Source organism: Variovorax sp. MSC1_012, from assembly GCF_023667525.1.
Lineage (GTDB): Bacteria > Pseudomonadota > Gammaproteobacteria > Burkholderiales > Burkholderiaceae_C > Variovorax > Variovorax beijingensis_B.
This window is the reverse complement of record NZ_CM174443.1, coordinates 1,743,513-1,798,703: the sequence shown is the minus strand read 5'-3', so window position 1 is coordinate 1,798,703 and position 55,191 is coordinate 1,743,513. Positions and strand designations below refer to the sequence as shown.

General features: G+C 67.4%; 57 protein-coding genes (2 of these 57 running past the window's edge). 28 read left to right on the top strand and 29 right to left on the bottom strand.

The window, feature by feature from the left end; translation table 11 throughout:
* Positions 1-1,129 carry the 3' portion of an aminotransferase class III-fold pyridoxal phosphate-dependent enzyme gene (locus L1081_RS08485; protein ID WP_489416034.1) on the top strand. The gene continues 176 nt to the left of window position 1, outside the view, so 1,129 of the gene's 1,305 nt are visible here — the last part of the coding sequence; its start codon lies beyond the left edge, outside the window; the stop codon is at positions 1,127-1,129.
* Here the strand turns inward: L1081_RS08485 and L1081_RS08480 are convergent.
* The 15 genes from L1081_RS08480 to L1081_RS08410 all read right to left on the bottom strand — a co-directional run bounded on the left by L1081_RS08480 (position 1,116) and on the right by L1081_RS08410 (position 17,929).
* A complete protein-coding gene (locus tag L1081_RS08480) occupies positions 1,116-2,150 on the bottom strand; it encodes an FAD-dependent oxidoreductase (protein ID WP_489416033.1) in 1,035 nt (344 codons plus the stop codon). The genes L1081_RS08485 and L1081_RS08480 overlap by 14 nt on opposite strands.
* On the bottom strand, positions 2,147-2,476 hold the full coding sequence (fdxA, locus tag L1081_RS08475; protein WP_012747513.1) for a ferredoxin FdxA: 330 nt from the start codon (positions 2,474-2,476) through the stop codon (positions 2,147-2,149). The genes L1081_RS08480 and fdxA overlap by 4 nt, the downstream gene beginning before the upstream one ends.
* Before the next feature lie 43 nt (positions 2,477-2,519).
* Entirely contained in the window at positions 2,520-3,848 is a 1,329-nt protein-coding gene (cysN, locus tag L1081_RS08470) for a sulfate adenylyltransferase subunit CysN (RefSeq protein WP_489416032.1), read from the bottom strand.
* A 106-nt stretch (positions 3,849-3,954) separates the two neighbouring features.
* A complete protein-coding gene (cysD, locus tag L1081_RS08465) occupies positions 3,955-4,908 on the bottom strand; it encodes a sulfate adenylyltransferase subunit CysD (protein ID WP_145743704.1) in 954 nt (317 codons plus the stop codon).
* A 42-nt stretch (positions 4,909-4,950) separates the two neighbouring features.
* Complete coding sequence (locus tag L1081_RS08460) at positions 4,951-5,583, bottom strand: phosphoadenosine phosphosulfate reductase domain-containing protein (protein WP_489416031.1); 633 nt, start codon at positions 5,581-5,583, stop codon at positions 4,951-4,953.
* Positions 5,584-5,603: 20 nt separating this feature from the next.
* On the bottom strand, positions 5,604-5,999 hold the full coding sequence (locus L1081_RS08455) for a DUF934 domain-containing protein (protein ID WP_145743705.1): 396 nt from the start codon (positions 5,997-5,999) through the stop codon (positions 5,604-5,606).
* Positions 5,996-7,774 (bottom strand): ferredoxin-like domain-containing protein, encoded by a 1,779-nt coding sequence (locus L1081_RS08450; RefSeq protein ID WP_489416030.1) that lies wholly within the window; start codon positions 7,772-7,774, stop codon positions 5,996-5,998. Before L1081_RS08450 ends, L1081_RS08455 begins: the two co-directional genes overlap by 4 nt.
* 817 nt (positions 7,775-8,591) lie before the next feature.
* Complete coding sequence (locus L1081_RS08445) at positions 8,592-9,413, bottom strand: M55 family metallopeptidase (protein WP_489416029.1); 822 nt, start codon at positions 9,411-9,413, stop codon at positions 8,592-8,594.
* A complete protein-coding gene (locus L1081_RS08440; protein ID WP_489416028.1) occupies positions 9,410-10,489 on the bottom strand; it encodes a P1 family peptidase in 1,080 nt (359 codons plus the stop codon). Before L1081_RS08440 ends, L1081_RS08445 begins: the two co-directional genes overlap by 4 nt.
* A gap of 18 nt (positions 10,490-10,507) precedes the next feature.
* A complete protein-coding gene (gsiD, locus tag L1081_RS08435) occupies positions 10,508-11,428 on the bottom strand; it encodes a glutathione ABC transporter permease GsiD (protein WP_489416027.1) in 921 nt (306 codons plus the stop codon).
* Between the two features lie 10 nt (positions 11,429-11,438).
* Entirely contained in the window at positions 11,439-12,359 is a 921-nt protein-coding gene (gsiC, locus tag L1081_RS08430) for a glutathione ABC transporter permease GsiC (RefSeq protein WP_489416026.1), read from the bottom strand.
* 120 nt (positions 12,360-12,479) lie between these two features.
* Complete coding sequence (gene gsiB / locus L1081_RS08425; RefSeq protein WP_489416025.1) at positions 12,480-14,030, bottom strand: glutathione ABC transporter substrate-binding protein GsiB; 1,551 nt, start codon at positions 14,028-14,030, stop codon at positions 12,480-12,482.
* Between the two features lie 70 nt (positions 14,031-14,100).
* On the bottom strand, positions 14,101-15,978 hold the full coding sequence (locus tag L1081_RS08420) for a dipeptide ABC transporter ATP-binding protein (protein WP_489416024.1): 1,878 nt from the start codon (positions 15,976-15,978) through the stop codon (positions 14,101-14,103).
* 26 nt (positions 15,979-16,004) lie between these two features.
* Positions 16,005-16,967, bottom strand: a complete 963-nt coding sequence (locus L1081_RS08415) for an isoaspartyl peptidase/L-asparaginase (RefSeq protein ID WP_489416023.1) — start codon at positions 16,965-16,967, stop codon at positions 16,005-16,007.
* On the bottom strand, positions 16,964-17,929 hold the full coding sequence (locus L1081_RS08410) for an SIS domain-containing protein (protein ID WP_489416022.1): 966 nt from the start codon (positions 17,927-17,929) through the stop codon (positions 16,964-16,966). Before L1081_RS08410 ends, L1081_RS08415 begins: the two co-directional genes overlap by 4 nt.
* 480 nt (positions 17,930-18,409) lie before the next feature.
* Here L1081_RS08410 and L1081_RS08405 point away from each other — a divergent pair, with 480 nt between their 5' ends.
* Complete coding sequence (locus tag L1081_RS08405) at positions 18,410-19,102, top strand: alpha/beta hydrolase-fold protein (RefSeq protein WP_489416021.1); 693 nt, start codon at positions 18,410-18,412, stop codon at positions 19,100-19,102.
* A gap of 69 nt (positions 19,103-19,171) precedes the next feature.
* Positions 19,172-19,624, top strand: a complete 453-nt coding sequence (locus L1081_RS08400) for a MerR family DNA-binding protein (RefSeq protein ID WP_489416020.1) — start codon at positions 19,172-19,174, stop codon at positions 19,622-19,624.
* Positions 19,625-19,646: 22 nt separating this feature from the next.
* Here L1081_RS08400 and L1081_RS08395 read toward each other — a convergent pair whose 3' ends face one another.
* Entirely contained in the window at positions 19,647-20,105 is a 459-nt protein-coding gene (locus tag L1081_RS08395) for a GNAT family N-acetyltransferase (protein WP_489416019.1), read from the bottom strand.
* A 102-nt stretch (positions 20,106-20,207) separates the two neighbouring features.
* Between L1081_RS08395 and L1081_RS08390 the strand changes: the two genes are divergently transcribed.
* The gene (locus L1081_RS08390; RefSeq protein WP_489416018.1) at positions 20,208-21,236 is read left to right on the top strand and encodes an aldo/keto reductase; all 1,029 of its coding nucleotides are present in this window, start codon (positions 20,208-20,210) and stop codon (positions 21,234-21,236) included.
* Here the strand turns inward: L1081_RS08390 and L1081_RS08385 are convergent.
* On the bottom strand, positions 21,233-22,126 hold the full coding sequence (locus L1081_RS08385) for a LysR substrate-binding domain-containing protein (protein ID WP_489416017.1): 894 nt from the start codon (positions 22,124-22,126) through the stop codon (positions 21,233-21,235). The two genes, L1081_RS08390 and L1081_RS08385, sit on opposite strands and share 4 nt — an antisense overlap.
* Before the next feature lie 86 nt (positions 22,127-22,212).
* On the opposite strand from L1081_RS08385, the gene L1081_RS08380 reads away from it, so the two are divergent.
* Positions 22,213-23,385, top strand: a complete 1,173-nt coding sequence (locus tag L1081_RS08380; protein WP_489416016.1) for an FAD-dependent oxidoreductase — start codon at positions 22,213-22,215, stop codon at positions 23,383-23,385.
* 59 nt (positions 23,386-23,444) lie between these two features.
* Positions 23,445-24,476 (top strand): class I fructose-bisphosphate aldolase, encoded by a 1,032-nt coding sequence (locus tag L1081_RS08375; protein WP_489416015.1) that lies wholly within the window; start codon positions 23,445-23,447, stop codon positions 24,474-24,476.
* Positions 24,477-24,479: 3 nt separating this feature from the next.
* On the opposite strand, the gene msrA is transcribed toward L1081_RS08375, so the two are convergent.
* Positions 24,480-25,181, bottom strand: a complete 702-nt coding sequence (msrA, locus tag L1081_RS08370; RefSeq protein WP_489416014.1) for a peptide-methionine (S)-S-oxide reductase MsrA — start codon at positions 25,179-25,181, stop codon at positions 24,480-24,482.
* 149 nt (positions 25,182-25,330) lie between these two features.
* Between msrA and L1081_RS08365 the strand changes: the two genes are divergently transcribed.
* Positions 25,331-26,275, top strand: coding sequence for a crotonase/enoyl-CoA hydratase family protein (locus tag L1081_RS08365; RefSeq protein ID WP_489416013.1), 945 nt, complete (start codon positions 25,331-25,333; stop codon positions 26,273-26,275).
* Positions 26,276-26,313: 38 nt separating this feature from the next.
* On the opposite strand, the gene L1081_RS08360 is transcribed toward L1081_RS08365, so the two are convergent.
* The 4 genes from L1081_RS08360 to L1081_RS08345 form a co-directional block, all read right to left on the bottom strand.
* Complete coding sequence (locus L1081_RS08360; protein WP_489416012.1) at positions 26,314-27,828, bottom strand: alpha/beta hydrolase family protein; 1,515 nt, start codon at positions 27,826-27,828, stop codon at positions 26,314-26,316.
* 184 nt (positions 27,829-28,012) lie between these two features.
* Positions 28,013-28,912 (bottom strand): transglutaminase N-terminal domain-containing protein, encoded by a 900-nt coding sequence (locus L1081_RS08355; protein WP_489416011.1) that lies wholly within the window; start codon positions 28,910-28,912, stop codon positions 28,013-28,015.
* Between the two features lie 33 nt (positions 28,913-28,945).
* Positions 28,946-30,802, bottom strand: coding sequence for a bifunctional tRNA (5-methylaminomethyl-2-thiouridine)(34)-methyltransferase MnmC2/FAD-dependent 5-carboxymethylaminomethyl-2-thiouridine(34) oxidoreductase MnmC1 (gene mnmC / locus L1081_RS08350; protein WP_489416010.1), 1,857 nt, complete (start codon positions 30,800-30,802; stop codon positions 28,946-28,948).
* 7 nt (positions 30,803-30,809) lie between these two features.
* Entirely contained in the window at positions 30,810-31,082 is a 273-nt protein-coding gene (locus L1081_RS08345; protein WP_012748083.1) for an oxidative damage protection protein, read from the bottom strand.
* Between the two features lie 137 nt (positions 31,083-31,219).
* Between L1081_RS08345 and L1081_RS08340 the strand changes: the two genes are divergently transcribed.
* The 11 genes from L1081_RS08340 to L1081_RS08290 all read left to right on the top strand — a co-directional run bounded on the left by L1081_RS08340 (position 31,220) and on the right by L1081_RS08290 (position 41,277).
* Positions 31,220-32,260: a sulfate ABC transporter substrate-binding protein gene (locus L1081_RS08340; RefSeq protein WP_489416009.1), complete on the top strand. Its 1,041-nt coding sequence runs from the start codon at positions 31,220-31,222 to the stop codon at positions 32,258-32,260.
* A 50-nt stretch (positions 32,261-32,310) separates the two neighbouring features.
* On the top strand, positions 32,311-32,895 hold the full coding sequence (gene ssuE, locus L1081_RS08335; RefSeq protein WP_124957825.1) for an NADPH-dependent FMN reductase: 585 nt from the start codon (positions 32,311-32,313) through the stop codon (positions 32,893-32,895).
* A 118-nt stretch (positions 32,896-33,013) separates the two neighbouring features.
* Entirely contained in the window at positions 33,014-33,148 is a 135-nt protein-coding gene (locus L1081_RS08330; RefSeq protein WP_268992007.1) for a hypothetical protein, read from the top strand.
* Positions 33,149-33,188: 40 nt separating this feature from the next.
* Positions 33,189-34,148, top strand: coding sequence for an aliphatic sulfonate ABC transporter substrate-binding protein (locus L1081_RS08325; protein ID WP_489416008.1), 960 nt, complete (start codon positions 33,189-33,191; stop codon positions 34,146-34,148).
* Positions 34,149-34,319: 171 nt separating this feature from the next.
* Positions 34,320-35,489 (top strand): FMNH2-dependent alkanesulfonate monooxygenase, encoded by a 1,170-nt coding sequence (gene ssuD, locus L1081_RS08320; protein ID WP_489416007.1) that lies wholly within the window; start codon positions 34,320-34,322, stop codon positions 35,487-35,489.
* A gap of 9 nt (positions 35,490-35,498) precedes the next feature.
* The gene (gene ssuC / locus L1081_RS08315; protein ID WP_489416006.1) at positions 35,499-36,356 is read left to right on the top strand and encodes an aliphatic sulfonate ABC transporter permease SsuC; all 858 of its coding nucleotides are present in this window, start codon (positions 35,499-35,501) and stop codon (positions 36,354-36,356) included.
* A gap of 16 nt (positions 36,357-36,372) precedes the next feature.
* Positions 36,373-37,203 (top strand): ATP-binding cassette domain-containing protein, encoded by an 831-nt coding sequence (locus tag L1081_RS08310; RefSeq protein ID WP_489416005.1) that lies wholly within the window; start codon positions 36,373-36,375, stop codon positions 37,201-37,203.
* Between the two features lie 38 nt (positions 37,204-37,241).
* Positions 37,242-38,528, top strand: a complete 1,287-nt coding sequence (locus L1081_RS08305; RefSeq protein ID WP_489416004.1) for an O-acetylhomoserine aminocarboxypropyltransferase/cysteine synthase family protein — start codon at positions 37,242-37,244, stop codon at positions 38,526-38,528.
* Between the two features lie 62 nt (positions 38,529-38,590).
* Positions 38,591-38,806 carry a TOBE domain-containing protein gene (locus L1081_RS08300; RefSeq protein ID WP_007829250.1) on the top strand — a complete coding sequence of 72 codons (216 nt, stop codon included), beginning with the start codon at positions 38,591-38,593 and terminating at the stop codon, positions 38,804-38,806.
* A gap of 115 nt (positions 38,807-38,921) precedes the next feature.
* On the top strand, positions 38,922-39,836 hold the full coding sequence (gene epsC / locus L1081_RS08295) for a serine O-acetyltransferase EpsC (RefSeq protein WP_489416003.1): 915 nt from the start codon (positions 38,922-38,924) through the stop codon (positions 39,834-39,836).
* A 73-nt stretch (positions 39,837-39,909) separates the two neighbouring features.
* Complete coding sequence (locus L1081_RS08290; RefSeq protein ID WP_489416002.1) at positions 39,910-41,277, top strand: tryptophan 7-halogenase; 1,368 nt, start codon at positions 39,910-39,912, stop codon at positions 41,275-41,277.
* Here the strand turns inward: L1081_RS08290 and L1081_RS08285 are convergent.
* Both L1081_RS08285 and panE read right to left on the bottom strand, forming a co-directional pair.
* Positions 41,264-41,959: an Asp/Glu/hydantoin racemase gene (locus tag L1081_RS08285; protein WP_489416001.1), complete on the bottom strand. Its 696-nt coding sequence runs from the start codon at positions 41,957-41,959 to the stop codon at positions 41,264-41,266. The genes L1081_RS08290 and L1081_RS08285 overlap by 14 nt on opposite strands.
* A 13-nt stretch (positions 41,960-41,972) precedes the next feature.
* A complete protein-coding gene (gene panE, locus L1081_RS08280; RefSeq protein ID WP_489416000.1) occupies positions 41,973-42,911 on the bottom strand; it encodes a 2-dehydropantoate 2-reductase in 939 nt (312 codons plus the stop codon).
* 173 nt (positions 42,912-43,084) lie between these two features.
* Between panE and L1081_RS08275 the strand changes: the two genes are divergently transcribed.
* On the top strand, positions 43,085-43,642 hold the full coding sequence (locus L1081_RS08275; RefSeq protein WP_489415999.1) for an NAD(P)H-dependent oxidoreductase: 558 nt from the start codon (positions 43,085-43,087) through the stop codon (positions 43,640-43,642).
* Positions 43,643-43,716: 74 nt separating this feature from the next.
* On the opposite strand, the gene L1081_RS08270 is transcribed toward L1081_RS08275, so the two are convergent.
* Complete coding sequence (locus L1081_RS08270) at positions 43,717-44,364, bottom strand: NAD(P)H-dependent oxidoreductase (protein ID WP_489415998.1); 648 nt, start codon at positions 44,362-44,364, stop codon at positions 43,717-43,719.
* 131 nt (positions 44,365-44,495) lie between these two features.
* Here L1081_RS08270 and L1081_RS08265 point away from each other — a divergent pair, with 131 nt between their 5' ends.
* From L1081_RS08265 to L1081_RS08230, 8 genes are all read left to right on the top strand, one after another.
* A complete protein-coding gene (locus L1081_RS08265; protein ID WP_489415997.1) occupies positions 44,496-45,410 on the top strand; it encodes a LysR substrate-binding domain-containing protein in 915 nt (304 codons plus the stop codon).
* 114 nt (positions 45,411-45,524) lie between these two features.
* Positions 45,525-46,166 carry a peroxiredoxin gene (locus tag L1081_RS08260; protein ID WP_489415996.1) on the top strand — a complete coding sequence of 214 codons (642 nt, stop codon included), beginning with the start codon at positions 45,525-45,527 and terminating at the stop codon, positions 46,164-46,166.
* A 20-nt stretch (positions 46,167-46,186) separates the two neighbouring features.
* Positions 46,187-46,762, top strand: coding sequence for an alpha/beta hydrolase (locus tag L1081_RS08255; RefSeq protein WP_489415995.1), 576 nt, complete (start codon positions 46,187-46,189; stop codon positions 46,760-46,762).
* Positions 46,759-47,775 carry a sulfate ABC transporter substrate-binding protein gene (locus L1081_RS08250; RefSeq protein ID WP_489415994.1) on the top strand — a complete coding sequence of 339 codons (1,017 nt, stop codon included), beginning with the start codon at positions 46,759-46,761 and terminating at the stop codon, positions 47,773-47,775. Before L1081_RS08255 ends, L1081_RS08250 begins: the two co-directional genes overlap by 4 nt.
* A complete protein-coding gene (cysT, locus tag L1081_RS08245; RefSeq protein ID WP_489415993.1) occupies positions 47,776-48,663 on the top strand; it encodes a sulfate ABC transporter permease subunit CysT in 888 nt (295 codons plus the stop codon).
* Position 48,664: 1 nt separating this feature from the next.
* On the top strand, positions 48,665-49,567 hold the full coding sequence (gene cysW / locus L1081_RS08240) for a sulfate ABC transporter permease subunit CysW (RefSeq protein ID WP_489415992.1): 903 nt from the start codon (positions 48,665-48,667) through the stop codon (positions 49,565-49,567).
* 20 nt (positions 49,568-49,587) lie between these two features.
* Positions 49,588-50,685, top strand: coding sequence for a sulfate/molybdate ABC transporter ATP-binding protein (locus tag L1081_RS08235; RefSeq protein WP_047783468.1), 1,098 nt, complete (start codon positions 49,588-49,590; stop codon positions 50,683-50,685).
* Entirely contained in the window at positions 50,682-51,185 is a 504-nt protein-coding gene (locus L1081_RS08230; protein ID WP_489415991.1) for a disulfide bond formation protein B, read from the top strand. Before L1081_RS08235 ends, L1081_RS08230 begins: the two co-directional genes overlap by 4 nt.
* Here L1081_RS08230 and L1081_RS08225 read toward each other — a convergent pair whose 3' ends face one another.
* From L1081_RS08225 to L1081_RS08210, 4 genes are all read right to left on the bottom strand, one after another.
* Positions 51,186-51,878, bottom strand: coding sequence for a P-loop NTPase family protein (locus tag L1081_RS08225; protein WP_012748058.1), 693 nt, complete (start codon positions 51,876-51,878; stop codon positions 51,186-51,188).
* A 72-nt stretch (positions 51,879-51,950) separates the two neighbouring features.
* Positions 51,951-53,249, bottom strand: a complete 1,299-nt coding sequence (locus L1081_RS08220; RefSeq protein ID WP_489415990.1) for a HipA domain-containing protein — start codon at positions 53,247-53,249, stop codon at positions 51,951-51,953.
* Positions 53,246-53,575: a helix-turn-helix domain-containing protein gene (locus L1081_RS08215; RefSeq protein ID WP_489415989.1), complete on the bottom strand. Its 330-nt coding sequence runs from the start codon at positions 53,573-53,575 to the stop codon at positions 53,246-53,248. Before L1081_RS08215 ends, L1081_RS08220 begins: the two co-directional genes overlap by 4 nt.
* Before the next feature lie 56 nt (positions 53,576-53,631).
* A complete protein-coding gene (locus tag L1081_RS08210) occupies positions 53,632-54,393 on the bottom strand; it encodes a hypothetical protein (RefSeq protein ID WP_489415988.1) in 762 nt (253 codons plus the stop codon).
* 113 nt (positions 54,394-54,506) lie between these two features.
* Here L1081_RS08210 and smc point away from each other — a divergent pair, with 113 nt between their 5' ends.
* A protein-coding gene (smc, locus tag L1081_RS08205; RefSeq protein WP_489415987.1) for a chromosome segregation protein SMC crosses the window boundary here: on the top strand, positions 54,507-55,191 show its beginning. Its footprint extends 2,831 nt past the window's final position; only the first 685 of its 3,516 coding nucleotides appear in the window; the start codon lies at positions 54,507-54,509; its stop codon lies off the right edge, out of view.

Below are 55,191 nucleotides of genomic sequence, written 5' to 3'. Positions count from 1 at the left end.
CGCGCTGTGGGATGCCGACGGCCACCGCTATGCCGACTTCATCGCCGAGTACACGGCCGGCGTCTACGGCCACTCGGCACCCGAGATCCGCGATGCGGTCGTCGAGGCGATGCAGGGCGGCATCAACCTCACGGGCCACAACCTGCTCGAAGGCCGGCTCGCCAAGACCATCTGCGAGCGCTTTCCGCAGATCGAGCAATTGCGCTTCACCAACTCGGGCACCGAGGCCAACCTGATGGCGCTCACGGCCGCGCTGCACTTCACGGGGCGGCGAAAGATTGTGGTGTTCTCGGGCGGCTACCACGGCGGCGTGCTCGGCTTCGGCGCCAAGCCGCTGCCGACGACCGTGCCCTTCGACTTCCTGGTGCTGCCCTACAACGACGCGCAGGCTGCGAGCGAGCAGATCGAGAAACACGGGCCCGAGATCGCGGCGGTCCTGGTCGAGCCGATGCAGGGCGCGAGCGGCTGCATTCCGGGGCGTCTCGACTTTCTGCAGGCACTTCGCGATGGTGCGACGAAGGTGGGCGCGCTGCTGGTCTTCGACGAGGTCATGACCTCGCGCCTCGGGCCGCAGGGCCTGGCCAACAGGCTCGGCATCCGGTCGGACCTCACCACGCTCGGCAAGTACATCGGCGGCGGCATGTCGTTCGGCGCTTTCGGCGGGCGTTCGGATGTGATGGCGCAGTTCGATCCGCGCACCGGGTCGCTCTCCCATTCGGGCACCTTCAACAACAACGTGATGACCATGGCGGCCGGCTATGCGGGCCTCACGAAGCTGTTCACGCCCGAGGCGGCCGGCGCGCTGGCCGAGCGCGGCGAGGCGATGCGTGCGCGCCTCAACACGCTGTGTGCGAAGGAGGATGTGGCCATGCAGTTCACCGGCGTCGGCTCGCTGATGAATGCGCATTTCGTGCGTGGGGAAGTGCGATGCGTGGACGACCTGGCAGTGGTCGACGGGCGGTTGCGGCAGCTGCTGTTCTTCCACCTGCTGAGCGAAGGCATCTACGCCTCGCCCCGCGGCTTCGTCGTGCTGTCGCTGCCGCTGACCGATGCGGACATCGACCGATTCGCCGCCGCCATCGGCAGCTTCATCGGCGAATGCCGCGCGCTGCTGCCTAGCGCGAAGTAGCCACGCCCAGCAGCTCGTGCAGCCGCGTGCTGGTGGTCGTGTACTGCAGCGGCACGGCCTTGCCCGGGAAGACGATCGCAGTGGCGCCCCAGGCCGCCAGCGTGGCCTCATGGAAGCCGCAGACGATGAGCTTCTTCTTGCCAGGATAGGTGTTGATGTCGCCCACCGCGAACACGCCGCGCTCGCGGGTTTCGTACTTCTCGGTGTCGACCGGCACCTGCTTGCGCTCGAGTTCCAGCCCCCAGTCGGCAATGGGGCCGAGGCGCGGGGAGATGCCCAGGCAGGCGATCAGCGCGTCCAGCGGCAGATCGACGGTGGTTGCATCGGGCGTGGTGATCTGCAGTTGCCTGCCGTCGAAGGCGGTGGGCTGGCCGACCCTGAACGCGAGCTTGCCGTCGGCCACCAGCGCGCGCATCGAAGCGACCAGCGCCTCGTCGGCCTGGAAGCCGTCGCGCCGGTGGACCAGCGTGACCTGCTTTGCAATATCCGTGAGCGCGACGGCGGTTTCCAGCGCCACGTCGTCGCCGCCATTCACCACCACCGCCTGCCCGGCAAAGCGGTCCAGCGAATCGGGGTGATAGAAAAGCGAGCGGCCCTCGAACTGCGCAATGCCTTCGAGCGCGATGCGCTTGGGTACGAAGGCACCGACCCCGGCCGCGATGAACACCGTCCTGGCGAGGAAAGCGGTGCCGGCCGAGGTGGTCAGCAGCAGGCGCTCGTCGGCCTGCCTTTCGAGCGTGGCCACCTGCTCGCCAAAATGGAATTGGGGCTTGAAGGGTTCGACTTGCTTGAGCAGCGATTGCGCGAGTTCGCTTCCGCTGGTGACGGGCGTACCGGGAATGTCGTAGATCGGCTTGCCGCCGTAGAGCGCCACGCACTGGCCGCCCGCGGCGGGCAGCGCATCGACGATGTGGCAGGAGATCTCGAGCAGGCCGAGCTGGAAGGCCTGGAACAGCCCGACCGGACCGGCGCCGATGATGAGCGCGTCGGTTTCGATGGGGGCTCGGCCTTCGGGGTTCAACGGACCAGTTCGCCGACCTTGTCGGTCTTGTCTTTCCACTCTTCGGCGTCGGGCAGCGCGGGCTTGCGCTTGGTGATGCTCTTCCAGCCATCGGCCACCGCGAGTTCGGCGTTGAGCTTGATGAACGCGATCTGGTTGGCCGGGAGGTCTTCCTCGGCATAGATCGCATTGACCGGGCACTCGGGGATGCAGACCGCGCAGTCGATGCATTCGTCCGGGTCGATCACCAGCATGTTGGGGCCTTCGCGGAAGCAATCCACGGGGCATACGTCCACGCAGTCGGTGTATTTGCAGCGGATGCAGGCTTCGGAGACGACGTGGGTCATTTGTCTTCTAACGTCAGTGTGAGGTCGGGGAAAACCCCAGATTTTAGGCCTTTGCGGCGGCAGGCTGCACGAGCACGGCGGCAGCGGTCTTGTGGGAGGCCGTATCGACCAGCACCAGCGAGCCCAGGGCGCGCGATTGCGTGAAGGGCAGCACGGCCAGCGGCTGCTGCAGCGAAAGCACCACGTCGCCGATGGAATTGGCTTCCAGCTGCGTGGCGGGCTCGGATTCGAGCGTGGTGATGTTCACCCGGTCGACGATGCGCGCCACCTTGGCCTTGACCCAGCGGTGGCCCTGCAGCGCCCAGTAGACGCGGCCCGCGACCAGCGGCTCGTCGTCGAGCCAGGCCACGGTGGCGGTGATCTCGCGCACCGGCTCGAAGGCGCCGGGCGCCAGCAGCCAGTCGCCGCGCGACACGTCGACTTCGCGGTCGAGCACGATGCCGGCGCTGTGGCCCGCATGCACCACCTTCGGCTGCCGCGTATGGCTCAGTACCTGCGCGACCGTGGCGGTCTGGTTGCTGGGCAGCACGGTCACGCGCTGGCCCGGTTCCACGTGGCCGGAAGCCACGCGGCCCCAGAACACGCGGCGGCCCTGCGAGGTGTCGGCCGAGGCCGAGAACTTCTCGACCCACTGCACCGGGAAGGCGAAGGGCACGTCCTCGTCCTGCGCGGTGACCGGCAGTTCCTCGAGCAGCTCGAGCAGGCTCGGGCCTTCGTAGCCCACCCAGTCGGCATGGCGCGTGGCCACGTTCCAGCCCTTGAGGGCGGAGATCGGCACGATGGCGGCCACCTGAACGCCCGCCGCTTCGGCAAAGGCGTTCAGCGCGGTCGAGATGCGTTCGAAGGCGAGGCTGGCGTCGTCGATCGCGTCGAGCTTGTTGACCGCGAACACCACCGACTGCACGCGCAGCAGATGGGCCAGCAGCGTGTGGCGGCGCGTCTGCGGCAGCAGTTCGCGCTTGACCACGGTGCCGTCTTCCACCTCGGCGGCCCAGGCCAGCTTGGTGGCATCGACCAGCACCACGGCGGCATCGGCGGCCGAGGCGGCCGTGACCATGTTGCGGGTGTATTGCTCATGGCCCGGCGCGTCGCCGATGATGAACTTGCGCTTGGCGGTCGAGAAATAGCGGTAGGCCACGTCGATCGTGATGCCCTGTTCGCGCTCGGCCGAGAGGCCGTCGGTCAGGAGTGCCAGGTCGGTTTCGCCGCCGCGCTGCACGCCGGCGAGCTGGTCCTGCAGCACGGTCTTGCTGTCGACCAGCAGGCGGCCGATCAGCGTGCTCTTGCCGTCGTCGACCGAGCCGCAGGTGATGAAGCGAAGGGCGGTGCCGGTGTCGGCTGCGATGGTGGGTGAGAGAGTGGTGGCAGTCATGGCTTTCTTTCGGGAGACACCGCGGAACCGGCTTTGCCGGGCCGCTGGTGTCGCCCCCTCGAGGGGGGAGTCGAGCTACACGAAGTGAGCGAGGGACGGGGGTGGGTCAGAAGTAACCGTCTTTCTTGCGCTTCTCCATCGAAGCTTCCGACGTCATGTCGTCCATGCGCGTCGCACCGCGCTCGCTGACGTCGACCGACAGCGTTTCGAGCACCACGTCGCCCGCATCGGCCGCAAGGCTCTCGACCGGGCATGTGGTCGTGATGTCGCCCACGGTGCGAAAGCGCACGTCGCGTACCTGCACGGTTTCGCCGTCGCGCGCCGGGGTGAGGTCGGTCACCGGCACCAGCAGGCCGCGGCGCTCGACCACTTCGCGCTTGTGCGTGTAGTAGATCGACGGCAGGCCCACATGCTCGCGCTCGATGTATTGCCAGACATCGAGCTCGGTCCAGTTCGAGATCGGGAACACGCGGAAGTGCTCGCCCGGGGCGAGGCGGGTGTTGAACAGCGTCCACAGCTCGGGGCGCTGGTCCTTGGGCTGCCATTGGCCGAAGGAATCGCGGTGCGAAAAGATGCGCTCCTTGGCGCGTGCCTTTTCCTCGTCGCGGCGCGCGCCGCCGATCAGCGCGTCGAAGCGGAATTCTTCAATGGCCTCGAGCAGCGTGACCGACTGGTGCGCATTGCGCGATTCGCCGGGGTGCGCGAGGCGCACGGTGCCGCGCGCCATCGAATCTTCGACGCTGCGCACGATGAGTTCGGCGCCCAGTTCCTTCGCGCGCTGGTCGCGATAGGCCGTCACTTCGGGGAAGTTGTGGCCTGTATCGATCATCAAGAGCGGGTAGGGGATGCGGCCGGCGCCGAAGGCCTTTTCCGCGCACTTCAGCAGCACCAGCGAATCCTTGCCACCCGAGAACAGCAAGGTGGGGCGCTCGAAGGCGGCCGCCACTTCGCGCAGGATGAAGACGGTTTCCTCTTCCAGCGCATCGAGATGGGTGTTGGACAGGCGCGCGGGAGAGTGCATGGGCGGCAGCAGCAGTTCGGTTTCGGTACGGGCGTTCATCGGAGTGGGTCTGAATGCGGAGGATCGGCAAGGCGTCGGCGCTCAGTGCGAGAGGTGCAATCCGCACTCGCGGTTGTCTTCGCCCTTGGTCGGGTCCACGTAGTCGAAGTTGTTGGGCAGGCCATGCGCTTCGCAGTACGTGTACAGATCCTTGGACGACCAGTGCAGGAGCGGCGCGACCTTGATCAGGCCGTCAGGATTGACGCTGACCGGGTCCATCTGCGCGCGCACGGCCGTGTCGGTGGCCCGCAGCGCGGTGAACCAGACCTTCGGCGCCGTCTCGCGCAGCGCGCGGGCAAAGGGCTCCAGCTTCACCTCTTCCGTGAAGGCGGCGTGGCGCGGATCGTCGAGCGCCGGGGTCGGGCCTTCCACGGCTTCGCGATGTGCACGCGAACGGCGCGGCAGGTAGATGTGCAGATCCAGGCCCAGCTGCTTGGTCACCTCGTCGGCAAAGCGGTAGGTGGCCTCGGTGTTGTAGCCGTTGTCCATCCAGACCACGGGAACATCGCGCTTTGCGCGCGTGACCATGTGCAGGATCACGGCCTCGAAGGGGCGGAAATTGGTGGTGACGATCGCGCGTTGGCCGAGGCCGATGGCCCAGTCCACCAGGCCCTCGGCGTTGCGGCCGAGCTCGGTGTTGATGCGTGCGAAATCGATGTCCGTGGCAATGCTCATGTCGATGGTTTCCTGCGGACTCAGGTGCCGGCCGCGAAGTGCGGCGCGGGCTGCACCGCATCGCCCTGGTAGAAGGCCGAGAAGCGGTCGAACTGGCGCTGTGCGTCGGTGGCGTCCACGCCTTCCTTCAGCACGGCGCTGGAGAAGCCGGTGCGTTCCATCTGCACCAGCTGGTCGATCAGCACGTCGCCGGTGGCGCGGATGTCGCCCTTGAAGCCGAGCCGGCGGCGCAGCAGGAAGGCCTGGCTGTAGGCGCGGCCATCGGTGAACTTCGGAAAGTTCAGGTCGATGCGCTCGATGTCTTCCAGGCACACCTCGATGGCGAGCGGGTCGGCATCGTTGGGCAGCTGCAGCACCTTCGGGTCGCCGTCGTCGATGTGTTCTTCGGCCGAAAGGATGTTGAGGCGCCGGTTCATGCCGCTTCCTCCACCTTGAAGCGCGCACCGTTGGCTGCGGCCTTGAACGGGTCGTGGCCGACGCGGCGCAGCGTGTCGATGAAGGTCTCGCCGCCTTCGCGGGTGTCGCGGTAGGTGGTGAGCACGGCCTCGATCACGCCCGGCACTTCGGCCGCCGAGAACGAGGGGCCGACCACCTTGCCGGCCTGCGGCGCGCCGCTGAGGGCCGAGCCGTCGGAGCCGCCGAGGGTGACCTGGTACCACTCCTTGCCGTCCTTGTCGACGCCCAGGATGCCGATGTGGCCGCTGTGGTGGTGGCCGCACGAGTTGATGCAGCCGCTGATGTGCAGGTCGATCTCGCCCAGGTCGTCGAGCTCGTCGAGGTCCTGGTAGCGCTCGGTGATGGCCTCGGCAATGGGGATGGAGCGCGCATTGGCCAGCGCGCAGAAGTCGCCGCCGGGGCAGGCGATCATGTCGGTCAACAGGTGCACGTTGGCGCTGGCAAAGCCGGCGGCGCGGGCGGCAAGCCACAGCGCATGCAGGTCTTCGGCATGCACCCAGGGCAGCACGATGTTCTGGTCGTGCGTGACGCGGGCTTCGCCGGCCGAGAAGCGGTCGGCCAGTTCGGCGAGCGTGTCGAGCTGGTCGGCCGAGGCATCGCCGGGCGCCTGCTTCAGGCGCTTGAACGAGAGCGTCACGGCGCGCAGCGCGGGGTTCTTGTGCGCAGCCACGTTGCGGGCGAGCCAGCGGGCGAACATCACGTCGTCGGCGGCGTGGGCACGCAGCTCGGCGTCGGTCTTCTCGGCGCTTTGCAGCACGCGGGTGGCGAGCGTCGGCGGCACGAAGGAGGCGGCCACGCGGTCGAACTCTTCCTGCGTGATGGTGTGCGGCGCGCCGTCGTGCTCGATGATCTGCTTGTACTCGGCCTCGACATCGTCGATGTAGCGCTGGCCTTCGGCCTTCACGAGGATCTTGATGCGCGCCTTGTAGATGTTGTCGCGGCGGCCGTAGCGGTTGTAGACCCGGATCACCGCTTCGAGGTAATTCATGATCTGCTGCCACGGCAGGAACTCGCGCAGCACGGTGCCGATGATCGGCGTGCGGCCCATGCCGCCGCCCACCTGCACGCGAAAGCCGATCTCGCCCGCTTCGTTCTTCGCGAGCTTCAGGCCCACGTCGTGCCAGCCGGTGGCGGCGCGGTCTTCGGCGGCGCCGGTGATCGCGATCTTGAACTTGCGCGGCAGGAAGGCGAATTCAGGGTGCAGCGTGCTCCACTGGCGCATGATTTCGGCGTAGGGGCGCGGATCGGCGATTTCGTCGACCGCGATGCCGGCGCGCTCGTCGCTCGTGATGTTGCGGATGCAGTTGCCGCTGGTCTGGATGCCGTGCATGTCGACCGAGGCCAGCAGGTCCATCACGTCGGCCGACTTCGACAGCGGAATCCAGTTGTACTGGACGTTCTGGCGCGTCGAGAAGTGGGCGTAGTGCGTGGGGAGCTTGTGGCTGCCGAGCAGGCCCTGCGTCTCGATGGCCTTGCGGTAGACCTCGGCTTCGGGCTCGTCGTACTCGCGGGCGATGCGGGCGAGCACGCGCAGCTGGCGGCTCGAAAGCTCGCCGTAGGGCACGGCCACGCGCAGCATCGGCGCGTAGCGCTGCACGTACCAGCCGTTTTGCAGGCGCAGGGGACGGAACTCGTCTTCGTGCAGGCGGCCCTTTTGCCAGCGTTCGAGCTGGTCTCGGAACTGGGCAGCCCGCTGATGGACGAACTGGCGATCGAATTCTGTGTATTGGTACATCGTGTGATCTTCTTGAAGAAGTGCGGTGCCGCACGTACAACGGGGCGCCCCAGCAAGAAGCCGAGATTCTGAAACCCGGCCTTATGGAAGCAAACTATTTTTTGGTTCGGGCTTTATGCGGATAAGCTTATTCTTCAATGGCCATGCGGGTTTCGGGGCGGTTGGATGCTTATTCTGGATAAGGGGGAGGGGGTTTGATGGGGGTGGATGAGGTGTTTTGGGGGCGGGTGTTTTTGGGTTCCGGGGCCGGGACTCGCCCCGGCGGGCGACCTACTTTTCTTTGCTTCGCCAAAGAAACGTAGGCAAAAGAAAGGCGACCCCACTGTCTGCGACCCCTTCGCTTCGCTACGGGGCAACCTGCGGTGCTCACGTTTCGCAGGGTCTCGCCCAAACTCGCTCCGCTCAAACAAGGGCGAGCCCTGATCCGCGAAACGCTGCGCTCCTCGGCGCATACAGAGGGGAGTGGAAACCGAACGGGCCTTTGCTGCGCTCGGCCACCAAGCCACCGCAGGCGCTGCGCGCCTGCGGTGGTTGGCTGTGGCTGTTGGTGTTTGGGGCCGAGCGAAGCGAAGGCTGCCCGCTCCCACCCCTTCTGTATGCGCCGAGGAGCGCAGCGTTTCGCGGACAAGGGCTCGCAGCTGTTTGAGCGTAGCGAGTTCTGCGAGACCCCGCGAAACGTGAGCACCGCAGGTTGCCCGCAGCGAAGCGGAGGGACGCAGACAGCAGGGGTCGCCTTTCTTTGCTTACTTTCTTTGGCGAAGCAAAGAAAGTGAGTCGCCCGCCGGGGCGAGTCCCGGCCCCGGAACCCCAAAAAAACTCAACGCAACATCGAAGACATCGCCGAACAGCAGTTCAGCATCCGCACAGCCGCTTCCACCGTCTCAGCGGAAAACCGCAGCGTGACACCGTCGATGCGTTCGAACGACGGCCATTGGCAGAACAGATCCGCCATCATCGGCGACTGCGTGTGCAGAGTGACCACCTGCGGGCCCTTGAACACCAATGGCCTCGCATTGCTCCGCGCAGCCAGCCCCTCAGCCACGCCGGCCCGGATGGCGGCGCGCGACTGCTCCGGCGACAACGACACCCCGCTGTTGAACCCCGTGGCACGCTTGGTCTGCACAAAGGTCGCATGCGGAAAGAGCGCCCGGTTCTCTGCAATGAACACATCGTCCCCGCTGGCCATCACCACCGGCACCCCGTATTCGCCGGCCAGCGCGCCGTAGAGCCCGGCCTCGCCCAGTTCCTGGTCGCCAAGCCGGATGCCTGCAAAGGCAAAGCTGTTGATGGTGTGGGCGAGGATGCCGCGTCCCTGGGCGCGCGAGTGGTAGCCCACCATGCAGACGGCGTCCACGCCTTCCTCTTCCACGCCGGCCACCATGCTCAGGTAGCGCGGCTTGCCCTGTACCACGCGGGCGCGCGCATCGAGCACGTCGGGCGGCATGTTGCGAAAGCCGCCGTGCGAATCGTTGACCAGCACCTCGGTGGCGCCGGCCTCGAAGGCGCCGGCAACGGCCGCGTTGGCCTCGTGCGCCATCAGCAGGCGGGCGCGTTCGTACTCGGGGTTGCCGGCCCGCGCCTGCTCGTGGTGGTAGACGCCCGCAACGCCTTCGATGTCGGTGGAGATCAGGACTTTCATGGGAGGGCGAGCGGTTGCGCGAAGGAAGAAGAAAGAAGGGAAGAGGGCGGCAGCAGTTCCGACAGCGCCGCGCGGTGATGGCCATCGCGGCCGGTCACGGCCGTGGCGCGCCAGAGCGCATGCAGGATCGCCTGCTCGGTGCTGTCGGCCGCGGCCTGGAAGAGGCCGTCGAGCAATCCGTCGTGCAGCATCGCGATGGCCGGCATCGGGCGCTCGACGCGGTCGGGCACGGTGTAGGCGGTCGAAAAGGCCAGCACGATGTCTCCGCTGCCATGGCCGAAGACCGAACCGGTGCGCGCCAGCCCTGCACCCGCGCGCAGCGCGAGGCGGCGCAGTTGGCGCGCATCGAGCGGCGCATCGGTGGCGACGACGATGATGATCGAGCCCCTCTCGGGCTCCTTGCATTCGCGCGTGCCGTGCGCGGCCAGCCGCTCGCCGACCGGATGCCCGGCCAGCACCAGTTGCGGCTGGCGCCCGTAGTTCGCCAGCACCAGCGTGCCCACGGTGTGCAGCTCGCCCCCGGGCGCCGAGACGCGCCGCGAGGCGCTGCCGATGCCGCCCTTGAGCTGGAAGCTCGACATGCCGCGCCCCGCGCCGACCGAGCCCTGCGCGAAGTCGGCGCCGGCACTCTCGAGCGCGTGCAGGTAGTCCGCCTCGGTCACGGCCAGCCGCTGGATGTCGTTCAGAAAGCCGTCGTTGCACTCGAAGACCAGCGGGTTCACCGTCGGCAGCGACCGGCCGCTCTCGGGGTTGGCCGCAAGGCAATGGCGAATCTGCGCCGTTGCCACCGTGCCGACCGAAAAAGTGTTGGTCAGTGCAATCGGCGTTTCCAGCACGCCGAGCTCGGCGAGCTGCACCAGCCCCACGCTCTTGCCGAAGCCGTTGAGCACCACGGCGGCGGCCGGCACCTTGTCGCGGAATGGATCGCCCGCATGCGGACGGATCACCGTCACGCCCGTCTGCACGCCGCCGTCGTCGAGCGTCCGATGCCCGACCGTGACGCCTTCGACGTCGGTGATGGCGTTGCGCGCGCCTTGCAGCAGGGTGCCGATGTAAGGCAGGGAGTTCGCTGGCATGAAGACAGACAGAGGGAATTATTCGCGGTCGATCTTCGGATCGAGCGCGTCGCGCAGCGCATCGCCCAGCAGGTTGAAGGCCAGCACGGTGAAGAAGATGGCCAGGCTCGGGAACAGCGCCACGTGTGGCGAGGTCACCATGTCGGCGCGGGCTTCGCTGAGCATCGCGCCCCATTCGGGCGTTGGCGGCTGCGCGCCCATGCCCAGGAACGAGAGGCTCGCGGCCGTGATGATCGAGGTGCCCACGCGCATCGAAAAATACACCACGATCGATGAGATGGTGCCCGGCAGGATGTGCCGCACGATGATGGTCCAGTCCGACGCGCCGATGCTGCGCTCGGCCTCGATGTAGGTCTGCTGCTTGAGCACCAGCGTGTTGCCGCGCACCAGGCGCGCGAAGGCCGGCACGCTGAACACCGACACCGCCACCACCACGTTGGTCATGCTGCTGCCGAGGATGGCGACCACGCCCAGCGCCAGCAGGATGCCGGGAAAGGCAAAGAGCACGTCGGAGATGCGCATCACGATGCGGTCCCACCAGCCTTCGTAGTAGCCCGCGAGCAGGCCGAAGGCCGTGCCGACGAAGCCGCCCACCAGCACAGAGAGAAAGCCCGCCATCAGCGAGATGCGCGCGCCCATCAGGATGCGGCTGAAGATGTCGCGGCCCAGCGGATCGACGCCGAACCAGTGCGTGGCCGAAGGCCCCGTGTTCAGCATGTCGTAGTCGAAGAAGTTCTCCGCGTCGAAGGGCACGATCCACGGCGCGAACACCGCGACGAACACCAGCAGCAGCACGAACAGCGCGGCAACGATGCCCACGGGCTGCTTCTTGAAGCGGCGCCAGCATTCGCCCCAGGGCGTGCGGACCTTGCCCGCGGTCTGGACCGCAACAACGGGCGGAGTGATCGGATCGGCAGTCGCGCCGGTAGCTTGCGTCATGGCTTGCTGCTCACTTGTAGCGGATGGTGGGATTGATGTAGCCATAGAGCACATCGACCACGAGATTGATCAAAATGAATTCGAGCGAGAACAGCAGCACCAGCGTCTGGATCACGGGGTAGTCGCGCATCTGCACGGCATCGACCAAGAGGCGCCCGAGGCCCGGCCAGTTGAAGACCGCCTCGACCAGGATCGAGCCGCCCAGCAGGAAGCCGAACTGCAGGCCCATCATCGTGACCACCGGGATCAGCGCGTTGCGCAGGCAGTGCTTGATGATGACGGTGCGCTCGCGCACGCCCTTGGCTCGCGCGGTGCGAACGAAATCTTCCTGGATCACCTCGACGAACGAAGCGCGCGTGAAGCGCGCCATCACGGCAGCCACTGCGGCGCCCAGTGTGAGCGAGGGCAGGATGTAGTGCTTCCAGCTGCTCGCGCCCACCGTGGGCAGCCAGCCGAGCTGGACCGAGAAGATCTGCATCAGCAGCATGCCCAGGGCAAATGCCGGAAAGGAGATGCCCGACACGGCCAGCGTCATGCCGAGCCGGTCGGGCCATTGGTTGCGGAACACGGCGGAAACAATGCCGATGCCCATGCCGAAGATCACGGCCCACACCATGCTGGTGATGGTCAGCATCACCGTGGGGAAGAAGCGCTCGCCGATTTCCATCGACACCGGCCGCCGCGTGCGGATCGAGGTGCCGAAGTCGCCTTGCAGCATATGGGTGAAGAAGCTCACGAACTGCTGGGGCAGCGGCTTGTCGAGGCCGAGTTCTGCGCGAACCATGGCCACGGTCTGTTCGTCGGCGTCCTGGCCCGCGGCAAGGCGCGCCGGATCGCCGGGCAGCATGTGGACGAACAGGAACACCAGCACTGCCACGATGAGCAGCGTGGGGATCAGGCCCAACAGTCGTTTGAGGAAGTAATTCAGCATGGCATACAAGCAAAAAACCCTTCAGCCGGGAGACACCGCGGAACCGGCTCCGCCGGGCCGCAGGTGTCGCCCCCTTGAGGGGGAGGCGGCTACACGCAGTGAGCCGCTTCGGGGGGTGGGTCAATTGACCGCGATGGCGTCGATGTTGATGTTGCCGTCAGGCATCACGAACACGCCCGAGAGACGCTTGGCGTGCGCCGACAGGTTCTGCTCGGTGACCATCGGCACGCGCGGCAGGTCCTTGCGGATCTCTTCCTGCGCGGTCTTGTAGAGCGCGGTGCGTTCCTTCTCGTCCGTGGTCACCAGCGCCTTGGCCAGCGCGTTGTCCACCACTTCGCTCTTGTAGAACGACATGTTGTTCAGCTTCGGAGCCCAGGCTTCCGAGGCGAACAGCGGGCGCAGGCCCCAGTCGGCTTCGCCGGTCGACGACGACCAGCCGGTGTAATACATGCGGACCTTGGCCGTCTTCGGATCGGGCCATGCATCCACCTGCTCGGTGCGCTGGCCCACTTCGAGCGCCTGCACCTGCAGCTTGATGCCGATCTGTGCGAGCTGCTGCTGCACGAACTGGATGGTCTTCTGGCTGGTCGTGTTGTTGTAGGCGCTCCACAGCACCGACTCGAAGCCGTCGGGGTAGCCGGCTTCCTTCATCAGTTCCTTGGCCTTCTTCAGGTCGTAGGGAATGGGCGCCATCTTTTCGGCGTACTTCACGCCCTGGGGCAGCACGCCCTGCGCGGGGAAGGCATAGCCGCCGAACGCGACCTTGGCGAGCGCTTCCTTGTTGATGGCGTAGCCGATGGCTTCGCGCACCTTCGGGTTGTCGTAGGGCTTTTGCAGCATGTTGAAAGCCAGGAAGCGCGTGATGATCGAAGGGATGGCCACCACTTCGAGCTTCTCGCTCTTTTTCAGCAGGTCGGCCTGCTCATAGGGAATGGGGAAGGCAAAGTCGGCCTCGCCGGTCTGCAGCATCGCCGCGCGCGTGTTGTTCTCGAGCACCGGCTTCCACTGCAGGTTGTCGACCTTCGGGTAGCCCTTCTTCCAGTATCCGTCGAACTTCTTGGCCTTGACGGCTTCGGTCTGCTTCCATTCGACGAACTCGAAGGGGCCGGTGCCCACGGGGTGGAAGGCGATGTCCTTGTTGCCCCACTTCTTCAGCGCGGCGGGCGAGATCATCGCGGCCGAGGCGTGGGCCAGCGAGTTGATGAAGGGGCCGAAGGGCTCCTTCAGCGTGATGCGCACGGTGGTGGGGTTGAGCGCCTCGACCTTGCCCACGCGGTTGAACTGGTTGTAGCGCAGCAGCTTGTTGTCCTGGTTCAGCACGCGGTCGAGCGAGACCTTCACCGCTTCGGCGTTGAAGTCGGTGCCGTCGTGGAACTTCACGCCGGTGCGCAGCTTGATGGTGTAGACCAGGCCATCCTTCGATACTTCGTAGCCCTCGGCCAGCACGTTCTGCACCTTCAGGTCCTTGTCGAACTGGAACAGGCCTTCATAGAAGGTCTTGGTCACGGCCGTGGTGATGGTGGTGTTGGTGTTGTACGGGTCCAGCGTTTCGGGCTGGTAGCCGATCGACAGCACCACGTCTTTCGCGGCCAATGCCGTGCCCGATGCAGCCAGTGCGGCCAGGCCCAGCAGTGCCGATGCCCATCGCAGGGAGGAAGAAGATTGCTTCATGGAAAGAAACTCCAGTCGGTTCGAGAAAAAAAGCAGGAGGGCCTGCGGGTTGAAAAAATCTGCCGGCCGCTCAGAAGGCGCCGCCGATGGCATGCCGTGCCACGAAGTGGCCGGGCGCCACTTGCACCAGCGGCGGCACGTCGGGCTCGTCGCCCACCGCGCGGATCGGGCTCGGGATCTCGCCTTCGAGCAGCGCGCGCGGCTTGTGGCGGCGCGACGGGTCGGCCACCGGCACCGCGGCCATCAGCTTGCGGGTGTAGGCGTGCTGCGGCGCTTCGAACACGGCGCGGCGCGGACCGATCTCGACGATCTGCCCGAGGTACATCACGGCCACGCGGTGGCTGATGCGCTCGACCACCGCCATGTCGTGCGAGATGAAGAGAAAGGCCACGCCAAGCTCGCGCTGCAGGTCGAGCATGAGGTTGACGATCTGCGCCTGGATCGACACGTCGAGCGCCGACACCGACTCATCCGCCACCACCACCTTGGGGTTGAGCGCGAGGGCGCGCGCAATCGCGATGCGCTGGCGCTGGCCACCCGAGAACTCGTGCGGATAGCGCTGCGCCACCTCGGGCGGCAGGCCGACCTTCTGCAGCAGCCAGTCGACGCGCTGCTGCGCCTCCGCGCCCTTGGCGATGTTGTGGATGAGCAACGGCTCCATGATCGAGAAGCCGACCGTCACGCGCGGATCGAGCGAGGCGAACGGGTCCTGGAAGATGAACTGGATGTTGCGGCGCAGGGCTTGCAGCTCGCGCGTGGGCAGCTCGCGGATGTTCCGGCCGCCGAACTCGATGGCACCGCTCTGGCTTTCGACCAGGCGCAGGAGCGAGCGGCCGGTGGTCGACTTGCCGCAGCCCGATTCGCCGACCAGCGCCAGCGTCTCGCCGGGGTAGAGATCGAAGCTGATCTTTTCCACCGCATGCACGCGGCGCTTCACGCGGCCGAACAGGCCGCTGCGCACGTCGAAGCGCGTGACGAGGTCGCGCACGCGCAGGATCGGGCCGGCGTCTTCGCGCACGGTGGTCTGCGGCGTGGTGTTGGTGCACGGCACCGTCTCGGGCGTGCCCTCGGTGCGCAGCAGCTCGAACTTGGCGGGCAGGTCGGTGCCCTGCATCGCGCCGAGCTTGGGCACGGCCGACAGCAGCGCCTTGGTGTAGGGATGCTGCGGCGATGCGAACACCGTATCGGAGCTGCCCGCCTCGACCTTGTCGCCGCGGTACATCACGAGCACGCGGTCGGCAATCTCGGCCACCACGCCCATGTCGTGCGTGATGAAGAGCACGCCCATGCGCATCTCCTTCTGCAGCTCGCGGATGAGCTGGAGGATCTGCGCCTGGATGGTCACGTCGAGCGCGGTGGTGGGCTCGTCGGCAATCAGCAGCTGCGGCTTGCACGAGAGCGCCATCGCGATCATCACGCGCTGGCGCATGCCGCCCGAAAGCTGGTGCGGAAAGCGGTCGAGCACGTTGCGCGCTTCGGGAATGCGCACCAGCTCCAGCATGCGCAGCGCCTCGGCGCGCGCGGCCGTGTTGCTCTTGCCCTGGTGGATGCGGATAGCCTCGGCAATCTGCTCGCCGGCGGTGAACACCGGGTTGAGCGAGGTCATCGGCTCCTGGAAGATCATCGCGATGTCGGCGCCGCGGATGTTGCGCATCTCGGCGTCGCGCGCCTGTGCGAGGTCGAGCACTTCGCCATTGCGGCGGCGAAACGCCATGCGTCCGCCCAGGATGCGTCCGCCGCCGTGTTCCACCAGCCGCATCAGCGCGAGCGAGGTCACCGACTTGCCCGAGCCCGACTCGCCCACCACCGCGAGCGTTTCGCCATGGTCGACGTGGAAAGAAAGGTTCTTGACCGCATCGACGGTGCGCTCGGAGGTCGAGAAGCGCACGGTGAGATCGTCGACGGCGAGAACGCGGCCGTCTGGCAGGGCGAGGGCAGGGGAGGACATGGTGCGAGGAAAAAAACGTGTGCGTGTCAGGCGAAGATGGCGGTGTGCGGTGCTTCGTCGCCGTGCGCGTGGCCGCGGTACATGCCTTCGGTGTTGAAGGCGAGGCTCAGGTTGCCGTGGCGGTCGATGGCGATCAGCCCGCCGGTGCCGCCGATGGCGGGCAGCGACTGATGCACCACGGCATGCGTGGCGGCTTCCAGTGTGGCGCCGCCGTAGGCCATGCGCGCGCAGATGTCGTAGGCGGCGGCGACGCGGATGAACATTTCGCCGCTGCCGGTGCAGGACACGGCGGCCGTGCGGTCGTCGGCATAGGTGCCCGCGCCGATCAGTGGCGAATCGCCGATGCGGCCGACGCGCTTGTTGGTCATGCCGCCGGTCGAGGTGGCCGCGGCCAGGTGGCCGTGCATGTCGAGCGCGACCGCACCCACGGTGCCGAACTTCTTGTCCTCGTCGAGCGGCGGCGTCATGGCCGCGCCTTCATGGTCCGTCACCACGCGGCCGGTATCACGCACGCGGTAGAGCTGCTGGCGGCGCGCTTCGGTGGAGAAGAAGAAGGGCTCGACCATTTCGAGGCCGTGTTCGCGTGCGAAGGCTTCGGCGCCCGCGCCGGCCAGCAGCACGTGCGCGCCGTCTTCCAGCACGGCACGCGCGGCACGCACCGGGCGGCGCACATGGCAGACGCCGGCAATGGCGCCGGCGGCGAGCGTGGCGCCGTCCATCACGGCCGCATCGAGCTCATGGGTTTCCTCGTGCGTGAACACGGCGCCATGGCCGGCGTTGAAGAGCGGGCATTCTTCGAGCAGTTCGACCGCGAGGCAGGTGGCGTCGAGCGCGGATGCGCCCTTGAGCAGTTGCGCCTGCGCGGCACGCACGATATTGCGCAATGCGTCGTGATAGGCCTGCGCCTGCGTCGCGCTGGTGGTGGCGGCGCTGATGGTGCCGGCGCCGCCGTGGATGGCGATGACTGGCGTGATGTTGTTGTTTTTCATGAGGAGGCCTTCTTCTTTTTCTTGCCGGCGCCCGCCAGTACGGCATCGGCGGGCTGCGCAAGGGCGACTTCCGCCCGCGGCAGGCCCTGCCCGCCATGCAGCCAGGGCCGCACCGCCTGCAGGATGCGGCTCGCGGACTGCACCGCGCGCGGCGCGCGCAGCGCCACTGCGCTGGTCAGCGCCTCGATCAGTGCCAGCACGCTGGTTTCGCAATTCGGCCGGTAGCTGGTTTCGGTCTGGCAATAGAGGGCCACGTCGGCCAGCGGCGCCAGCGGCGAGCTCGGGCGGTCGGTCAGCGCGAGCACGGCGCAGCCCTGCCCCTTGGCGATCTGCGCCAGCGCCACCGTGTCGGTGAGGTAGCGCGGAAAGGTCAGGCCGATGAACAGGTCCTGCGGCCCTGCGTGCATCAGCGAGCGCGCCGCATGCGTGACGCCGCTGACGCTGGACAGCATCCGCACGTCGCTGCAGCTGCCGTCGAGCCCGTGCTGCAGCAGCCCGGCGAGCCAGGCGCTGGCGCCGAAGCCTCCGATATAGACCGAGCGCGCCTTCAGGATGCGCTGCACCGCGGCCTCGCAGGCAGCGTAGTCGAGCGACTGGCGCGTGGCCTCGATGTTGCGCCGGCTCTCGTCCAGCGCAGTGGCGAACACCTCGGCCACCGTGGTCGGACGCTCCAGGTTGCCGCGCAACCGTTCCACCGGCGCCACCAGCGATTCGAAGCCGCGCACGAGCTCGGCGCGGAAAGTTGCGTAGCCGTCGAAGTCCAGCGCCCGCGCAAAGCGGTTGGCCGTGGCCACCGACACGCCCACCGCGGCCGCAAGCTCGTCGATCGGCAGCGTGGCGACCTGCAGCGGGTGCTCCAGCACGAAGTCGGCCACCTGGCGGTGCGAACGCGTCAGCCGCGGCAGCGCCTGCGCAATGCGCTGGGCCACGGTGGTGCCATTGGTGTCGACGTTGGTGCTCATGGGGCGGGCGATGCACCTCGAAGGGTGCGCTCGGTGAAAATGAATTTACAAATATATGTCAGATAAGAAAATTTTCTGTCATTTTCGGAGAATATTGCAAGTAGCGGGCCAGGAGCGGGGGGGGGTGCGCGGGCGGGAGGGGTGGTTTTACTGGTGCAGGGCGACGGCATTCAGGGATTACCCTGGTGTTGTCTCGAATCAACCGCCGCACCCGAATTGCATCGCGACGTTGACGGCCTTGTGGCGCGCGGTGAGTATCCCGGGCGGTGCGTCTTGCGCCGGGGAACGAGGAACCACAACATGAGAATGGAATGGCTTCGCCGCGCGCTCGCGGTGATGGGGTGCTGCGTGATGTTCGCGGGCGTGTCTGCCTGCGGTGGCGGAGGGGGTGGAGGCGGAGGCGGCGGTGGCCTGCCGATACTTCCGCCGACCGCGGGCCCCACGCCCCAGCAGCCGGCACCGGCAGCCACCGATCGCGTCGTGTCCGAATCCATCCAGTCGGGATTTACCGGCGCGCCTTACCCCCTTGCCATCTACCTGCCCGCTGGCTACGACCAGGGCACCGACGCCTACCCCGTCATCTATGCCCTCGACGGAGATGCCGTCAACGGCCTCCCGCAAACGCGGTTCGCGAATCTCAAGGACATCCTGGTGAAGCGCGGAACCAAAGCCATCCTCGTGGGCATCGGCAACGCCGCGCGGCGCCAGGAGGACTACAACTTTCCGGGCGCCTTCAAGTACCACGATTTCCTCGCAAAGGAGCTGATCCCCTTCATCGATTCGAAGTACCGGACCAATCCCAGGAACCGGATGCTCACGGGCTTGTCCACCAGTGGCAACCTGGCGGCCACGGCACTTTTTCTCGAGGCGCCGGACAACCTGGTGTTTTCCTCCTTCGTGTCCATCGAAGGCGCTTTCTGGCAACAGGAAGCCCAGAACAACGATCTGGAACAGAAGATGTTCGATGCTTTGGCGGGCAGGCCGCTGCCTGTCACGTTGATACTGGCCAGCTGCGCCGACGGCTGCAATCAACCGCACGTGAAACGGCTGTACCAGCGGATGGCCGCGCGAAACTACGTGGGGCTGCTGCTGCTCAACCCAGAGTTCAGCACCACGCACGTGGGTGCCGACGTGCTCGCGTTCGAAGACGCGGTCGTGCGAATCTACAAATAGGCGCTGCCGGCTTGACTCTCCCATGGTGTGAAGGCCGAGACTTTGTTCTTTGGCTGAAAGGAGAACTCCATGGAACATCCCACGGCACCGGCTGCCGCGGCGCGCTTGTCTCTTGCCGGCGTTGTTGCCCGGTCCGGCGTGTCCGCGCAGTTGCTGCGCGACTGCGAGTCGCTCGGCCTGCTCGACGGCATGGTGCGCCCCGACGACGATGACTGCCGCTATGACGAACGCGCCGTGTCGACGCTGCGCTTCGTGCGAAGGGCGCACGCGCTGGGTTTCGAAACACCGGAAGTCGTCGAGCTGCACGCGCTGTGGCGCGACGGACATCGCGCGAGCTTCGATGTAAAGCGCGTCGCGCTCGAACGGGCCGACGACCTGGCCCAGCGCATCGAGGAGCTCGCGCACATGAAGCGCCTGCTCGAGCGCCTGGCCCACTGCTGCGAAGGCGACGGTCGTCCGGAATGTCCCATCCTGGATGAGCTGGCCGGGCTCAAAGGATTCGCCAACTGCGAATCGCGGTGAGCCGGAAGGCCCGTGCAGCGGGCTATGAGGCCGTCTTCTCCTTCTGCATGAACACGCTCAACGGATCGTCGGGATAGTCGCCGAAGCGCTCGCGCCGCGCATATCCTGCGCGCGCATAGAACGCGAGCGCCTCGGGCTGGCTCACACCCGTCTCCAGCCGGAACACGGCGCATCCGCGCGCCGCCGCTTCGGCTTCGAGAAAGCCCAGCACCTTCGCGGCCACGCCTTGCCCGCGGTTCTGGGGCCGCACGTACATGCGCTTGAGTTCGCCGTAGCCCGGGTTCATGACCAGGGCGCCGCAGCCGATGGCCGTGCCCGCGTCGCCGCGGGCGACCGCAAACAGCACGTGGGCCGCCGACAGCGCCACAATGTCGATGCCGTAGTGGCTCTCGGGCGGGTACAGCGGCTTCTGGTACGCATCGAGGTCGTCGATGAGCTGGATGACGTCGGGTTGGGCGGGGCTTTCAATCGCGATCTGCATGGTTCGATCGTACCGAGCCGATCGGTCGCAAAGCCCGACGCGCGACGTGGTTCCATGCAGCGGCCAACAATGGATGCGTCATTCGATCGAAGGAGTAATACCTTGGAATACCGTCACCTCGGCAAATCGGGCCTCAAGGTCCCCGTATTGAGTTTCGGCACCGGCACTTTCGGCGGCAAGGGCGAGCTTTTCAGCGCCTGGGGCCAGACCGACGTGGCCGAGGCGCGCAAGCTCATCGACATCTGCCTGGAGGCGGGCGTCAACATGTTCGACAGCGCGGACATCTACTCGGCCGGCGCGGCCGAGTCGGTGCTCGGCGAGGCGATCAAGGGTCGCCCGCGCGACCAGCTCCTCATCTCGACCAAGGCCACCTTTCGCAGCGGCGAGGGGCCGAACGAGGTGGGTTCTTCGCGCCACCACCTGGTGCGCGCGGTCGATGGCGCGCTCAGGCGCCTGGGCACCGACTACATCGACCTGTTCCAGCTGCATGGCTTCGACGCGGGTACGCCGGTGGAAGAAACGCTCGCCACGCTCGACGACCTGGTGCGCGCGGGCAAGCTGCGCTATGTGGGCGCATCGAACTTCTCGGGCTGGCACCTGATGAAGTCGCTGGCGGTGGCCGAGCGCTACGGCTATGCGCGCTACGTGGCGCACCAGGCCTACTACTCGCTGGTCGGGCGCGACTACGAATGGGAGCTGATGCCGCTCGCGCAGGACCAGGGCGTGGGCGCGGTGGTCTGGAGCCCGCTGGGCTGGGGCCGGCTCACGGGCAAGATCCGGCGCGGCCAGCCGTTGCCGGCCACGAGCCGCCTGCACGTGACGGCCGACATGGGCCCGCCGGTGCCCGACGAGCTGCTTTTTCGCGTGGTCGATGCGCTCGAGAAGGTCGGAGCCGAAGTCGGCAAGACCGTGCCGCAGGTGGCACTGAACTGGCTGCTGCAGCGCCCGACCGTGTCCAGCGTGGTGATCGGCGCGCGCGACGAGGCGCAGCTTCGCCAGAACCTGGGCGCCGCGGGCTGGACGCTCACGCCCGCGCAAGTGGCCGAGCTCGATGCGGCCAGCGCCACCACGCGGGCCTATCCGTACTGGCACCAGCAGGGTTTTCTCGAGCGCAATCCCAATCCCGTCTAGGACGGCGCGAGTCCGAGCACCCAGCGCTTGAAATGCTGCAGCGCCCCGGAAGCCGGCCGGCCCTCGGGGTAGGCGAAGTAGTAGCCCTGGCGCACGTCCAGGTGCCGGTCGATCGGGATCACGAGTTCGCCGGTGCGCAGCTCGCGCTCGATCAGGATGCGCGGCGCCAGGCCCACGCCCATGCCGGCGGCCGCAGCGGCCGTCACCATGGTGAAGAGCTCGTAGCGCGGCCCGCGCGAGGCGTGCACCGTGTAGTCCCAGCCCTGCTGCGCATACCAGTCGCGCCACGCATGCGCGCGCGTGCCCAGGTGCACATGGCGGCAGCGCTCGAAGGCCGATTCGTCCCACGGGCCGTTGGCATCGCGGAACGCGGGGCTGCAGACCGGCACCATCTGGCCTTCGGAAAAGATCAGCCCGCCCTGGGTGCCGGGCCAGAACTGGTCGCCGAAATAGATGGCCGCGTCGTAGGCGTTCTCCTGGAACGAGAAGGGCTGCGAGCGCGCTGAGAGGTTGACGGTGATGTTGGGATGCCGCCGGCTGAAATCCGGCAGCCGCGGGATCAGCCATTGCGTGGCGAAGGTGGGCACCACGGCCACTTCGAGCACGAAGCCCATGTCATGGCCGGCGCTGATCTCCAGCGTGTCGCGCCGGATCTGGTCGAGGTGGCGGCGGATGCGCGCCGCGTACTCGCGCCCGGTGTCGGTGAGCGTGAGGCGCCGCCGCACGCGCGAGAACAGCGACACGCCCAGCCGCTGCTCCAGCGTGGCCACCTGCCGCCCGACGGCGCTTTGCGTCAGCGCGAGTTCGGCCGCCGCGCGGGTGAAACTCCCCAGGCGCGCCGAGGCCTCGAAGGCCTGCAAGGCACCCAGGTTGGGAATGTCTTTTCTCATCGTTGCTATTCTGCGTGCCGGGCTCGCGGTTTTTGCGGCGGCTCGCGCGGATTGGACCTGTCGGCGAACAGCAAGAAAGGAATTTCATGCGTCGTGTGGTGATCATCGGCGGCGGTGCCATCGGCTCCGCCATCGCCTATTTTCTCAACCGGGATCCGCAGGAGGAGCCGCTCGACATCACCGTGGTCGAGCGCGATTTTTCGTACACGCAGGCCTCGTCGGCCTTGTCGGCCAGTTCGATCCGGCAGCAGTTTTCGAGCGCCATCAACATCGAGATGTCGCTCTACGGCATCGAATTCTTCCGCCACCTGGGCGAAAACCTGCGCGTCGGCGACAACGTGCCCGACATCGGCCTGGTCGAGCCGGGCTACCTGTACCTGGCGCCACCGGAAGGCGTCGGCGTGCTGCGCGAGAACCACGCGGTGCAGAAGGCGTACGGCGTCGACGTGGTCCTGCTGGCGCCCGACGCGCTGCAGGCGCGCTTTCCATGGATGTCGGCCGAAGGCATTGCGCTGGCCTCGCTGGGCCTTTCGGGCGAGGGCTGGTACGACGGCTACAGCCTGTTGCAGGCCTTTCGCAAGAAAGCCATATCGCAGGGGGCGCGCTATGTGCAGTCGCAGGCCACGGGATTGAAGCGCAGCGGCCGCGTGGTGGCCGGCGTGGAACTGGACATCGGCAATGTGCTGGAGGCCGACGTGGTGGTCAACGCCGCCGGCGCCTGGGCCGCGAGGGTGGCGGGCTGGGCCGGTATCGAGCTGCCGGTGCGCGCGCGCCGTCGCATGGTGTTCAGCTTTTCATGCCCCGACACCCTGCCGGGTTGCCCGCTGGTGATCGACACTTCGGGCATCTGGCTGCGCCCCGAAGGCCGGCGCTTCATCTGCGGCTTTGCGCCGCCGCAGGACCGCGACCGCGACGACGCGCCGCTCGAAGTCGACTACCGCGTCTTCGACGATTTCATCTGGACCGCACTGGCCAGGCGCGTGCCCGCATTCGAGGCCATCCGCATGACCGGCGCATGGGCCGGCTACTACGAGATGAATCTGTTCGACCACAACGCGATCCTCGGTTTGCACCCGGACTGCGACAACCTGTTCTTTGCCAACGGCTTTTCCGGGCACGGGCTCCAGCAGTGCCCGGCGGCGGGGCGCGGCGTGGCGGAACTCATCCGTCATGGCAAGTACTGCAGCCTCGACCTGTCGCCGGTGTCGTTCGCGCGGATTCTCGAAAACCGGCCGCTGCTCGAGAAGAATGTGATCTAGCTAGCCTCGGCGCGAGTGGAGGCGTACGATCTTTGCAAGCAAGCGAGGGTCTCAGCATCATGACTGCACAGGCATTGATCGACACCGGCCAGGCGCTGGTCGCCGGCGACAAGGGTTTGCTCGCGATGGACGAGAGCAACGCCACCTGCCACAAGCGCTTCGTGAAACTGGGCATTCCCCAGACCGAAGACGCGCGGCGCGACTGGCGCGAGCTGATCGTCACTGCGCCCAACCTCGGCGACTCGATCAGCGGCGCGATCCTCTTCGACGAAACCATCCGCCAGCGAACGAAGTCGGGCGCGTCCTTCGTCTCGGTGCTCAGCGGCGCGGGCATCATTCCCGGCATCAAGGTCGACACCGGCGCGAAGCCGCTGGCGGGCCATCCCGGCGAGACAGTCACCGAAGGCCTGGACGGCCTGCGCGAGCGGCTGGCGGAATATGCCGGCATGGGCGCGCGCTTCGCCAAATGGCGCGGTGTCATCACGCCCGGACCCGGCCTGCCCAGCCGCGCATGCATCGAGGTCAACGCCCATGCGCTGGCCCGCTACGCGGCCCTGTGCCAGGAGGCCGGACTCGTTCCCATCGTCGAGCCTGAAGTGCTGATGGAAGGCGACCATTCCCTCGCGCGCTGCGCGGAAATCACCGAAGAGACGCTGCACGCGGTGTTCGCCCAGCTGCGCCTGCAGGGCGTGCTGCTCGAAGGCATGCTGCTGAAGCCCAACATGGTGCTGCCGGGGCAGGACTGCCCGAAGCAGGAGAGCGTGGAAGAAGTCGCCGACGCCACGGTGTCGTGCCTGCTGCGCACCGTGCCCGCGGCCGTGCCGGGCATCGCATTCTTGTCGGGCGGCCAGTCGGCGCAGCTTGCATCGGCCCGGTTGAATGCCATGAACGCGAGAGCCGGGCCGCGCCTGCCGTGGGCGCTGGCGTTTTCCTATTCGCGCGCCGTCCAGCAGCCGGCGCTCGACGCCTGGAAGGGCGACGCCGCCAACGTTGCCGTGGCGCAGCAGGCGCTGGTGCACCGTGCCCGCTGCAACCAGGCCGCGCGCCGCGGTGCCTACGATGCGAGGGCGGATGCGCCGACGCCCGGCTGAGCTTCAGCCGCCCTTTGCCGCGTTCACCAGCACCGGCGTCGGCCGGTAGTTCTCGGGAAACAGCTTCTTCAGTCCCTCGATCTTCGGCAGGTCGTTGAACACGATGTACTCATTCCTGGGATGGCGTGTGAGGAAGTCCTGGTGATAGGCCTCTGCCGCATAGAACGGCTTCGCCATTTCGATGGTGGTCGCGAGCGGCTTGCCGAAGGTCCTGGCCTGGTTCAGCTGCACGATGTAGGCCTTTGCGACGTGGGCCTGTTCGGCGTTTTCGGCAAACACGGTGGAGCGGTATTGGGGGCCTGCGTCCGGCCCTTGCCGGTTCAGCTGGGTCGGGTCGTGCGCCACCGAGAAATAGATCTGCAGCAGCTTGCCGTAGCTGATCTGCCGCGGGTCGTAGGTGATGCGCACCGCTTCGGCATGGCCGGTACGGCCCAAGCGCACGTGCTCGTAGCGCGCCGCCTTCGCTTCGCCGCCGGCATAGCCGGACACGGCGTTGTTCACGCCCTTGACCCTCTGGAACACGCCTTGCACGCCCCAGAAACAGCCGCCTGCGAACACGGCGATGTCGTACTTCGTGGTGGGCGAGGCCGGCAGATCGACCGCGGGCGCCGGCACGCGCCGAGCCGGCTCTGCAAACGAAGGCGCGGCATGCCAGGCCAGCGCCACGGCGGCGAGCATGCCGGCGGTGGGTGCAGGGAATCTCATGTGCAGTCCTTGAGGGAGGCTTGGGTGCCAGCCGATGGGCGCGACATTGCAACTGATTCCCGCGGCAGTCAATGGCGTGCCTTGCTGTTTGCCTGCGAGTGGAGGCGATGCTACAAGGGCTGCGACGCCATCCAAGGAGACAAAAGACCATGCCCGCCTTCGACACCGTCCTGATCGACAAGGACCCGCAGCATCCACGTGTTGCACGCCTCGTGCTCAACCGCCCGGAGAAGCTCAACGCCATCGGCGACACCACACCCTCGGAGATCCGCCGTGCCGTCGAGTGGGCGGAAGCCGACGACGAAGTGCACGTGATCGTGGTCGAGGGTGCGGGCCGCGCGTTCTGCGCCGGCTACGACCTCGGCGACTACGCCGAGGGGCACGGCCGCGAAGGGCAGGACGAGCATCCCTGCCGGCAGGAGAAGAAGCCCTGGGATCCGATGCTCGACTACGCCGCCATGAAGCGCAACACCGAGGACTTCATGGCCCTGTGGCGCTGCACCAAGCCCACCATCGCCAAGGTGCACGGCTACGCGGTGGCCGGCGGCAGCGACATCGCGCTGTGCTGCGACCTGCTCGCCATGGCCGACGATGCGCGCATCGGCTACATGCCCACGCGTGTGTGGGGCTGCCCGACGACGGCGATGTGGACCTACCGGCTCGGCGCGATGCGTGCAAAACAGCTCATGTTCACGGGCGACACCATTGCCGGCACGCAGGCGGCCGAATGGGGCCTCGCCAATTTCTCGGTGCCGGCCGATGAGCTCGACCACGCCACGCTGAAGCTCGCGCAGCGCATCGCGGGCGTGCCGCGTTCGCACCTGATGATGCACAAGCTGGTGGTGAACCAGGTGTGGCATTCGATGGGCCTGGAGCAAAGCCAGATGTTCGCCACCGTGTTCGACGGCATCACGCGCCACAACCCGGAGGGCATGTGGTTCCGCAGGCAGGCCGAAGCCGAGGGCTTCAAGAGCGCCGTCGCATGGCGCGACAGCGGCCGCAACATCCCGGAAGGCGACGAGGCGAGATCTCTGGTCGCCGAACTCGAGGCGAAGCTCGCAGCTGCGCGGGCGGCGGTGCCGCCCGCGCGCTGATCACTTGCCGATCACACCGATCACACCGATCACACCGATCACGGTGGGCAGGGGCGTGCGGCGGCCGCGCCCGGACGCGTCGCCTTGGCGGTGCTGCCTTCGTCCACCGTGCCGAGCGGGCGCGTGAAGGTGCAGCCGTAGGCCGGGTCCGCCACCGTGGCCGCGGTGACCACGTCGTCGCCGGCTGGCTTCACGCCGTCGCGCTCCCACTTGACCATGGCGTCGAAGGCTTCGACCTGCTCGGCGATCGTGAAGTCGCAATGCGAGATGCCGCGCACCGCGCGCTGCACCAGCCAGCCGCTGTTGCCCTTGGCCGCCACGCGCTGGTGGTAGATCTGCTGCATGCTGAAGGGCACGTAGAGGTCGCCCAGCGTGTGCAGCGAGACCACCGGAATCCTGAACTCGCCATTCGCCTTGGGAATCCAGCGCAGGCCGTCGGTGCGCAGGCGGTTCGCGTCGGCCGCCGCGCTGAGCTTGAGCGCCGCGGCGTTCAGTGCCGTGGTTCCCGGCACGTCGCCGTCGATGGTGTAGGTGAAGCGGTTGGTGTCGAGCGTGCTCCGGTTCAGGATGCCGTTGACCGTGCCGTCGCTGCCGAACACGCCCCACACCGCCGCGAACGAGCCGCCCTGCGTGAAGCCCAGGTCGAACATCGGCCGTTCGCCGCCCGTGAGGTTCTTCACCACCGAGCCGAACTTCAGGCCGGTGGCCGTGGGCGTGCCCGGGAACGTGGTGTACAGCATGCCCGTGACCTGCGCCCGGATGTCCAGCCAGTTGACGGTCGGGTACTTCGGCAGCCCCGCGAGCGCCTGCGCGGCGACCTGCGCGCCCGCGAAGTAGTCGAACAGCTCGGTGTCGCCCATCACGCCGCACATCGGCACCGCGCCGTGGTACTTCATCTTGTGATTGGCAGTGGCGTAGGCCTCGTCCTCGATGGCTGCCGCCGTGATGTGGCCGCCCATCGAATGGCCGGTGATGTAGATCCTCGACGGCGCCGCGAGCTCGCGGCCACCGGCCTTCGCGATGGCGTTGAACTGCAGGGCCAGCGCGTTGGTGTCTTCCACACCGGCGCGCACGTCGTAGAAATTCTTGCTGTAGCTCGAGGCGGCCCAGGCGTAGCCGTTCTGGATCAGGAAGCGGCGGATGGAGGGGTTGTTCACCTGCAGCAGGTTGCTCTCCCCGGCGTAGCCATGCGCGTACATCACGAGCTTGCCGTTCCAGTTGGCGGGCACCTCGACGCGGTACTGCGCGCCGCCGAGCATGCCGGCCCAGCGGCTGGTGGTGGTGTTGTCGACGGTGTCGCTGGTGTCGGGGGCAAGCGCTGCGAAGGTGGCGGCTGCGGGATCGGCGGGCGCGAAGGAGTTGCGGCTGTCCTGCAGGCGCGTTTCTTCGGGCGGCGGGGGTGGCGCAGGTGGAGGAGGCGGTGCCGGCGGCGCGGGTGCCGGAGCCGGCGGCAGTGGCGTGAAGGCAAAACCGTTGCCGCCGCCGCCCCCGCCGCAGGATGCGACGGCAAGGCTGGCTGCAAGGGCAAGAAATGTCAGGCGCGCGGAATGCATGGGATGTCTCTCTCCGTTCTTGTGTTGTTGGGAAGAAGCCCGGCGCAGCGCAGCCTCGCGCGGCCGTAGAGAACGACCGTGCTATTTCGCTGGACCGGCGGCGCAGCGTAGGGGCGTTGCCGGGCGCATCGGCCCGGGCTTTCCCGTAGCTGCTATCTCCTGCGCGACACCCGCGCGCGCTGCGTCAGCCCTTGCGGCGCGTCACCACCACGGTGGCTTCGAGGCCGTCGTAGGCCTCGGCATCGCCATACCAACTGCCCGAGATCGGCGCGGCCTGCGCCGGGTCGCGCGTGACGCCGACGCGGATCAGCTGGCCGCTGCCCATGAGGTTGTTGGTGGGATCGAAGGCGAGCCAGCCGATGCCCGGCAGATAGGCCTGCAGCCAGGCGTGCGTGGTGCCGGCGCCGGTCATCGATTCGCCGGGCGCCTGGGCCGCGCGGTCGAGCGCGGCGTCGTAGAGGTAGCCCGAGACGAAACGCGTGGCAATGCCCAGGCGCCGCGCGGCCTCCATCATCAGGAGCGCGTAGTCGCGGCAACTGCCGCTGCCGAGCGCCAGCGTCTGCAGCGGCGTCTGCGTGCCTTCCTCGTCGCGCGCCTTGTATTCGAGGCTCTGGCCGATGTGCGCGTTCATGCGCGCGAGCACTTCGCGCGTGCTGTTGGGCTGGTCGGTGTGCAGGAACTGGTGGGCCCAGCGGATCAGCGAGCCGTTGGCGTCGTCGTCGTGGTGCGGGCGCAGGTAGTGCTCGAGGTCCAGGCGCTCCTGCACCGAATAGGCGAAGGGCAGGAACTCGGCGGCCGGATCGAGCGCGAGCTGGTCCTGCTGCGCCGGCACGTGCTCAATGGTGAAGGAGCACACGATGCGCAGCTCCGTGGCCTCGCCCATGGGCTGCACCAGCGCGACCGAATTCGAATGCGGGTCCTGGATCAGCCGCGTGAACGACTCGGGGCTCACCTGCAGGTCGGTGGCGAGCACGCGCAGGTCGTGGCTGTCGCGCGGGCGGAACATCACCCGGTGCAGGCCGAAGGTGACCGGCTTCTTGTAGCGGTAGACGGTGGTGTGCGTGATGTCGTATTGGATGGCCATGCGCTGCATTCTGGGGCCTTGGCGCGGCAGCGCCTACGCTTGCGTTCGCTGGGTGGCAAGCGCCTTGGCCAGGTTGGCCGGCAGCGGCAGTGGTTCGCCATGCCATTGCGCGGCCAGCAGCTCCGCGCACAGGGCCGCGAAGCTCAGGCCGCGCGAGCCCAGCGCGGTGCAGGCCCAGGGGCTGGGTGCACCGGACCCATCGGCATCGAGCGGGCCGACCAGCGGCCGGCGATCACCCGATGCGCAGCGCACGCCGACCCATGCATTGACCTGGCTGCGATCGAAGCTCGCGGCCAGTGCGGCGACTGCGGCGGGAAGCAGCCGCTCCAGGCGCTCGCGGTTGGCGGCGGCATCGGCGTCGTTCGGTTCCAGGTCGGTGCTGTCGCGGTCGAAAGTGGCGCCGGCCAGCCAGAGTTGGGCGCCGTCGTCGGCGGGGACATGCGCGATCAGGTGGCCGTCGCCATTGACGGGGGTCGCGGGAAGTCTCTCATCCGCTGCCATGGCACCCCACATGACCTGGCCGCGCACGGGCTGCAGCGGAAGCCCTGGCGCGAAGCGGCCGGATTCGAAGCCCGCGGCGATGACCACGCGCTCCGCCTCGGCCAGCAGCTGGTCCGCCGCATCGAACAGCTGCCATGCGTCGCCAGCGCGCGCCACCCGCGCCACCCGCGTGTTGCCGCGGAACTCGATCCCCGGCCCGCGCAGCCAGGCCGTGATCAGCCGTTGCGGCCGGACCCAGCCCGCGCGCGCATGCCAGAGGGCCGGTTCATCGGCCGGCAAGCGGGCCTCTGCCAATTGCGCGGCGCTCGCGGGCCACGATTCATTGGGGCCACAGTCGCTCCACCCGGCGGGAACCCGCGTGTCGCCTTCGGGCCGGCGCTCCAGCACGCCGCTGGCGCGCCAATCGCGGCCTTCCTCCAGCAGGCGTTCCAGTTCATGCCAGGTCGCGCGGATGCCGGCGCGCGTGAGCCGCGACAGCAGGGCATCGTCGGGCGAGACATGCGGCGCCATCACGCCGACCGGCAGTCCGGACGCACCGGCGGCGGGGTGGCCCGCCGCATCGAGCACCGTGACCTGCCATCCGCGCCGCGCCAGGCTGGCGGCCACGGCCGCGCCCGCCAGCCCGGCGCCGATCACGGCGCAGCGGCCCGGCGTTTCGATGTGCCCGGGCGCGGGGCCGCGGCGGCGCACCGTCCAGGCCGGCGCGAACACGCCGCCCAGGCAGTCGCGCTTGGGCGGCAGGCCCTGGCGCCTTTGGAGCTGGAAGCCGTTCTGCGAGAGCGCATCGCGCACCGCACGCGCATAGGTCCACGTGGCAAGGCCGGTGCCTTGGCGCGCAAAGCGCGACACCGCCTTCAGCGTGTCTGGCGACCACATGGCCGGGTTCTGCTGCGGGCTGAAGCCGTCCAGGAAGATGCTGTCGGCCTCGAAGCGCTGCGCGCGCAGCATCGGCTGCACGTCGCCGATGCACAGCGTGAGCAGCACGTGGCCGGCGTCGAAGGCCAGCCGGTGAAAGCCCGGCAGCAGCCCGTGCCACTGCGCGGCCAGTTGCTCGGCCAGCGGCATCAGCTCGGGGTAGGCCCCGGCGGCGCGCAGCAGGTCATGAGGCCCGACCGGGTACGCCTCGACCGAGACGTAGTGCAGCATCCGCGGCCGGTTCGCATCCGCGCGCCAGGCCTGCCAGCTTGTCAGGAAATTGAGGCCGAGCCCGAATCCGGTTTCGAGAATCCGCCATTGCGGCTGCCCGGACCAGGCGCCGGGCAGGGCGCAGCCGCCCAGGAACACGTGGCGCGACTGCGCCAGCGCCCCGGTTTCGGTGTGATAGATGTCGCCGAAGCGCTCGCTGGACGGCACGCCGTCGGCGCGCCAGGCGACGGGCTCGGCGGCCAAGGCGGGCTCAGTTCGAGGGGGGGACGTAACCCTGCGCGACGTCCGCGCCTTCGCCGAAGAAGTGCTTTTCCATCTGGCGGGCCAGGTACTGGCGGGCGCGCAGATCGGCCAGATTCAACCGGTTCTCGTTGACCAGCATGGTCTGCTGCTTGAGCCAGGCGGCCCAGGCTTCCTTGCTGACGTTCTCCCACAGGCGCTTGCCCAATTCCCCGGGGTAGGGCGGGAAGTCGAGCCCTTCGGCCTCTTTGCCGAGCTTGATGCACTGAACCATGCGTGCCATTTTTGATTGCCTCTGGTGGGGAAAGCGGTTGCTTAGTTGATTTGGCTATTTAGAACTGAAAACTCGGTCGTTCCAGTTTCTATATGTCGTATTGAGAATACGCAGCTTCATTGATATGCCTTTTTGAGCAAGACACCATGAGCCTTCGCCGCGACTTTATCAAGCTTTACCTGGGTGCCGGCGTGGCCGGTGCCATGGCCCTGACGGCATTGCCGTCGTTCGCACAGCAGGGCGCGGCCCCCGTGACGCTGCTGAACGTATCGTACGACCCGACGCGCGAGCTCTACGTGGACTACAACCGCGCGTTCGCCAAATACTGGAAGGGCAAGACCGGCCAGGACGTGACCATCAAGCAGTCGCACGGCGGCTCGGGCAAGCAGGCCCGCTCGATCATCGACGGCATCGATGCCGACGTCGCCACGCTGGCGCTGGGCGGCGACATCGACGCCCTTGCCAGGCACGGCGGCCTCGTCAAGGCCGACTGGCAGAAGCGCCTGCCGCAGAACTCGGCGCCCTACACCTCGACCATCGTGTTCCTGGTGAAGAAGGGCAATCCCAAGGGCCTGAAGGACTGGGACGATCTCGTGAAGCCCGGCGTGCAGGTGATCACGCCCAACCCCAAGACCTCTGGCGGCGCGCGCTGGAACTACCTGGCCGCCTGGGAATTCGCCAAGCGCAAGTACGGCAGCGACGCCAAGGCCAAGGAATACATCGGCAACCTGTTCAAGAACGTGCCCGTGCTGGACGCCGGCGCGCGCGGCGCCACCATCACCTTCGTGCAGCGCGGCGTGGGCGACGTGCTGCTGGCCTGGGAGAACGAGGCCTTCCTGGCGCTGAAGGAATTCGGCGCCGAGAAGTTCGAGATCGTGGTGCCGTCGATCTCGATCCTGGCCGAGCCCACTGTGGCGGTGGTCGACAAGGTGGTCGACAAGAAGGGCACCCGCGCGGTGGCCGAGGAATACCTCAAGTACCTGTATTCGGACGAAGGCCAGGACATCGCGGGCCGCAACTTCTACCGCCCGACCTCGGAAAAAGCCAGGGCCAAGTACGACAAGCAGTTTCCCAAGCTCACGCTGGTGAGCATCGACCAGGCCTTCGGCGGCTGGGCCAAGGCCGACAAGGAGCACTTTGCCGACGGCGCTTCCTTCGACCAGATCTACACGGCCAAGCAGAAGTAATTCGCCCCGCACCCTCGAAGCGAAATTCCGAAGAAAACCGAAAGTCCCTTGTGTCCGTTCTCCTGATTGCCGGCAGTCCTTCCGCACCTTCGCGTTCCACCGCCTTGCTCGAGGCCGTGGGCGAGCGGCTGGCCGGGCGCAGCGCCCACATCGAGCGGCTCGCGATCCGCGACCTGCCGGCCCAGGCGCTGCTGCTGGCCGACTGGAACCATCCGGCCATCGAGCGCGCGATTGCGCAGGTGGCGCATGCGCGCGTGGTCGTGGTGGCCACGCCGGTCTACAAGGCCGCCTACAGCGGCGTACTGAAGGTTTTTCTCGACCTGCTGGCGCAGAACGCGCTCAAGGGCAAGACCGTGCTGCCGCTGGCCACCGGCGGCAGTCCGCACCACATGCTCGCGCTCGACTACGCATTGCGGCCGGTGCTGCATGCGCTGTCGGCGCGCCACATTCTGCCGGGCGTCTACGCGACCGATTCGCAGATCACGCTCACGCCCGAGAACGCCTACCAAGTGCATCCCGACCTGGCCGAGCGGCTCAACGAGGCCGTCGAGGTGCTCGCGACCGAAGGGCTGAAGCTGCCGGCCACGCATGGCTTCGAGCCCGTGCCGTTCTCCAGGGTGCGATGTAGTGTCTAGAACGGGTTCCTGATCGAACCCGAGTCCAGCCAGCCCCATTCCCGTTCCCGTTCTTGAAGTCGCGTCTTGCGCGACGAGGGCACAGCTTTGCCCGAAGTTTTTGCACAAGGAATCACGCATGAACCCCGTTGCCACCGAAGACTCCGCACTCGAAGCGCAGCCCCGCTCCATCTGGAAGGCGCTGCGGGACCTGGCCATCAGCACGATCGTGGTGACCGCCATCGCGCTGATCGTCGGCTTCATCTCGGCCTGAGGCCACCTCCATCCGCATTCGAAAAGAAAAGGACGAGCCCATGACTTCCATCTCCATCCCGCGCCGCCGACTGCTGCAGGGCGCCGCTGCCGCCGCCATCGCATTGCCTTCCTTCGCGGCGCTGGCCCAGGCGCCGGCACGGCAGCTGCGCATCGGCCACCAGAAGGGCGCTCTCAGCATCCTCAAGGGCCGCGGCACGCTCGAGAAGCGGCTGGCCCCGCTCGGCGTGGCCGTGAAGTGGACCGAGTTCACCGCCGGCCCCGTGCAGCTCGAGGCACTGAACGTCGGCTCCATCGACTTCGGCGACGTGGGCGAGGCGCCGCCGATCTTCGCGCAGGCCGCCGGCGCGCCGCTGGCCTACGTGGCCACCACGCCGCCGCGGCCCCAGTCGGAAGCGGTGCTGGTGCCCAAGGGCTCGGCCATCAGGACCGTGGCCGAGCTGAAGGGAAAGAAAGTCGCGCTCAACAAGGGCTCGAACGTCCACTACTTCATCGCCAAGCTGCTCGAGAAGCACGGCCTTGCCTACAGCGACCTGAATCTCGTCTTCCTGCCGCCGGCCGATGCGCGCGCGGCCTTCGAAAAAGGCTCGGTCGATGCATGGGTGATCTGGGACCCGTTCCTTGCCGCCGCCGAGAAATCGCTCGAGGCCCGCGTCCTGGCCGACGCGACCGGCGTGGTGGGCAACCGCGGCTACTACTTCTCGTCGCTCGGCTACGCCGCCAAGAATGCCGACGTGCTGGCCATTGCGATCGAGGAAATCAACAAGGTCGACGTCTGGGGCACCGCCCACAAGAACGACCTTGCCGCCGAGTTCGCTGCCCTGTGGGGCCTGCCGAAGCCGGTGGCCGAACTGACGGTGGCGCGCGCCGCCTACGGGACCAGTCCCATCAGCAAGGCCGTGCTCGCCGAGCAGCAGAAGATCGCCGACACCTTCTTCGACCTGAAGCTGATCCCCCGAAGGATCAGCGTGCTCGAGGCCGCCGCGGCGGGCATTGCGTGATGCACGAAGCCTTGCGCCATCGCGCCGCCCGCGTGCTTGCCACGACCACGCGCGCCTGGGGCCTTGCCGAGCCGCGGCGCTTGCGGACTGCATCACCGCGCTTGCGCTGCGCACTGCCCCGCGTGCGCGGCGTCTTCTTCGCGATCTGAGGCAGCACCACGGAAAGACGACATGCAGATATTCTGGTTTCTCCCCACCCACGGCGACAGCCGCTATCTCGGCACCAGCGAAGGCGCGCGGCCCATCGACCTGGCCTACCTGCAGCAGATCGCGGGCGCGGCCGACCATCTCGGCTACGAAGGCGTGCTGATTCCCACCGGCCGCTCCTGCGAAGACCCGTGGGTGATCGCCTCGAGCCTGATCGGCGCGACGAAGAAGCTCAAGTTCCTGGTGGCGGTGCGGCCCGGCCTGCACCAGCCCAGCCTGGCCGCGCGCATGGCCGCGACCTTCGATCGCCTGTCGGGCGGCCGCCTGCTGGTGAACCTGGTCACCGGCGGCGACCAGGCCGAGCTCGAAGGCGACGGCGTGTACCTGGACCATGCGGCGCGCTACGAGCAATCGGCCGAGTTCATCCGCATCTGGCGCGAGATCCTTGCGCGCAGCCACAGTGGGCAGGCCTTCGACTACGAGGGCCGGCGCCTGAGCGTGAAAGGCGCGAAGCTGCTCTATCCGCCGGTGCAGGACCCCTGTCCGCCGGTGTGGTTCGGCGGCTCGTCGGCCGCCGCGCACGAGCTTGCGGCCGAGCAGGTCGATGCCTATCTCACCTGGGGCGAACCGCCCGCCGAGGTGGCCAGGAAGATCGCCGACGTGCGCAACCGCGCCGCGCGCAGGGGCCGTACGGTCGAGTTCGGCATCCGGCTGCATGTGATCGTGCGCGAGACCGATGACGCCGCATGGAAGGCCGCCGAGGAACTGATCAGCCGCGTCGACGACGAGACCGTGATCCGCGCCCAGGCCGCCTTCGCGCGCATGGATTCCGAAGGCCAGCGCCGCATGGCCGCGCTGCACGCCGGCGGTGCCAGGCGCTCGCGCGCCGAGCTGGAGATCTCGCCGAATCTCTGGGCCGGCGTCGGCCTTGTGCGCGGCGGCGCGGGCACCGCGCTGGTCGGCGACCCGCAGACGGTGGCGGCGCGCATCGAGGAATACGCGGCGCTCGGCCTGGACAAATTCATTCTCTCGGGCTACCCGCATCTCGAAGAGGCCTACCGCTTCGCCGAGCTGGTGTTCCCGCTGCTCTCGCGCAAGGCGCAGTCGCGGCTCGCGGGTGGATTGCTGAGCGGACCGTTCGGCGAAGTGGTTGCCAATCTCGATGCGCCGTCGCGCCTCGCCTCCCAAAGCTAAGGATCTCCCATGACGGAACAAGTGCAAAAACTGCCAGCGGTCGCGCCTTCTTCGGAAGAAAACGCCGGCGGCGCGCTCGGGGCCTTCGGCGCCAGCGTGGCGGCTCGGCTGGTGCCGTGGCTGGTGCCGGTGGGGCTGATCGTCTTCTGGCAGATCGCTTCATCGCTGGGCTGGCTCTCCACGCGGGTGCTGCCGGCGCCGGTGGACGTGGTCAAGGCCGCCTGGGGGCTGGCCGTGTCGGGCGAGCTCTGGACGCACGTCAAGGTGAGCGCGGGCCGTGCGCTCGCGGGCCTTGCGATCGGCGGCGGAACGGGCTTGGTGCTGGGCCTGTTGACAGGCTCGGTGAAGTTCTTCGAGACGCTGCTCGACTCGACCATCCAGATGGTGCGCAACATTCCCGCGCTGGCGCTCATTCCGCTCGTGATTTTGTGGTTCGGCATCGACGAGTCGGCCAAGCTGCTTTTGATCTCGGTGTCGGTGTTCTTTCCGATCTACCTCAACACCTTCCACGGCATCCGCAACGTCGATCCGCAGCTGATCGAGATGGGGCGCACCTACGGGCTTTCGCGTTGGCAGCTGTACCGCGAGGTGATCCTGCCCGGCGCGCTGTCGTCCATCCTGGTGGGCCTGCGCTTTTCGCTGGGGCTGATGTGGGTGATCTTGATCGTGGCCGAAACCATCTCGGCGCAGGCCGGCATCGGCTATCTCACGATGAACGCCCGCGAATTCCTGCAGACCGACATCGTGCTGGTGGGCATCCTCTTGTATGCGCTGCTCGGCAAGCTGGCCGACCTGTTTGCGCGCGGGCTGGAGCAATGGTGGCTGCGCTGGCATCCGGGCTACCAGAAAAAGACGACTTCGAAGTGAGGAGCACACAAACATCATGAATGCCGTCCTGAAAAACACACAAGCGCCGGCCATCGCAGGCGGCGTTCGCCTGGAGGCGCGCGGGCTGCACAAGCGCTATGGCGAGCGCGAGGTGCTGCGCAACACACAGCTCGCCATCGAGCCGGGGCAGTTCATCGCCATCGTCGGACGCAGCGGCTGCGGCAAGAGCACGCTGCTGCGGCTCATTGCCGGGCTCGAGAAGGCCAGCTCTGGCGGGCTCTTCACGGACGGCAAGGCCATCGACGGCCTGCACGACGACACCCGGATCATGTTCCAGGAGGCGCGCCTCCTGCCGTGGCGCCGGGTGCTCGACAACGTGACGCTCGGCCTGCCCGCCGAGGCCAAGGCGCGTGGCAAGGAGGTGCTCGCGCAGGTGGGCCTGGCCGACCGCGAGAACGAATGGCCGGCGCGCCTGTCGGGCGGCCAGCGCCAGCGGGTGGCGCTCGCACGGGCGCTGGTGCATCACCCGCGCCTGCTGCTGCTCGACGAGCCGCTGGGCGCGCTGGACGCGCTCACGCGCATCGAGATGCATCGCCTCATCGAGAACCTCTGGCAGCGCCACCGCTTCACGGCGCTCTTGGTGACGCATGACGTGCAGGAGGCCGTGGCGCTCGCGGACCGCGTGATCCTGATCGAGGACGGGCGCATCGCGCTCGACGAGAGCATTGCGCTCGCCAGGCCGCGCTCGCAGGGCGACCCGGCGTTCGCGGCCATCGAGAAACGCATTCTCGACCGCGTGCTGCAGAAGCCCGGCGAGGCCGAGCCCGCGGCCACGGACGCCAGCTGGCTGCAGCCCTCGGCGCACACGCTGCGCTGGGCGATCTGAATCCATCGTTCATCCATCACAACGAAAAAGGCAGTCGCATGTCGCAGAACTGGAAATTCGAAACCCTGTCGGTGCACGCCGGCTATTCGCCCGAGCCGACCACGCGCGCCGTGGCGCCGCCCATCTATCAAACGGTGGCCTATGCCTTCGACAGCGCGCAGCACGGCGCCGACCTGTTCGACCTGAAGGTGCCCGGCAACATCTACACCCGCATCAACAACCCGACGCAGGACGTGCTCGAGCAGCGCGTGGCCGCGCTCGAAGGCGGCATTGCGGCGCTCGCGCTGGCCTCCGGCCAGGCGGCCGTGACCTATGCGATCCAGACCATCGCCGAGGCCGGCGACAACATCGTCAGCAGCACCGCGCTCTACGGCGGCACCTACAACCTGTTCGCGCACACGCTCCCGCAGTTCGGCATCACCACGCGCTTCGCGGACCACCGCGATCCCGCGAGCTTCGAGAAGCTGTTCGACGAGAAGACCAAGGCGGTGTTCGTCGAATCGCTCGGCAACCCGGCCGGCAACGTGACCGACATCGCGGCCATCGCCGAGATCGCGCACCGCCACGGCGTGCCGCTGATCGTGGACAACACCGTGCCTTCGCCGTACCTGAGCCGGCCCATCGAGCACGGCGCCGACATCGTGGTGCATTCGCTCACCAAGTACCTGGGCGGCCACGGCACCAGCATCGGCGGCGCCATCGTCGATTCGGGCAAGTTCCCGTGGGCCGAGCACAAGCAGCGCTTCAGGCGCCTGAACGAGCCCGACGTGAGCTACCACGGCGTGGTCTACACCGAGGCGCTGGGCCTGGCCGCCTATATCGGCCGCGCGCGCGTGGTGCCGCTGCGCAACACGGGCGCGGCCATCTCGCCGTTCAACGCCTTCCTGATCCTGCAGGGCATCGAGACGCTGGCGCTGCGCATGGACCGCATCAGCAGCAATGCGCTTTCGGTGGCCCAGCACCTGAAGACACACAAGGCCGTCAACTGGGTCAACTACGCGGCGCTCGAAGACCATCCCGACCATGCGTTGGCGAAGAAGTACTTCGGCGGCCGCTCCAGCGGCGTGCTGACCTTCGGCATCGGCGCCGGCCGCGAGGGCGGGGCGAAGTTCCTCGATGCGCTCAAGCTCTTCACGCGGCTGGTGAACATCGGCGACGTGCGCTCGCTCGCCACGCACCCGGCCTCCACCACGCACCGGCAGCTCTCGCCCGACGAGCTGGCGCGGGCCGGCGTCACGGAAGACACCGTGCGCCTGTCGGTCGGCATCGAGCACATCGACGACCTGGTCGCCGACCTCGACCAGGCGCTGGCTGCCGCCGGGTGACCGCCTTGCCCTTGTTTCTCCTGCCCGAACCCTTCCTTCAACCTCAAAGAGAAAGAAACACCATGTCCATCCAAGCCATCAACGTCCGCAACCAGTTCAAGGGCAAGGTCCGCGAGATCATCCGCGGCGACGTCGTCTCCGAAGTCGACGTCGAAACCGCCTGGGGCATCGTGACCTCGGTCATCACCACGCGCTCGGTCGACGAGCTGCAGCTCAAGGTGGGCTCCGACGTGGTCGCGCTCGTGAAGTCGACCGAGGTTTCGATCGCTAAGCTTTGACGATCCCGGGGCTTGCGAACGACCCAGGCGCCACCGTCGCGCCGGGTTTTCAGTTCTTGGCACATCGGCCATGGGCTTCTACAGTGTGATCTGCACAACGCCCGGAGAGAAAGCCATGGCCAATTTCGAAGTAGGCGACATCGTCCGCGCGCTGCACGCCGCGCGCGACGAGTGGCGCGATTCGCAGCGCCGCTCGCGCGAGCCCGGCACGCGCGAGTTTCCATCGCGCGATGCGCTGGCGCAGGTCATCGAATCGCTCAAGGGCGCGCTGTTTCCGATGCGGCTCGGCCCGCCCGACCTGCGCCACGAGAGCGAGGATTTCTACGTCGGCCACACGCTGAACACCGCCTTGCAGGCGCTGCTGGTTCAGGCGCGGCTGGAACTCAACTACAACGCCCGCCACGAGCCGCGCCCCGCGAGCGAAGTCGACGGCCTCGCCACCGAGGCCATCCGCCAGTTCGCGAACACGTTGCCGCAACTGCGCCGCCAGCTCGACACCGACGTGCTTGCCGCCTACCAGGGCGACCCGGCGGCGCGCAGCGTGGACGAGGTGCTGCTGTGCTACCCGGGCGTGCTCGCGATGATCCACCACCGGCTGGCGCACGAGCTCTACAGGCTCGGGCTGCCGCTGCTGGCGCGCATCGTGGCCGAGCTCGCGCATGCGCAGACCGGCATCGACATCCATCCCGGTGCGCAGATCGATGCGGGCTTCTTCATGGACCACGGCACGGGCGTGGTGATCGGCGAGACGGCGGTCATCGGCAAGCGCGTGCGCCTGTACCAGGCCGTGACGCTGGGGGCCAAGCGCTTTCCGACCGATGCCGAGGGCAACCTGCAGAAGGGCCTGCCGCGCCATCCGGTGGTGGAGGACGACGTGGTGATCTACGCCGGCGCCACCATCCTCGGGCGCGTGACGCTGGGCAAGGGCGCGGTCATCGGCGGCAACGTGTGGATCACCGACGACGTGCCCGCGGGCGCGAGCGTGACGCAGGCCAGCCTCCAGAACGCGCCCAAAGCCAGCGCGCCATAGGAATCCACCGGAGGCCGGGTAGCGGGCGGCCGCGCTATGCTTGGCCGTTGTCACTCATGTTGCTTGCTTCCGCATGTCTTTGCCCCAAGCCACTTCCCCTGCTTCTTCCACGCCCCCGGCAGCCGACGAATCCTGCGATGTCCTCGTGATCGGCGGCGGCCCCGCAGGCTCCACGATCTCCGCGCTGCTCGCGCAGCAGGGACGCAAGGTGGTGCTGCTCGAAAAGGAGCACCACCCGCGCTTTCACATCGGCGAATCGCTGCTGCCCGGGAACGTCGAGCTGTTCGACAAGCTCGGCGTGCGCGACCAGGTCGACAGGATCGGCATGCCCAAGTTCGGCATCGAATTCGTCTCGCCCGAGCACGAGCACCGCAGCTACGTGGAATTTGCCGAAGGCATGGACAAGTCGCTCGATTCCGCCTGGCAGGTGCGCCGCTCGGAACTCGACGAACTGCTGTTCCGCAATGCCGCCACGCGCGGCGCGCAGACGCTCGAGGGCTGCAAGGTGCGCGACGTGGCCTTCGACGCGGATGGCGCCACGGTGCAGGCCCAGATGGACGACGGCGCCAGGCGCAGCTGGCGCGCGCGCTTCGTGGTCGATGCCACGGGGCGCGACACGCTGCTGGCCAACAAATTCCGCTGCAAGGAAAAGAACCCCGACCACAACAGCACGGCACTGTTCGGCCACTTCACCAACGCCGAGCGGCTCGAGGGCAAGAAGGAAGGCAACATCAGCATCTGCTGGTTTGCGCACGGCTGGTTCTGGTTCATTCCGCTGGCCGACGGCACCACCAGCGTGGGCGCCGTTTGCTGGCCGTACTACCTGAAGACGCGCGACAAGCCGCTCAAGGAGTTCTTCTACGACACCATCGCGCTGTGCCCGGTGCTGGTGGACCGGCTGAAGCACGCCACGCTGGTGGACGATGCGGTGCATGCCACCGGCAACTTCTCGTATTCGAGCACGCACGCCACGGGCGACCGCTACCTGATGCTGGGCGACGCCTTCACCTTCATCGACCCGATGTTCTCGTCGGGCGTGTACCTGGCGATGCACAGCGCCTTCGACGGCGCCGAGCTGGTGGCCACCGCGCTCGACCGGCCGGCCGAACTGGCGCCCGTGCGCGAGAGCTTCGAGGCCATGATGCGCAAGGGGCCGCGGGAGTATTCGTGGTTCATCTACCGCGTGACCAACCCGACCATCCGCGACATGTTCATGCACCCGGGCAATCCGTTCCGCGTGAAGGAGGGCCTGATGTCGCTGCTGGCCGGCGACATCTACCGCGGCACGCCGATATGGCGCGCGCTCGGCATGTTCAAGTTTCTCTACTACTTCATCTCGATCACCCACCTGCGCCGCACCTGGGCCGGCTGGAAGCGGCACCGCTTCAACATCCGCGACATGGGCGCATTGAAGGGCGAGACGATCCTCAAGTCGGAGTAGCGCCCCACGGCGCCCAGGCCGAGCGCGAGGCGCGCAGCGTGGCCACGGCATGCGCAACGCCCGGGCCGGGACTGCCGAGCACCTCGATGCCGAGGTCTGCCAGTTGGTCCGCGACGGGGGCCATCGAGGCCTGCGCCAGAACCACCACGTCGGCCCCGATGGCGGCGCTGCGGATCGCGCTGGCCAGCACCTCGATGTAGCGGGTGCTGTCGCCGGCTTCGAAGTGCGGCCAGGCCTCGGCGACCAGGAGCGCGCTCGGCCTGACGCCGACGCCGGCCTGCGCGGCGGCCGAAAGAACCAGCGCGGTGGTCGGCTCCAGCGTGCTTTCGAGCGCCGCCGCAATCAGCACGCGCGGGCCCGCGCGCACGGCGCGGTCGGCCATCGCGCGGTCGATGCGCTGGGCCGCGAAGGCCCCGCCGGTGGGGGTCTTTTCCGCGATGCCGCCGATGGTGGAGCAGGTGCACGCCACCACGGCGGCGCCCTCGCATGCGGCCTCGCGCATGGCCTCGTGCACGCGCGCGGCCAGCATCGGGTTGTCGATGCCCACGGCGCGGGCTTCGTGCAGCAGTTCCTCCATCACCAGGTGGCGCACCTCCAGTTCGGGCGCGATCTCGCGGGTCAGGCGCTCGAAGGTCGGCACATGGACCTGCGCCGTGTGGAGGAAGGCGATGGCATCGGTCATCGAGAAGAAAGCCTCAGGCCGCTTCGCGGGCGCGCCGCGCCTCGTAGGCCTTCAGGTGGACGTAGGCCGTGCGCAGCACCGAAGGCACGGATGAAGAAGAAGGGGCGGCGGGCGCGCGGCCCAGCAGGTCGCCGATGATGTGGTCGGCCTCGATCGGCGCGCCGCGCACGATGTCCTTGTACATGGAGGCGGTCATCGGGGAGCCCGGCGCCGTCATCATGGCGCGGCCGCGCTCGATGGCTGCCGGACGCGGTGCGAAGCCGTTGTGCGCGGCAATGGCGCAGCATTCGTCGAAGATCGCGAGCGCCACGTCCTGGCCGCCTGCGCTCGCGATGTCGCCGATGGACGCGCGCATCAGGCTCGTGAGGCCGGCCGCCGAGGCGATGAAGACCCACTTCTCCCACATGTCCTGCGAGATGTTCTCGCTCAGCGTGGCGTCGAACTTCGCGCCCGCGAACTGCGCGGCAATGGCATCGACTCGCGTCGAGCGTCCGCCCGCGCGCTCGCCGAAGGCAAGGCCGTGCATGTCGTTCAGGTGCAGCACGCGGCCCTCGTCGTCCAGCGTGGCGGAGATCATGCACAGGCCGCCGAGCACGCGTTCGCTGCCGAAGCGCTCGGCCAGGCGGTGGATGTGGCTCATGCCGTTCAGCAGCGGAAGAATGACCGTGTCCGGGCCCACGGCCGGCGCGAACGACGTCATGGTCGCGTCGAGGTCGTAGGCCTTGCTGCCGACCACGATCACGTCGAACGGCGCCTGGATGTCCTCGGCCAGCACGTGGGGCGGCGAGGGCAGTTGCAGGTTGCCGAAGGGGCTCTGCACCACCAGCCCGGTCTTCGCGATCTGTGCCGCCCGCCGCGGTCGCAGCAGAAAGCTCAGGTCGCGCCCCGCCTCCAGCAGCCGGCCGCCGAAATAACCACCGAGTGCACCGGCACCCACCATCAGAAATCGCATCGTGAACTGCTCCTCGAACCAAAAGGCTCGGGCGATGATGCACGCGATTGCGCAAGCGTGCTGCGCATGCCGCAAAGCCACGGCGGGGCCGAAGAGCTTTTCTGGAAAAGGTCTTGGGCGCTTCGCATAATCATTCCGGTCATGTTTTCCCCAACCCCAAAGGAGCCTCATCCATGAGCCAGACCCGAATTGCCGTGATCGTCGGCAGCCTTCGCAAGGATTCGTTCAACCAGAAGCTGGCCCTTGCGCTGGCGCACCTCGCGCCGCCGGACTTCACGTTCGAGCATTTGCGCATCGACGATCTGCCCCTGTACAACCAGGACGAGGACGGCAACCAGGCGCCTTCGGTGAAGCGGCTCAAGACCGAGATCGCGGCCGCCCAGGGCTTGTTGTTCGTCACGCCCGAATACAACCGCTCGTTCCCCGGCGTGCTGAAGAACGCGATCGACCATGCGTCGCGCCCCTATGGGCAGAGCGCCTGGGCCGGCAAGCCGGCGGGCGTGCTGGGCATTTCGGTAGGCGCCATCGGTACCGCGGTGGCGCAGCAGCATCTGCGCACGGTGCTGGCGTACCTCGATGTCCCCACGCTCGGGCAGCCGGAGGCGTTCCTTCAGGCCAAGGAAGGCCTGTTCGACGACAAGGGCCACATCGGCAATGAAGGCACGAAGAAGTTCCTGCAGGGCTGGATGGACAAGTACGTGGCCTGGGTCAAGAGCCACGCGGCCGCCTGACACGCCTGGGGACTGTCGAACCCCATGAAAAATGCCGCCCCAGGGGCGGCATTTTTCATGGAGGAACCCGAGGCTCAGGCGGCCTGGGCCACGTCCTGCTGGTTGGCGGCTTCGGTCGTTGCCGCCCGGATGTCGGCGCGTGCCGAGGCCAGCGCGGCGGCCTTGGGCGCGTCGCCCATGGCCAGGCCTTCCGCACGCACGAAGCGCACGTCGGTGATGCCGAAGAAGCCGAAAATCACCTTCAGGTAGCTCTCCTGGTGTTCCGCGGCCTGGCCGCCTTCGGTGGTCGAGTAGATCCCGCCGCGGCTCGACGCCACGATCACGGTCTTGCCGCCGGCCAGGCCCACGGGGCCCTTGTCGGTGTACTTGAAGGTGCGGCCGATCTGCGCGAGCCGGTCGATCCAGGCCTTGAGCTGGGTCGGCACCGAGAAGTTGTACAGCGGCGCGCCCACCACGATCACGTCGGAAGCCAGGAACTGGCTCACGAGCTGTTCCGAGAGTTCATTTTCGCGCTGCTGGGCTTCGGTCGGCTGGGCCTGCACGCCGGTCTTGATGCCCAGGGCATCGGCGCCGAAGTGCGACGGGGCGTTGGCGGCGAGGTCGAGGTACTCGACCGTGGTGTCGGGATGCGCGGCTTTCCAGGCTGCCACGATCTCGGCCGTGAGGAGGCGGGAGGTCGAATTGGCACTCAGGATGCTGGAGTCGATGTGGAGCAGCTTCATGGTCGATCACTTTCGTGTGGAGGGTCGGCGCTCAAAGGTGGCCGGCGATGGAGTAATTCTATTTTTGATGCGAGTGGGCGATAAGTAGCCAAATTTTGACTACATCGTTCCACATGCAGGACAATCGCCGCATGCAAGACCTCAACGACATGGTTTTCTTCGCCGAAGTGGCAGAGCGCGGCGGCTTTGCCGCGGCCAGCCGCGCACTCGGCATTCCCAAGTCGCGCCTGTCGCGCCGCGTGGCGGAGCTGGAGGACCGCCTCGGCGTGCAGCTGATGCAGCGCAGCACGCGGCGGCTGTCGCTCACGCCGGCAGGCGAGATCTTCCTGCGGCATTCGGCCGCCGTGCGGGATGCGGCGCAGGCCGCGACCGAGGCGGTGGCACAGGTGCACACCGAGCCCTGCGGCACGGTCCGCCTGAGCTGCCCGATCACCATCGCCCACAGCGGGCTCGCACAGCTGCTGCCGCGCTTCATGGAGCGCTACCCGGCGGTGCGCGTCGACCTGCGCGTCATGAACCGGCCCGTGGACCTGATCGAAGAGGGGATCGACATCGCGCTGCGCGTGCGCCCCGCCATCGAGGACAGCACCACGCTCGTGGCCAAGGTGCTGGGCACCAGCCGCGGCGTGCTCGTCGCCCGGCCGGAGCTGCTGCAGCGCCTGGGCCCGGTCCGCACGCCGGACGACCTGGCGCGGCTGCCGACGACGGCCATGTCGGCCAACGGCGAGGGGCGCAGCGAATGGCGGCTCGAGGGCCCGAACGGCGAGATTCACGTGCACGTCCATACGCCGCGCTGCGTGGTGGACGATCTGGCGACGCTGCAGCTGGCCGCGCTCGAGGGCGTGGGCGCGACGCTGCTGCCCGGCTACATGTGCCGCGCCGACGTGGAAGCGGGCCGGCTCGCGCAGGTGCTGCCCGGCTGGGGGCCCGCGCCGGTGATCGCGCACATGGTCTTTCCGCCGCGCCGGGCCCTGGTGCCCGCGGTTCGCCAGCTGATCGATTTCCTGGCCGAGCACATGAGCGGGAGCCAATCGGGCATGTATTAGCCTGAACAGCCGCTCCTTATGCGGAAAACGCCATAACCAAACAAGTAGATATTCGTTTGGCATTGAAGCTCCGCTTCGCACAATCCCAGGCTCCCATCCATCCAAGGAGCGACCATGGCGACCCTGCGACTCGGCGACACAGCCCCCAATTTCACCCAGGACTCCAGCGAAGGCCCCCTCGACTTCTATCAGTGGGCCGGCGATTCGTGGGTGGTGTTCTTCTCGCACCCGGCCGACTTCACGCCCGTGTGCACCACGGAACTTGGCAAGACGGCAGCGCTGTCGGGCGAATTCGCCAAGCGCGGCGTGAAGCCCGTCGCGCTCAGCGTCGATCCGGCCACGAAGCACAAGGAGTGGATCGGCGACATCAACGAGACGCAGAACACGACCGTCAACTTCCCCATCGTTGCGGACCACGACCGCAAGGTGGCCGACCTGTACGACCTGATCCATCCGAACGCATCGGCCACGGCCACCGTTCGCAGCGTCTTCATCATCGATCCGAAGAAGACGATCCGCGCGACCATCACCTACCCGGCATCGACCGGCCGCAACTTCGACGAGATCCTGCGTGTGATCGATTCGCTGCAGCTCACCGACAGCCACAAGGTGGCCACGCCCGTGAACTGGAAGGACGGCGACGACGTAGTCATCATCCCGAGCATCCAGGACCCGGCCGAGCTCGCCGAGCGCTTCCCCAAGGGCTTCAAGGCCGTGAAGCCCTACCTGCGCATCACGCCGCAGCCGAACAAGTAAGCGGGCAGGGCGGCGCCTTCATGCAGACTTCCGTGATCATCGTGCCCGGCTGGCGCGACTCCGGGCCCGGCCATTGGCAGAGCCTGTGGGAGGAGCGCATTCCGGGCGCGGCGCGGGTGGTGCAGGACGACTGGGCCTCGCCCAGGCGCGAGGCCTGGGTGGCCACGCTGGCCAGGCTGGTGCTCGAAAGCCCCGGGCCGGTGGTGATTGCCGCGCACAGCCTGGGCTGCATCGCCACGGCGCACCTGCCGGCGGAGGCGGCGGCGCGCATCCGCGGGGCGCTGCTGGTGGCGCCGGCCGATCCGGAGCGCCGGGCCGTGCTGTCGGACTTCGCGCCCGTGCCTTATGCGGCGCTGCCGTACCGCAGCATCGTGGTGGCGAGCAGCAACGATCCGTATTGCCCGATCCGCCTGGCCGGCGCCTATTCCCGCGCCTGGGGCAGTGAGTTTGTCCGCATGCAGAATGCGGGCCATATCAACATCGATTCGGGGCATGGAGACTGGCCGCTCGGCCTCGCCTTGCTCCAGTCGCTGACCGACGAGCCCGCCGCCTGGCCGGCGGGCCGTGAATTTTCAGAAAACTTGGCAACCACATGACTTCCAGATTCAAGACCTTCGCCGCCGTGCTCGCGCTGGCGTCTTCCGCATTCGCGGGCGGCAGCGCCTTCGCCCAGGGCAGCACGCTGCTGAACGCCTCGTACGACGTGGCGCGCGAGTTCTACAAGGACTACAACGCGGCGTTCGTGGCCAACTACAAGAAGACCACCGGCAAGGACGTGAAGATCGACCAGTCGCATGGCGGCTCCAGCGCCCAGGCGCGCGCGGTGGCCGACGGCCTCGATGCCGACGTGGTGACCATGAACACCTCCACCGACATCGACTTCCTGGCCAACGCCGGCGTGGTCGCGAAGGACTGGAACAAGAAATTCCCCGAGAACGCATCGCCCACCACCTCGACCATGCTGTTCCTGGTGCGCAACGGCAACCCCAAGGGCATCAAGGACTGGGAAGACCTGGTCAAGCCCGGCGTGCAGGTCGTGATCGTCAACCCCAAGACCGGCGGCAACGGGCGCTACGCCTACCTGGCGGCCTGGGGCTACGTCAAGAAGAAGGGCGGCACCGACGCCCAGGCGGCCGAGTTCGTCGGCAAGCTGTTCAAGAACGTGCCGGTGCTGGCGCGCGGCGGCCGCGACGCGACCACCGCTTTCCTGCAGCGCAACATCGGCGATGCGCTCATCACCTTCGAATCCGAAGTGGTGTCGATCGACCGCGAATTCGGCACGGGCAAGGTCGATTCGGTCTATCCGTCGATCAGCATCGTGGCCGAGAACCCGGTGGCCATGGTCGAGCGCACGACCAAGAAGAAGGGCACGGGCGAACTCGCCAAGGCCTACCTCGACTGGCTCTATTCCGAAGAGGCGCAGGAAATCGCCGCCAAACACGCGCTGCGTCCGCGCTCGCAGGCCGTGCTCAAGAAGTACGCAGCCACCTTCAAGCCGCTGCAGCTGTTCACGGTGCAGGAACTGTTCGGCAGCCTTGGCGATGCGCAGAAGGTGCACTTCAACGACGGCGGCCAGTTCGACAAGCTCTACACGCCCGGCGCAAAGTAAATGAGCGGCGCTGCTTCTTCGGCGCTCCCGTCCGCGGGAGCGCCGCTTTCGCATGTGAACCGGGCAGGGGGTTCCAAGCGGGTGCTGCCGGGCTTTCACATCACGCTCGGCTTCTCCATTCTTTACCTGAGCCTGATCGTGCTGATTCCGCTCTCGGCGCTGGTCTTCAAGACCTTCACGCTGAGCTGGGAGCAGTTCTGGGTGGCCGTGACCGCGCCGCGCGTGATGGCCTCGTACCGGCTCACCTTCGGCGCCTCGCTGATCGCGGCCATGGTGAACGCGGTGTTCGGCCTGCTCGTGGCCTGGGTGCTGGTGCGCTACAAGTTCCCGGGCAAGCGCATCGTCGATGCGCTGGTCGACCTGCCGTTCGCGCTGCCGACGGCGGTGGCCGGCATTTCGCTGACGGCGCTGCTCGCGGGCAACGGCTGGATCGGGCAGTTGCTCGAGCCGCACGGCATCAAGCTGGCGTTCACGCCGGCGGGCATCGTGATTGCGCTGATCTTCATCGGGCTGCCCTTCGTGGTGCGCACGGTGCAGCCGGTGCTCGAGGACGCCGAGAAGGAGCTCGAGGAAGCCGCCACGTCGCTCGGCGCGACGCGGCTGCAGACCTTCACGAAGGTGATCTTCCCGTCGATCGCGCCGGCGCTGCTCACGGGCTTTGCGATGGCCTTCGCACGCGCCATCGGCGAGTACGGCTCGGTGATCTTCATCGCCGGCAATATGCCGATGATCTCGGAGATCACGCCGCTCATCATCATCGGCAAGCTGGAGCAGTACGACTATGCGGGTGCCACCGCGGTCGCGCTCGTGATGCTGGTCATTTCATTCGTCCTGCTGCTGGTCATCAACGGCCTGCAGGCGTGGCAGCGCAAGCGCGCGGGGGCTTGAAATGAGTGCGCCTTCCAAAATCATCCGCCGCGCGCAGGCCGGCACCACCGAATCGGCCTGGGTGCGCTGGCTGCTGATCGGCCTGGCGCTCGCGTTCATGTTCCTGTTCCTCGTGCTGCCGCTGGCCGCCGTGGCGGTCGAGGCGCTGCGCAAGGGTCTCGATGCCTATCTCGAAGCGCTGAAGGAGCCCGACGCCTGGAGCGCGATCCGCCTCACGCTGATCACAGCCGCCATCGCGGTGCCGATGAACCTGGTGTTCGGCGTGGCCGCGGCCTGGGCCATCGCCAAGTTCGAGTTCCGCGGCAAGGCCTTCCTGACCACGCTGGTGGATCTGCCTTTTGCGGTGTCGCCGGTGGTGGCGGGCCTGATCTACGTGCTGGTGTTCGGCGCGCAGGGCTGGTTCGGCCCGTGGCTGGCCGAGCACGACATCAAGATCATCTTCGCGGTACCGGGCATCGTGCTGGCGACCGTGTTCGTGACCTTCCCGTTCATCGCGCGCGAGCTCGTGCCGCTGATGCAGGCACAGGGCACCGACGAGGAGCAGGCTGCCATCGTGCTTGGCGCGACCGGCTGGCAGACCTTCTGGCGCGTGACCCTGCCCAACATCAAGTGGGGCCTGCTGTACGGTGTGATTCTCTGCAACGCACGCGCCATGGGCGAGTTCGGCGCGGTGTCGGTGGTGTCGGGCCACATCCGCGGCCAGACCAACACCATGCCGCTGCATGTGGAAGTGCTCTACAACGAATACCAGTCGGTGGCGGCCTTTGCCGTGGCCTCGCTGCTCGCCATCCTGGCGCTGGTCACGCTGGTGATCAAGTCGGTCATCGAGTGGCGTCATGAGCGCGAAATGAAGGCCATTGCCGAGCTGCCGCCCGAGCGCCCGCCGGAAACCACGGCGGCCTGAGAGAGAAAGAACAGAAGACCATGAGCATCGAAATCCGCAACATCAGCAAGCAGTTCGGCGACTTCCGGGCCCTGAACAACGTGAACCTCGACGTCGAGTCGGGCGAACTCGTCGCGCTGCTCGGCCCCTCGGGCTGCGGCAAGACCACGCTGCTGCGCATCATCGCGGGGCTGGAGACGGCCGACACCGGCAGCATTCTCTTTTCGGGCGAGGACACCACCGACGTGCACGTGCGCGAGCGGCAGGTGGGCTTCGTGTTCCAGCACTACGCGCTGTTTCGCCACATGACGGTGTTCGAGAACGTCGCCTTCGGCCTACGCGTGAAGCCGCGCAAGGAGCGCCCGAGCGACGCGCAGATCAGGCAGAAGGTGACCGACCTGCTCAAGCTGGTGCAGCTCGACTGGCTGGCCGACCGCTATCCTTCGCAGCTTTCGGGCGGCCAGCGGCAGCGCATCGCACTGGCGCGCGCGCTGGCGGTGGAGCCCAAGGTGCTGCTGCTCGACGAACCCTTCGGCGCGCTCGATGCCAAGGTGCGCAAGGAACTGCGCCGCTGGCTGCGCCGGCTGCACGACGAACTGCACGTCACTTCCATCTTCGTCACGCACGACCAGGAAGAAGCGCTCGAGGTGGCCGACCGCGTGGTGGTCATCAACAAGGGCCGCATCGAGCAGGTCGGCTCGCCGCAGGAGGTGTGGGACCAGCCCGCGAGCCCCTTCGTCTATGGCTTCCTGGGCGACGTGAACCTGTTCCATGGCCGCGCCGACAACGGCGCGGTGCAACTCGACGGCATGCGCCTCGATTCGCCCGAACACAGCGGCGCGCGCGACGCCAAGGCCATGGCCTATGTGCGTCCGCACGACCTTACCGTGGAGCGCTACACCGCCGGCGCCACCGGCATCGTGGCCACCCTGTCGCGCGCCATCGTGGTCGGCCCGATCGCGCGGCTGGAACTTGAGCCCACCGAAACGAATCCAGATAATCCGGGCTCCGGAACCATCATCGAAGCGCAACTCCCTGCGCAACAGTTCCGGGAACTGGGCTTGCAAGAGGGCGACACCGTCGTCGCCACCCCGCGCAAGGCCCGGGTGTTCGTAGAAGAAGATTGGGTTTCCCCTTGATCGATTGGTACTTCGGCGCGCCGCGCCGCGCGTATGGGCTGGTCTGCCTGGCCTGCGTCCTGATGCTGGCCTTCGGGCTCTACCTGCAGCACGTGGTCGGCCTCGAGCCTTGCCCCATGTGCATCGTGCAGCGCTACGCGCTGGTGCTGGTGGCGCTCTTCACGGGGCTGGCCGGCATGTTCAGGAGCCGCGGCCTGCAGGCGACGGGTGGCGTGTTGGCGCTGGTGTCGGCCGTTGGCGGCGCCTACACGGCGGCGTCGCAAAGCTGGCTCCAGTGGAACCCGCCCGAGGTCGTGACCTGCGGGCGCGACCTGTACGGAATGATCGAGACCTTTCCGCTCAAGCGGGCTCTGCCGATGATCTTCCGCGGCGGCGGCGACTGCTCGAAGGTCGACTGGTCGCTGTTCGGCCTGACGCTGGCGAACTGGTCGTTCATTGCCTTCGTGGTGCTGGCGGTCCTGCTGCTCGTGCTGCTGCTTCGCCGGCCCGCGGCGCGCTAGCTAGAGCGGCAGGGTGTCGAAGGCCGCGTAGGCGGTCGCCAGCCAGGACTTCACGCGCTGGCGCTCCAGCAGGCCGAGCGCATGCGGCCCTTCGCGGTCGTTCACGGCCTTCCAGAAACTGGTGTTCTGCGCATCGATCTTGCGCATGCTCGCCTCGTGCAGGCGCGGCAGCGTGATCACGCGGGCGCCGTTCGCGGTGGCCTTGGAGAGCGACTGCGAGGCCAGCAGCATGCCGAAGTCGCTGCCGCGGCCGTAGTTCTGCACCACGATGTAGTTGGGCCGGTTGCCGAAGGTGTCGATCAGCGTGCCGAGCAGGTCGGTGGAGTCCTTGCCGTCGTCCAGCACGTGCCAGAAGTTGACGGCCACGCCCAACTCGTCGAACACGTCGAACAGGTCCGATTCCTTGATCCAGCGCGACAGCGGCGCGAGCGTCTGGGCCGCCAAGTCGACGATGACGCTTTGCTGCGGGTTGGTCTCGAAGCCGTTCACCACGGTGTCCAGGCCCTCGAAGCTGTCGACCACGATGGGCGAGGCAAAGCCTTCGTAGAAGCGCGTGAACGAGCTGTGCGAGCGGTCGGTGTCGAAGCCCGTGAAGGGCTTGCTGTGGTCGATGAAGTACTGCGCCAGCACGCGCGCCGTGACCGACTTGCCGACACCGCCTTTTTCGCCGCCGATGAAATTGATGGAGCTCATGAGTTGCTGCTGCCTCGAATGGGTGGAGGAGTGAAGGGCCGGATCATTCTAGGGGGCGCGTTTTCATTTTTTTCATTTGCCGCGCCTGGCCATGCCCTGCAGCAAGGGATGTGCCTGCAAGCGCTGCTGCAGCCGTTTTTTCCACGCGGCCGGCAGCGCTGATGCCTCGATCATCGCGGGCCAGCGGCTGCGAGCGAGCCGTGCCGTGTCGGCAACGGCGCGCCGCACCAGCGGTTCGTGCACTCCCGCCGAGAAGCAGAAGGCACGCACGTTGGCAGGCGTGAACAGGGCGCTGCGCCTGGGGGCGGCCTCACCCGGCGCCGCCGGCAGGAGAGGCAGCGCATGGCCGTCGACGCCCTGGAGCGCGGCATAGGCCACGATGTCGTAGGCCGGCGCCAGCCGCGGCGCGATGCCGTCGGGGTAGAGCACGCCGAAGTTCTTCAGATGCGCGTCGGGGTTGCCGAGCAGATCGTTCACCGCGAGGCGCCGCACGAGTTCGAGCACCGCTTCCTCGCCGAGGGATGGAAAGGCGCGCATCGCCAGCGCCATGTCGAGATAGCTGGCGCTGTACTTGTGCATCGGGTCGACCGCGAGCACCTGCGCGAAATCTTCGAAATGGATGCGGCGCGCGCCTTCGCGGTCGAAGCGCGTCACGGCAAGGAAGTCGGGCTCGTCGGGCAGCGCGTAGCTGTGCTCGGCGGCGATGGCCGAGAGCGGCGCGAGTTCGGCATGGCAGACCTCGACGCCGGCCGCGCCCGCCAGCTGGAGCGAGAGCATTTCCAGCTGCGGCATGTGGGGGCGCCCGGCCACCGGCAGCTTGGCGATCACGCGCGTGCTCGCGCCGGCGCGGGTGCGGGCCACGTAGCGCCCGCCCTGCCGGCGCAGGCCGAGCTTGGGCTGCACGCCCGACACCGAGATGCCCTGCGGCATGGGCAGCTCGACTACGGACATCTCGAGCGCGTCCTGGTCCTGCGTGATGAGCCGCTGCAAGGTGCCGCGGTCGACCGAAACCGGCCGGGCGCTCACCGCGCCGGGCAGGTCGCCGCCGCAAGCCGCAAGCAGCTCGAAGTGATCGTTCTCGCGGCAGCCCCGCAACTGCGCGATGTGGCTGCGCAGGACGCCTTCGGGCAACAGGTTCTGGAAGAAGCGCGGCAGCTGCCCGCCCTGTGCGTTGAAGAGCGGGTTCTTGACGTCGCTCCACAGGGCGGCCTGCGCCGAGGGATCGCTGGCCACCATCGAAAGCGAAAGCACCTCGGGCGGCGGCGCGGCCACCAGTTCGGGCTCTGCCACGAAGCGGCAGAGGTCGGCGTACTGGAACAGCTTGCCGAAGCGGCGCGCACCGAGCGAGATCTCGAGGATCTTGACGTTCATGGCGAACGCTTCTTCGAACGGGACCCGGAAGCCGAAGCCGTCGGCGCAGCCGCAGCGCCGACGGCATTGCCGATGCGCGTGGGCACCGGGCGATAGCCGGGATCGGTGTCCGCGCGTGCGCCGAAGCCCTTGGGTGCGAGCTGCAGTTCGAGGCCCAGCGCATCCACCAGCGCCAGCAGCGAGGACATCTGCGGATTTCCCTTCAGGCTCAGCGCATTGCGCACCGATCTCTCGGTCAGGCCGGAGCGCAGTGCAATTTCTGCGTTGTTGAGGCCGGCGGCCTCGCGCCGGGCCGTCAGGGTGGCGATGAGTTCCTGCTTGTTCACGGAAACATATTACCGCAAACGGCAATTTGGGAAATATATTTCCGAAGGCCGACGCCCTACCTGGGCACGAGCGTGATGAAGGGCATCACGACGCCCATGACCCAGTTCTGGCCGAAATCGAGCGCCGCGCGCCGGTATTTTTCGTCGGCCTGGGCGGCCAGCAGGTCGAGCCGCGCCACCACCTTGGACAGTTCGCGGTCGGCCACGAGGTTGCGCCCGCGCTCGCTGATCTCGGTGGCCAGCAGCAGGGGCTGGCCGTCGGGGCCCGTCTTGGAGGCAATCAGCCAGAGCGATATCTCGAAGTTGCGAGCGGCCCGGAAGCTGTTCTCGGCGTTGACGCCGTCGAGCATGGTCTGGTCCCAGGTGTCGCCGTTGGCCTGCTTGAGCATCGTGGCCCAGCCGACGACCAGCGCGGCCACCCGGTCCCCCTGGTAGCCCTGCGGCCCGGTATCGAAGGCCATGCGGATGGCATCGATGCCGGTGGCGCCGCGCAGCTCGGGCAGGGCGGGCCCGGTCAGCACCGCATCCCAGGCGCGCTGGGCGGCCGCCTCGATGCTGGTGGCCGACTTGCGCCATTCGCGTGGGTTGCGCCGGTAGAGCGTGGTCTGCACGCGCCGGATCGATTGCAGGTTGTCGCGCAGGGAGAGGTTGGCAATGCGGTTGGCGCTGGACTGCAACCATTCCTGGTTGGTATAGGGTTCGGCGCGGTCGGTGGAACGCACGGCCGCGCAGCCGCCGAGGCCCAGCAGGGCGGCCGCACCGGCCAGCACGTAAGCGCGGCGCACGGCAAGGGGGGATGAAACCAGGGAATCGCTCATGCCCTGACGTTATCATCCACGGCTGGGGCGGCGGCCTGTCTCGAACGGCAGGTCCGTGCAATTTTCCTTACAAATCAATACCTTGGCGTCATGCCAAGGCAGGCCGACAAGTCGTGCGTCTCAATTCCATCAAGCTTTCGGGCTTCAAGTCGTTCGCCGAACCCACCAACTTCCTGCTGCCGGGCCAACTGGTCGGCGTGGTCGGGCCCAATGGTTGCGGCAAGTCGAACATCATGGATGCGGTGCGCTGGGTGCTGGGCGAGTCGCGCGCGTCGGAGCTGCGCGGCGAGTCGATGCAGGACGTGATCTTCAACGGCACGACCACGCGCAAGCAGGCCAGCCGTTCGAGCGTGGAACTGGTGTTCGACAACGCCGACCACCGCGCGGGCGGCCAGTGGAACCAGTTCGGCGAGATCGCCGTGCGGCGCGTACTCACGCGCGACGGCACCAGCAGCTACTACATCAACAACCAGCCGGTGCGCCGCCGCGACGTGCAGGACGTGTTCCTGGGCACCGGCCTCGGCCCGCGCGCCTACGCCATCATCGGCCAGGGCACGATCAGCCGGATCATCGAATCCAAGCCCGAGGAATTGCGCCTGTTCCTCGAAGAGGCGGCGGGCGTCTCCAAGTACAAGGAGCGCCGGCGCGAAACCGAGAGCCGCCTGGGCGACACGCGCGAGAACCTCACGCGCGTGGAAGACATCCTGCGCGAGCTCAACGCCAACCTCGAAAAACTCGAGAAGCAGGCCGAGGTGGCCGCGCGCTACAACACGCTGCAGGGCGACGCCACCAGGAAGC

Bases quoted from the DNA above. Each gene is read 5' to 3' on its own strand.
- epsC (WP_489416003.1), top strand. From the start codon at position 38,922: ATGGCCAATTTCGAAGTAGGCGACATCGTCCGCGCGCTGCACGCCGCG.
- fdxA (WP_012747513.1), bottom strand. From the start codon at position 2,476: ATGACCCACGTCGTCTCCGAAGCCTGCATCCGCTGCAAATACACCGAC.
- cysD (WP_145743704.1), bottom strand. From the start codon at position 4,908: ATGAACGCCCGTACCGAAACCGAACTGCTGCTGCCGCCCATGCACTCT.
- L1081_RS08455 (WP_145743705.1), bottom strand. From the start codon at position 5,999: ATGAACCGGCGCCTCAACATCCTTTCGGCCGAAGAACACATCGACGAC.
- L1081_RS08235 (WP_047783468.1), top strand. From the start codon at position 49,588: ATGAGCATCGAAATCCGCAACATCAGCAAGCAGTTCGGCGACTTCCGG.
- L1081_RS08385 (WP_489416017.1), bottom strand. From the start codon at position 22,126: ATGAGAAAAGACATTCCCAACCTGGGTGCCTTGCAGGCCTTCGAGGCC.
- L1081_RS08265 (WP_489415997.1), top strand. From the start codon at position 44,496: ATGCAAGACCTCAACGACATGGTTTTCTTCGCCGAAGTGGCAGAGCGC.
- L1081_RS08460 (WP_489416031.1), bottom strand. From the start codon at position 5,583: ATGAGCATTGCCACGGACATCGATTTCGCACGCATCAACACCGAGCTC.
- L1081_RS08440 (WP_489416028.1), bottom strand. From the start codon at position 10,489: ATGCCAGCGAACTCCCTGCCTTACATCGGCACCCTGCTGCAAGGCGCG.
- L1081_RS08220 (WP_489415990.1), bottom strand. From the start codon at position 53,249: ATGAACGTCAAGATCCTCGAGATCTCGCTCGGTGCGCGCCGCTTCGGC.
- L1081_RS08355 (WP_489416011.1), bottom strand. From the start codon at position 28,912: ATGGCCATCCAATACGACATCACGCACACCACCGTCTACCGCTACAAG.
- cysW (WP_489415992.1), top strand. From the start codon at position 48,665: ATGAGTGCGCCTTCCAAAATCATCCGCCGCGCGCAGGCCGGCACCACC.
- L1081_RS08345 (WP_012748083.1), bottom strand. From the start codon at position 31,082: ATGGCACGCATGGTTCAGTGCATCAAGCTCGGCAAAGAGGCCGAAGGG.
- panE (WP_489416000.1), bottom strand. From the start codon at position 42,911: ATGCGATTTCTGATGGTGGGTGCCGGTGCACTCGGTGGTTATTTCGGC.
- gsiB (WP_489416025.1), bottom strand. From the start codon at position 14,030: ATGAAGCAATCTTCTTCCTCCCTGCGATGGGCATCGGCACTGCTGGGC.
- cysN (WP_489416032.1), bottom strand. From the start codon at position 3,848: ATGACTGCCACCACTCTCTCACCCACCATCGCAGCCGACACCGGCACC.
- L1081_RS08375 (WP_489416015.1), top strand. From the start codon at position 23,445: ATGACTGCACAGGCATTGATCGACACCGGCCAGGCGCTGGTCGCCGGC.
- L1081_RS08210 (WP_489415988.1), bottom strand. From the start codon at position 54,393: ATGAGCGATTCCCTGGTTTCATCCCCCCTTGCCGTGCGCCGCGCTTAC.
- L1081_RS08395 (WP_489416019.1), bottom strand. From the start codon at position 20,105: ATGCAGATCGCGATTGAAAGCCCCGCCCAACCCGACGTCATCCAGCTC.
- ssuC (WP_489416006.1), top strand. From the start codon at position 35,499: ATGACGGAACAAGTGCAAAAACTGCCAGCGGTCGCGCCTTCTTCGGAA.
- L1081_RS08270 (WP_489415998.1), bottom strand. From the start codon at position 44,364: ATGAAGCTGCTCCACATCGACTCCAGCATCCTGAGTGCCAATTCGACC.
- L1081_RS08275 (WP_489415999.1), top strand. From the start codon at position 43,085: ATGAGCCAGACCCGAATTGCCGTGATCGTCGGCAGCCTTCGCAAGGAT.
- ssuD (WP_489416007.1), top strand. From the start codon at position 34,320: ATGCAGATATTCTGGTTTCTCCCCACCCACGGCGACAGCCGCTATCTC.
- L1081_RS08360 (WP_489416012.1), bottom strand. From the start codon at position 27,828: ATGCATTCCGCGCGCCTGACATTTCTTGCCCTTGCAGCCAGCCTTGCC.
- L1081_RS08380 (WP_489416016.1), top strand. From the start codon at position 22,213: ATGCGTCGTGTGGTGATCATCGGCGGCGGTGCCATCGGCTCCGCCATC.
- cysT (WP_489415993.1), top strand. From the start codon at position 47,776: ATGAGCGGCGCTGCTTCTTCGGCGCTCCCGTCCGCGGGAGCGCCGCTT.
- L1081_RS08340 (WP_489416009.1), top strand. From the start codon at position 31,220: ATGAGCCTTCGCCGCGACTTTATCAAGCTTTACCTGGGTGCCGGCGTG.
- L1081_RS08305 (WP_489416004.1), top strand. From the start codon at position 37,242: ATGTCGCAGAACTGGAAATTCGAAACCCTGTCGGTGCACGCCGGCTAT.
- L1081_RS08365 (WP_489416013.1), top strand. From the start codon at position 25,331: ATGCCCGCCTTCGACACCGTCCTGATCGACAAGGACCCGCAGCATCCA.
- L1081_RS08330 (WP_268992007.1), top strand. From the start codon at position 33,014: ATGAACCCCGTTGCCACCGAAGACTCCGCACTCGAAGCGCAGCCCCGC.
- L1081_RS08445 (WP_489416029.1), bottom strand. From the start codon at position 9,413: ATGAAAGTCCTGATCTCCACCGACATCGAAGGCGTTGCGGGCGTCTAC.
- L1081_RS08415 (WP_489416023.1), bottom strand. From the start codon at position 16,967: ATGAAAAACAACAACATCACGCCAGTCATCGCCATCCACGGCGGCGCC.
- L1081_RS08400 (WP_489416020.1), top strand. From the start codon at position 19,172: ATGGAACATCCCACGGCACCGGCTGCCGCGGCGCGCTTGTCTCTTGCC.
- L1081_RS08255 (WP_489415995.1), top strand. From the start codon at position 46,187: ATGCAGACTTCCGTGATCATCGTGCCCGGCTGGCGCGACTCCGGGCCC.
- L1081_RS08410 (WP_489416022.1), bottom strand. From the start codon at position 17,929: ATGAGCACCAACGTCGACACCAATGGCACCACCGTGGCCCAGCGCATT.
- L1081_RS08260 (WP_489415996.1), top strand. From the start codon at position 45,525: ATGGCGACCCTGCGACTCGGCGACACAGCCCCCAATTTCACCCAGGAC.
- L1081_RS08285 (WP_489416001.1), bottom strand. From the start codon at position 41,959: ATGACCGATGCCATCGCCTTCCTCCACACGGCGCAGGTCCATGTGCCG.
- L1081_RS08300 (WP_007829250.1), top strand. From the start codon at position 38,591: ATGTCCATCCAAGCCATCAACGTCCGCAACCAGTTCAAGGGCAAGGTC.
- L1081_RS08310 (WP_489416005.1), top strand. From the start codon at position 36,373: ATGAATGCCGTCCTGAAAAACACACAAGCGCCGGCCATCGCAGGCGGC.
- L1081_RS08325 (WP_489416008.1), top strand. From the start codon at position 33,189: ATGACTTCCATCTCCATCCCGCGCCGCCGACTGCTGCAGGGCGCCGCT.
- gsiC (WP_489416026.1), bottom strand. From the start codon at position 12,359: ATGCTGAATTACTTCCTCAAACGACTGTTGGGCCTGATCCCCACGCTG.
- gsiD (WP_489416027.1), bottom strand. From the start codon at position 11,428: ATGACGCAAGCTACCGGCGCGACTGCCGATCCGATCACTCCGCCCGTT.
- L1081_RS08290 (WP_489416002.1), top strand. From the start codon at position 39,910: ATGTCTTTGCCCCAAGCCACTTCCCCTGCTTCTTCCACGCCCCCGGCA.
- L1081_RS08420 (WP_489416024.1), bottom strand. From the start codon at position 15,978: ATGTCCTCCCCTGCCCTCGCCCTGCCAGACGGCCGCGTTCTCGCCGTC.
- L1081_RS08250 (WP_489415994.1), top strand. From the start codon at position 46,759: ATGACTTCCAGATTCAAGACCTTCGCCGCCGTGCTCGCGCTGGCGTCT.
- msrA (WP_489416014.1), bottom strand. From the start codon at position 25,181: ATGAGATTCCCTGCACCCACCGCCGGCATGCTCGCCGCCGTGGCGCTG.
- L1081_RS08450 (WP_489416030.1), bottom strand. From the start codon at position 7,774: ATGTACCAATACACAGAATTCGATCGCCAGTTCGTCCATCAGCGGGCT.
- L1081_RS08225 (WP_012748058.1), bottom strand. From the start codon at position 51,878: ATGAGCTCCATCAATTTCATCGGCGGCGAAAAAGGCGGTGTCGGCAAG.